At 54.7% G+C, this 56610-nt stretch carries 54 protein-coding genes and 1 pseudogene; 23 read left to right on the top strand and 32 right to left on the bottom strand.

From position 1 onward, the window contains the following. The first annotated feature begins 348 nt into the window (after positions 1-348). The 6 genes from IAE27_RS27820 (at position 349) to IAE27_RS27795 (ending at position 4908) form a co-directional block, all read left to right on the top strand. On the top strand, positions 349-663 hold the full coding sequence (locus IAE27_RS27820) for a BON domain-containing protein (protein WP_105890645.1): 315 nt from the start codon (positions 349-351) through the stop codon (positions 661-663). 127 nt (positions 664-790) lie between these two features. Further along, positions 791-1357, top strand: coding sequence for a fructose-1-phosphate/6-phosphogluconate phosphatase (gene yqaB, locus IAE27_RS27815; RefSeq protein ID WP_004104801.1), 567 nt, complete (start codon positions 791-793; stop codon positions 1355-1357). After that, entirely contained in the window at positions 1354-1782 is a 429-nt protein-coding gene (locus tag IAE27_RS27810) for a YqaA family protein (protein ID WP_064397948.1), read from the top strand. The genes yqaB and IAE27_RS27810 overlap by 4 nt, the downstream gene beginning before the upstream one ends. A gap of 66 nt (positions 1783-1848) precedes the next feature. After that, complete coding sequence (gene gshA / locus IAE27_RS27805; RefSeq protein ID WP_023321489.1) at positions 1849-3405, top strand: glutamate--cysteine ligase; 1557 nt, start codon at positions 1849-1851, stop codon at positions 3403-3405. Between the two features lie 165 nt (positions 3406-3570). Beyond that, positions 3571-4086: an S-ribosylhomocysteine lyase gene (luxS, locus tag IAE27_RS27800; RefSeq protein ID WP_004104795.1), complete on the top strand. Its 516-nt coding sequence runs from the start codon at positions 3571-3573 to the stop codon at positions 4084-4086. Between the two features lie 54 nt (positions 4087-4140). Further along, positions 4141-4908, top strand: coding sequence for an AraC family transcriptional regulator (locus IAE27_RS27795; protein ID WP_004104793.1), 768 nt, complete (start codon positions 4141-4143; stop codon positions 4906-4908). Here IAE27_RS27795 and leuA read toward each other — a convergent pair. The 14 genes from leuA to IAE27_RS27725 form a co-directional block, all read right to left on the bottom strand. Then, positions 4887-6563 (bottom strand): 2-isopropylmalate synthase, encoded by a 1677-nt coding sequence (leuA, locus tag IAE27_RS27790; RefSeq protein ID WP_070556392.1) that lies wholly within the window; start codon positions 6561-6563, stop codon positions 4887-4889. The genes IAE27_RS27795 and leuA overlap by 22 nt on opposite strands. A 144-nt stretch (positions 6564-6707) precedes the next feature. Then, positions 6708-8246, bottom strand: coding sequence for a multidrug efflux MFS transporter permease subunit EmrB (gene emrB, locus IAE27_RS27785; protein ID WP_004104788.1), 1539 nt, complete (start codon positions 8244-8246; stop codon positions 6708-6710). Between the two features lie 15 nt (positions 8247-8261). Continuing rightward, positions 8262-9434, bottom strand: coding sequence for a multidrug efflux MFS transporter periplasmic adaptor subunit EmrA (gene emrA, locus IAE27_RS27780; protein ID WP_064372453.1), 1173 nt, complete (start codon positions 9432-9434; stop codon positions 8262-8264). Positions 9435-9567: 133 nt separating this feature from the next. Beyond that, complete coding sequence (gene mprA, locus IAE27_RS27775; protein WP_004104785.1) at positions 9568-10098, bottom strand: transcriptional repressor MprA; 531 nt, start codon at positions 10096-10098, stop codon at positions 9568-9570. A 91-nt stretch (positions 10099-10189) separates the two neighbouring features. After that, positions 10190-10525 carry an L-valine transporter subunit YgaH gene (gene ygaH, locus IAE27_RS27770; RefSeq protein WP_004114708.1) on the bottom strand — a complete coding sequence of 112 codons (336 nt, stop codon included), beginning with the start codon at positions 10523-10525 and terminating at the stop codon, positions 10190-10192. Continuing rightward, entirely contained in the window at positions 10515-11261 is a 747-nt protein-coding gene (locus IAE27_RS27765; RefSeq protein ID WP_004104780.1) for an AzlC family ABC transporter permease, read from the bottom strand. Before IAE27_RS27765 ends, ygaH begins: the two co-directional genes overlap by 11 nt. Before the next feature lie 278 nt (positions 11262-11539). Beyond that, positions 11540-12535 (bottom strand): glycine betaine/L-proline ABC transporter substrate-binding protein ProX, encoded by a 996-nt coding sequence (proX, locus tag IAE27_RS27760; RefSeq protein ID WP_004114704.1) that lies wholly within the window; start codon positions 12533-12535, stop codon positions 11540-11542. 60 nt (positions 12536-12595) lie between these two features. After that, positions 12596-13660, bottom strand: coding sequence for a glycine betaine/L-proline ABC transporter permease ProW (proW, locus tag IAE27_RS27755; RefSeq protein ID WP_070556395.1), 1065 nt, complete (start codon positions 13658-13660; stop codon positions 12596-12598). Further along, the gene (gene proV / locus IAE27_RS27750) at positions 13653-14855 is read right to left on the bottom strand and encodes a glycine betaine/L-proline ABC transporter ATP-binding protein ProV (protein WP_004104775.1); all 1203 of its coding nucleotides are present in this window, start codon (positions 14853-14855) and stop codon (positions 13653-13655) included. The genes proW and proV overlap by 8 nt, the downstream gene beginning before the upstream one ends. Positions 14856-15200: 345 nt before the next feature. After that, the gene (gene nrdF / locus IAE27_RS27745; protein WP_200093231.1) at positions 15201-16163 is read right to left on the bottom strand and encodes a class 1b ribonucleoside-diphosphate reductase subunit beta; all 963 of its coding nucleotides are present in this window, start codon (positions 16161-16163) and stop codon (positions 15201-15203) included. Positions 16164-16173: 10 nt separating this feature from the next. Continuing rightward, positions 16174-18318, bottom strand: coding sequence for a class 1b ribonucleoside-diphosphate reductase subunit alpha (gene nrdE / locus IAE27_RS27740; RefSeq protein ID WP_004104771.1), 2145 nt, complete (start codon positions 18316-18318; stop codon positions 16174-16176). After that, complete coding sequence (gene nrdI / locus IAE27_RS27735) at positions 18291-18701, bottom strand: class Ib ribonucleoside-diphosphate reductase assembly flavoprotein NrdI (RefSeq protein WP_004104769.1); 411 nt, start codon at positions 18699-18701, stop codon at positions 18291-18293. The genes nrdE and nrdI overlap by 28 nt, the downstream gene beginning before the upstream one ends. Beyond that, positions 18698-18943 (bottom strand): glutaredoxin-like protein NrdH, encoded by a 246-nt coding sequence (gene nrdH, locus IAE27_RS27730; RefSeq protein WP_004104766.1) that lies wholly within the window; start codon positions 18941-18943, stop codon positions 18698-18700. The genes nrdI and nrdH overlap by 4 nt, the downstream gene beginning before the upstream one ends. A 183-nt stretch (positions 18944-19126) precedes the next feature. Next, a complete protein-coding gene (locus IAE27_RS27725; protein ID WP_004104764.1) occupies positions 19127-19558 on the bottom strand; it encodes a carboxymuconolactone decarboxylase family protein in 432 nt (143 codons plus the stop codon). 87 nt (positions 19559-19645) lie between these two features. Here IAE27_RS27725 and IAE27_RS27720 point away from each other — a divergent pair, with 87 nt between their 5' ends. Continuing rightward, a complete protein-coding gene (locus tag IAE27_RS27720) occupies positions 19646-21007 on the top strand; it encodes a PLP-dependent aminotransferase family protein (protein ID WP_181879932.1) in 1362 nt (453 codons plus the stop codon). 69 nt (positions 21008-21076) lie between these two features. Here the strand turns inward: IAE27_RS27720 and IAE27_RS27715 are convergent, their stop codons facing one another. Continuing rightward, on the bottom strand, positions 21077-21403 hold the full coding sequence (locus tag IAE27_RS27715) for a DUF883 family protein (protein WP_004104759.1): 327 nt from the start codon (positions 21401-21403) through the stop codon (positions 21077-21079). A gap of 149 nt (positions 21404-21552) precedes the next feature. Here IAE27_RS27715 and IAE27_RS27710 point away from each other — a divergent pair, with 149 nt between their 5' ends. Next, the gene (locus IAE27_RS27710; RefSeq protein ID WP_004104757.1) at positions 21553-21903 is read left to right on the top strand and encodes a DUF2002 family protein; all 351 of its coding nucleotides are present in this window, start codon (positions 21553-21555) and stop codon (positions 21901-21903) included. Between the two features lie 41 nt (positions 21904-21944). Here the strand turns inward: IAE27_RS27710 and alaE are convergent, their stop codons facing one another. Further along, positions 21945-22394: an L-alanine exporter AlaE gene (gene alaE, locus IAE27_RS27705; RefSeq protein WP_004104747.1), complete on the bottom strand. Its 450-nt coding sequence runs from the start codon at positions 22392-22394 to the stop codon at positions 21945-21947. 704 nt (positions 22395-23098) lie between these two features. Here alaE and stpA point away from each other — a divergent pair. Continuing rightward, the gene (stpA, locus tag IAE27_RS27700) at positions 23099-23500 is read left to right on the top strand and encodes a DNA-binding protein StpA (RefSeq protein WP_004104745.1); all 402 of its coding nucleotides are present in this window, start codon (positions 23099-23101) and stop codon (positions 23498-23500) included. Between the two features lie 46 nt (positions 23501-23546). Here stpA and IAE27_RS27695 read toward each other — a convergent pair whose 3' ends face one another. The 4 genes from IAE27_RS27695 to IAE27_RS27680 form a co-directional block, all read right to left on the bottom strand. Beyond that, positions 23547-23726: a hypothetical protein gene (locus IAE27_RS27695; RefSeq protein WP_004104744.1), complete on the bottom strand. Its 180-nt coding sequence runs from the start codon at positions 23724-23726 to the stop codon at positions 23547-23549. Positions 23727-23818: 92 nt separating this feature from the next. Beyond that, a complete protein-coding gene (locus IAE27_RS27690; RefSeq protein WP_154022867.1) occupies positions 23819-24340 on the bottom strand; it encodes a rhodanese family protein in 522 nt (173 codons plus the stop codon). A gap of 9 nt (positions 24341-24349) precedes the next feature. Then, positions 24350-24649: an ArsR/SmtB family transcription factor gene (locus tag IAE27_RS27685; RefSeq protein ID WP_004104742.1), complete on the bottom strand. Its 300-nt coding sequence runs from the start codon at positions 24647-24649 to the stop codon at positions 24350-24352. 251 nt (positions 24650-24900) lie between these two features. After that, positions 24901-26676 carry a sigma-54-dependent Fis family transcriptional regulator gene (locus IAE27_RS27680; protein WP_154022868.1) on the bottom strand — a complete coding sequence of 592 codons (1776 nt, stop codon included), beginning with the start codon at positions 26674-26676 and terminating at the stop codon, positions 24901-24903. Positions 26677-26927: 251 nt separating this feature from the next. Between IAE27_RS27680 and IAE27_RS27675 the strand changes: the two genes are divergently transcribed. From IAE27_RS27675 to IAE27_RS27645, 7 genes are all read left to right on the top strand, one after another. Next, entirely contained in the window at positions 26928-28448 is a 1521-nt protein-coding gene (locus tag IAE27_RS27675; RefSeq protein ID WP_004114686.1) for an aldehyde dehydrogenase family protein, read from the top strand. Positions 28449-29110: 662 nt separating this feature from the next. Continuing rightward, positions 29111-29707: a fimbrial protein gene (locus tag IAE27_RS27670; protein WP_016810044.1), complete on the top strand. Its 597-nt coding sequence runs from the start codon at positions 29111-29113 to the stop codon at positions 29705-29707. A 160-nt stretch (positions 29708-29867) separates the two neighbouring features. After that, complete coding sequence (locus IAE27_RS27665) at positions 29868-30527, top strand: molecular chaperone (protein ID WP_032692342.1); 660 nt, start codon at positions 29868-29870, stop codon at positions 30525-30527. Between the two features lie 25 nt (positions 30528-30552). Further along, complete coding sequence (locus IAE27_RS27660) at positions 30553-33096, top strand: fimbria/pilus outer membrane usher protein (RefSeq protein WP_200093229.1); 2544 nt, start codon at positions 30553-30555, stop codon at positions 33094-33096. A gap of 18 nt (positions 33097-33114) precedes the next feature. After that, complete coding sequence (locus IAE27_RS27655) at positions 33115-34209, top strand: fimbrial protein (RefSeq protein WP_115240125.1); 1095 nt, start codon at positions 33115-33117, stop codon at positions 34207-34209. Positions 34210-34363: 154 nt separating this feature from the next. After that, positions 34364-35158, top strand: coding sequence for a CatB-related O-acetyltransferase (locus IAE27_RS27650; protein WP_115239296.1), 795 nt, complete (start codon positions 34364-34366; stop codon positions 35156-35158). A 36-nt stretch (positions 35159-35194) separates the two neighbouring features. Beyond that, positions 35195-35968 carry a transporter substrate-binding domain-containing protein gene (locus IAE27_RS27645; RefSeq protein ID WP_108704643.1) on the top strand — a complete coding sequence of 258 codons (774 nt, stop codon included), beginning with the start codon at positions 35195-35197 and terminating at the stop codon, positions 35966-35968. Between the two features lie 15 nt (positions 35969-35983). Here IAE27_RS27645 and IAE27_RS27640 read toward each other — a convergent pair whose 3' ends face one another. Further along, the gene (locus IAE27_RS27640; RefSeq protein ID WP_064370227.1) at positions 35984-36928 is read right to left on the bottom strand and encodes a LysR substrate-binding domain-containing protein; all 945 of its coding nucleotides are present in this window, start codon (positions 36926-36928) and stop codon (positions 35984-35986) included. Positions 36929-37073: 145 nt separating this feature from the next. Between IAE27_RS27640 and IAE27_RS27635 the strand changes: the two genes are divergently transcribed. Both IAE27_RS27635 and IAE27_RS27630 read left to right on the top strand, forming a co-directional pair. Then, a complete protein-coding gene (locus tag IAE27_RS27635) occupies positions 37074-37850 on the top strand; it encodes an SDR family NAD(P)-dependent oxidoreductase (protein ID WP_070556401.1) in 777 nt (258 codons plus the stop codon). 65 nt (positions 37851-37915) lie between these two features. Beyond that, on the top strand, positions 37916-39109 hold the full coding sequence (locus tag IAE27_RS27630) for an MFS transporter (protein WP_154022869.1): 1194 nt from the start codon (positions 37916-37918) through the stop codon (positions 39107-39109). 56 nt (positions 39110-39165) lie between these two features. On the opposite strand, the gene IAE27_RS27625 is transcribed toward IAE27_RS27630, so the two are convergent. The 8 genes from IAE27_RS27625 to speB form a co-directional block, all read right to left on the bottom strand. Further along, complete coding sequence (locus IAE27_RS27625) at positions 39166-39960, bottom strand: SDR family NAD(P)-dependent oxidoreductase (RefSeq protein WP_023321477.1); 795 nt, start codon at positions 39958-39960, stop codon at positions 39166-39168. 74 nt (positions 39961-40034) lie between these two features. Further along, positions 40035-40967, bottom strand: coding sequence for a 2-hydroxyacid dehydrogenase (locus tag IAE27_RS27620; protein ID WP_064397971.1), 933 nt, complete (start codon positions 40965-40967; stop codon positions 40035-40037). 5 nt (positions 40968-40972) lie between these two features. After that, positions 40973-41701 carry a class II aldolase/adducin family protein gene (locus IAE27_RS27615; protein ID WP_016810052.1) on the bottom strand — a complete coding sequence of 243 codons (729 nt, stop codon included), beginning with the start codon at positions 41699-41701 and terminating at the stop codon, positions 40973-40975. Between the two features lie 3 nt (positions 41702-41704). Beyond that, positions 41705-43222: an amino acid ABC transporter permease/ATP-binding protein gene (locus IAE27_RS27610; protein WP_108704644.1), complete on the bottom strand. Its 1518-nt coding sequence runs from the start codon at positions 43220-43222 to the stop codon at positions 41705-41707. A gap of 24 nt (positions 43223-43246) precedes the next feature. Beyond that, positions 43247-44050 (bottom strand): ABC transporter substrate-binding protein, encoded by an 804-nt coding sequence (locus IAE27_RS27605; protein ID WP_004104712.1) that lies wholly within the window; start codon positions 44048-44050, stop codon positions 43247-43249. Between the two features lie 9 nt (positions 44051-44059). Next, positions 44060-45136 carry an isopenicillin N synthase family dioxygenase gene (locus IAE27_RS27600; RefSeq protein WP_023321475.1) on the bottom strand — a complete coding sequence of 359 codons (1077 nt, stop codon included), beginning with the start codon at positions 45134-45136 and terminating at the stop codon, positions 44060-44062. A gap of 12 nt (positions 45137-45148) precedes the next feature. Then, a complete protein-coding gene (locus IAE27_RS27595; RefSeq protein WP_023329957.1) occupies positions 45149-45997 on the bottom strand; it encodes a sugar phosphate isomerase/epimerase family protein in 849 nt (282 codons plus the stop codon). A 10-nt stretch (positions 45998-46007) separates the two neighbouring features. Next, a complete protein-coding gene (gene speB, locus IAE27_RS27590) occupies positions 46008-46958 on the bottom strand; it encodes an agmatinase (RefSeq protein WP_049593545.1) in 951 nt (316 codons plus the stop codon). A gap of 115 nt (positions 46959-47073) precedes the next feature. On the opposite strand from speB, the gene IAE27_RS27585 reads away from it, so the two are divergent. The 3 genes from IAE27_RS27585 to IAE27_RS27575 all read left to right on the top strand — a co-directional run bounded on the left by IAE27_RS27585 (position 47074) and on the right by IAE27_RS27575 (position 50450). Then, positions 47074-47985: a LysR family transcriptional regulator gene (locus IAE27_RS27585; RefSeq protein ID WP_020476661.1), complete on the top strand. Its 912-nt coding sequence runs from the start codon at positions 47074-47076 to the stop codon at positions 47983-47985. Between the two features lie 297 nt (positions 47986-48282). Continuing rightward, positions 48283-48687 (top strand): hypothetical protein, encoded by a 405-nt coding sequence (locus IAE27_RS27580; protein ID WP_004104699.1) that lies wholly within the window; start codon positions 48283-48285, stop codon positions 48685-48687. Beyond that, entirely contained in the window at positions 48684-50450 is a 1767-nt protein-coding gene (locus IAE27_RS27575) for an FKBP-type peptidyl-prolyl cis-trans isomerase N-terminal domain-containing protein (protein ID WP_200093227.1), read from the top strand. The genes IAE27_RS27580 and IAE27_RS27575 overlap by 4 nt, the downstream gene beginning before the upstream one ends. 64 nt (positions 50451-50514) lie before the next feature. Here IAE27_RS27575 and IAE27_RS27570 read toward each other — a convergent pair. The 3 genes and pseudogenes from IAE27_RS27570 to IAE27_RS27560 form a co-directional block, all read right to left on the bottom strand. Then, a pseudogene (locus IAE27_RS27570) lies at positions 50515-50991 on the bottom strand (PTS transporter subunit EIIC); the annotation flags it as partial. Between the two features lie 218 nt (positions 50992-51209). Further along, positions 51210-51740, bottom strand: a complete 531-nt coding sequence (locus IAE27_RS27565; protein WP_224257864.1) for a GNAT family N-acetyltransferase — start codon at positions 51738-51740, stop codon at positions 51210-51212. Between the two features lie 948 nt (positions 51741-52688). Further along, complete coding sequence (locus IAE27_RS27560; RefSeq protein WP_200093225.1) at positions 52689-53954, bottom strand: HEPN/Toprim-associated domain-containing protein; 1266 nt, start codon at positions 53952-53954, stop codon at positions 52689-52691. A gap of 259 nt (positions 53955-54213) precedes the next feature. On the opposite strand from IAE27_RS27560, the gene IAE27_RS27555 reads away from it, so the two are divergent. Together IAE27_RS27555 and IAE27_RS27550 are read left to right on the top strand one after the other, a co-directional pair. Then, the gene (locus tag IAE27_RS27555; RefSeq protein ID WP_200093223.1) at positions 54214-55026 is read left to right on the top strand and encodes a DUF4157 domain-containing protein; all 813 of its coding nucleotides are present in this window, start codon (positions 54214-54216) and stop codon (positions 55024-55026) included. A 381-nt stretch (positions 55027-55407) separates the two neighbouring features. Beyond that, entirely contained in the window at positions 55408-56232 is an 825-nt protein-coding gene (locus tag IAE27_RS27550; protein WP_080957514.1) for a hypothetical protein, read from the top strand. Positions 56233-56610 lie beyond the last annotated feature (378 nt).

Here is a 56610-nt window from a genome sequence, read left to right as displayed (position 1 = left end):
ACGAACCGAGCGGTCGGAGGTTCGAATCCTCCCGGATGCACCATATTCTCCGACATAACAGCCACGCGGTTGTTTCACGGTCTGCGAGATGATCGCCAGCACCAGGGAGGATAACGTTGCTTTAGCAACGGCCCGCAGGGCGAACCGAGTGAGTCATGCTTCCGGATGCACCCTATTCTCTTCATAATAAATATTCTTCAGTTCCTCCTCTTTATCTCAAGCATGTTAAGCGCAATAATTCACCTTATTCTTCAGCACTTTTTTCATTGGCAACTCCCTCTTTCCACTATAATTTATTCCTGTATATCGATCTGATTTTGGGTGAGATAAGTGCAAGGAGAGAAATCCATGAAATGGTTCAAAGCAATAACCGCGTTTTGCGCGACGCTGCTGGTGGCCGTATCGCTGGTGGGCTGTGCCGGTTCGTCCACAAAGGAGAGTACCGGTGGTTACATTGACGATACCGTCATTACGACTAAAGTAAAAACCGCGCTCTTCAATGACAAAGAGATAAAGTCTTCAGAAATTAGCGTCCAGACCTTTAAAGGTCGCGTACAGCTCAGCGGCTTTGTCTCATCGGCCGATAGCGCTAAACGTGCGGTCGAAGTCACGAGAAAAGTGCAGGGTGTTCGCGTGGTTGAGAACGATTTAAGAATCAAATAATCGCAGCAGACTGCACTGTTATTAGCAAGGGCGCCACAGAGCGCCCTTGTTGCATCTACCGCTGGCAGCGACAAACCTGACCTTTTGCGTTACAGTAACACCTCCTTAACCGGTTGGTGAGAAGACGATGTACGAACGTTATGCAGGACTGATTTTTGATATGGATGGCACGATCCTCGATACCGAGCCGACGCATCGTAAGGCATGGGACGAGGTTCTGGGACGTTACGGCATGCGTTTCGATATGCAGGCCATGGTCGCGCTTAACGGATCTCCAACCTGGCGGATTGCTCAGGCCATTATTGAATTAAATCAGGCTGATTTAGATCCTCATCTTCTGGCGCAGGAAAAAACTGCCGCTGTGAAAGCGATGCTGCTTGATAGCGTCCGTCCTTTACCGCTTATTGAGGTGGTCAAAGAGTGGCACGGTCGTCGTCCGATGTCAGTCGGTACCGGCAGCGAGAGCGCCGTTGCTGAAGCGCTGCTGGCTCATCTGGGTCTGCGTCACTACTTCTCGGCGGTGGTTGCCGCGGATCATGTCGCCAACCATAAACCCGCACCTGATACTTTCTTACTTTGCGCAGAGCGCATGGGCGTTGCGGCGGAGAAGTGCGTGGTCTTTGAAGATGCGGACTTCGGGCTGCAGGCGGCGAAGCGCGCCGGAATGGATGCCGTGGACGTGCGATTGCTGTGAGCGACTCGCTGTCGCTGATATCGCTGTTTGCCAGTAGCTTTCTAAGCGCAACGCTGCTTCCCGGCAACTCGGAAGTGGTGTTGATCGCCATGCTGCTGGCGGGGGTTAGCCAGCCGTGGTTACTGGTTTTAATAGCAATAATCGGTAATAGCCTTGGAGGGGTAACTAACGTTATTCTGGGGCGCCTGTTTCCGCTGCGCAAGACATCGCGCTGGCAGGAGAAGGCGAGCGGCTGGCTGAGGCGTTACGGCGCGGTCACGCTATTATTAAGCTGGGCGCCTGTTATAGGCGATTTGCTGTGTTTACTGGCGGGATGGATGCGCATTTCCTGGGGACCAGTGCTCTTTTTTTTATGCCTTGGCAAAGCATTACGCTATATCGTCGTTGCGGCGATAACGCTTCAGGGCATGACGTGGTGGCACTAATTGGACTGATTGTTCAACCATTACAATTATGCTAATTCAAACGATTTCGACAGGCGGGAGGTCAAATTGATCCCGGACGTATCACAGGCGCTGGCCTGGCTGGAAAAAAATCCGCAGGCGCTGCAGGGTATTCAACGCGGTCTAGAGCGCGAAACGCTGCGCGTCAACGCTGATGGCACGCTGGCCACTACCGGCCATCCGGAAGCACTGGGTTCAGCGCTGACTCATAAATGGATTACCACCGATTTTGCCGAAGCTTTGCTGGAGTTTATTACGCCGGTTGATGGCGATATTCAGCATATGCTCACCTTCATGCGCGATGTTCATCGCTATACCGCGCGCCATATAGGCGACGAGCGAATGTGGCCGCTGAGCATGCCGTGCTATATCGCGCCCGGCCAGGATATTGAGCTGGCGCAGTACGGCAGCTCAAATATCGGCCGTCTGAAAACGCTGTATCGCGAAGGATTGAAGAATCGCTACGGCGCGCTTATGCAAACGATCTCCGGCGTGCACTATAACTTCTCTCTGCCGATGGCTTTCTGGCAGGCCAGGTGCGGCGTCGAGGATGCTGAAAGCGGGAAAGAGGCCATTTCTGCCGGCTATTTCCGATCTATTCGCAACTACTATCGTTTTGGGTGGGTCATCCCGTACCTGTTCGGCGCTTCCCCGGCTATTTGTTCGTCGTTCCTGCAAGGGAAGCCGACCACGCTGCCGTTTGAGAAAGCCGGCAACGGCATGTACTACCTGCCTTATGCGACCTCATTGCGCCTGAGCGACCTCGGCTATACCAATAAGTCGCAAAGCAATCTCGGAATTACGTTTAACGATCTGCATGAGTATGTGGCAGGATTGAAGCGGGCGATTAAAACGCCATCCGAAGAGTATGAGAATATCGGGCTGGAGAAAGACGGCAAGCGTCTGCAAATTAACAGCAACGTGCTGCAGATCGAAAACGAGCTGTACGCGCCGATTCGGCCGAAACGCGTGACCCGCAGCGGTGAAACGCCTTCCGACGCGCTGCTGCGCGGCGGCATTGAATATATCGAAGTCCGCTCCCTGGATATCAACCCGTTCTCACCGATTGGCGTTGACGAACAGCAGGTACGTTTCCTCGATCTGTTTATGGTCTGGTGCGTGCTGGCCGATGCGCCGGAAATGAGCAGCGACGAGCTGCTGTGCACGCGCACTAACTGGAATCGGGTGATTCTGGAAGGCCGCAAGCCGGGCCTGACGTTGGGTATTGGCTGCGAAACCGCCCAGTACCCGCTGGCTCAGGTCGGCAAAGATCTGTTCCGCGATTTACGCCGCGTGGCGCAAACGCTGGATAGCATCCACGGATGTCAGGCTTATCAGCAGGCCTGCGATGAGCTGGTCGCCTGCTTTGACAACCCGGAATTAACCTTCTCGGCGCGCGTTCTGCGTTCTATGCTTGAAGAGGGGATTGGCGGTACCGGCAGAGAGCTGGCCGATCGGTATCGGACGATGCTGCGCGAAGAGCCGCTGGAAATTTTAAGCGAAGCGGATTTTGCTGCCGAACGCGAAGCGTCGGTACAGCGTCAGAAGAAGGTGGAAGCGGCGGACAGCGAGTCGTTTGAAGCGCTACTGGCGAGGCATGCGTAGTTTTACGAGCCGTAAAAAAGAAAACGGCCACATCACTGTGGCCAAACTTTCATCTCTGATTCAGGGATGATGATGATAATAAATGCGCGTCTTTCATATACTCAGACTCGCTGCCTCAAAAAGAGTTCATTTTATTTTTAAAAAAATCACTATCGGAGGTGAAGAATGCCGTTGTTAGATAGTTTCACAGTCGACCATACCCGAATGGAAGCGCCTGCGGTGCGCGTGGCGAAGAAAATGAACACGCCTCACGGCGATGAAATCACCGTTTTCGATCTGCGATTCTGCGTACCAAACCAGGAAGTGATGCCGGAAAGAGGTATTCACACCCTTGAGCACCTGTTTGCCGGCTTTATGCGCGATCACCTGAACGGCAATGGTGTGGAAATTATCGACATCTCTCCGATGGGCTGCCGTACCGGGTTCTATATGAGCCTGATCGGTACGCCGGACGAGCAGCGCGTCGCGGATGCCTGGAAAGCGGCGATGGCCGACGTGCTGAAGGTGAAAGATCAGAACCAGATCCCGGAGCTGAACGTTTACCAGTGCGGAACCTACACCATGCACTCGCTGGAAGAAGCCCAGGAAATCGCTCGCCATATCATTGAGCGTGATGTCCGCGTCAACAGCAACGACGAGCTGGCGCTGCCGAAAGAAAAACTGCAAGAGCTGCACATCTAGTGCTATCGCTACGGCCCGGCGAACGCTGCCGGGCCGCAATTCATCAACGCCGCAATGTCGACAACTTTAACCCTCAACTTCCAGCATCGTTCACTGGTGCCCTTTGCCCATGATTATGCCCATGGCGATAGCGAACCCTGGCATCAGCACGATTGCGCTCAGCTGTTACATATCCTCAGCGGCGTAGTACGGGTGGAAACCGCGCAGGGTTATTGGGTTGTGCCGCCGGGGCGAGGCGTCTGGCTTCCCGCCGGTACGCCGCATACGCTACGGATTACCGGCGCGGCGGCTGCGCGAACCCTGTTTATCGATCCCCTTGCCCGCGCCGATCTCCCTTCAACCTGCCAGATAGTACAGATCACTCCGCTGCTGCGTGAACTGATTGTCGCGTCGCTGACGCTGGCGGAATCTTACGCGCCGGGCAGCCGCGATGAACGAATCTACGAACTGATCCTCGATGAGATTCGCGGTATGGCGGTGCTGCCGTTTGGCCTGCCGGAGCCGCAAAGCGAAGCGCTGCGCCGTTTATGCCAGAAGGTACGAGAAGCGCCAGGAGAGCCGTGGGGCAGCGCCGCGGCGGCGAAAGAGAGCAGCATGAGCGAGCGCACGCTGAATCGCCATTTTCAGCAGCAGACCACGCTCACCTGGAGCGAGTGGGTGCGCCGGGCGAAGCTGATGGAAGCGCTGGTTCGCCTGGCGCAGGGGCATTCGGTACTGCGGGTGGCGCTGGATCTCGGCTACGGCAGCCACAGCGCTTTTAGCGCCATGTTTCGCCGGGTGTTAGGCGTGACCCCCAGCGATTACTTCCGCTCGCCGGAGTGATGGTTTTCGCTCATCGCGTTGCACAGCGCCTGCAGCGAGGCGCGCGCCACATCGTTATCAATTCCGACCCCCCAACGGCTCTCGCCATTCGGGAAGATGCAGCGAATATAGGCCACTGAACGGCTGTCGCTGCGTTCACCCAGGGTGTGCTCATGATAATCTTTAATCACGAAGTTTTGCCTTAACAGGACGCTCAGCCCGGCGGCGGCGGCGGACAGCAGGCCGTTGCCGCGGCTCTGCAGTCGTCGCGTTTCACCGGCGATGCGCAGGGTAGCCTGCAGAGAAAGCTGGCCGTCCTGCTGGCTATCGCTTTGGTAATCCAGCAGCGCAAGCGGCGGCTGGGGGAGCAGTCCGTAGCGCGCGCGAAACAGCTGCCATAGCGCATTCTGGGTCATCTCTTTCCCGTGAGCGTCGGTTTCGTGCTGGACGTGCAGGCTAAAATCCTGCTGCAGCGCACGCGGAAGCTTGAGGCCATGATTCTGTTCAATCAGCCATGCGCTCCCGCTTTTGCCGGACTGGCTGTTAACGCGGATCACCGCCTCGTAGCTGCAGCCGATATCCTGCGGATCGATAGGCAGATAGGGCATTTCCCAGCGTTCGCCGGGCCGGCGGGCATCGAATCCCTTTTTAATGGCATCCTGATGCGAGCCGGAAAAGGCGGTGTAGGCCAGACTGCCCGCCCAGGGATGGCGCGGATGAACCGGGATCTGATTGCAGCTTTCGACGATTTCGACCACCCGCTTCATCCCGGAGAATTTGAGCCGGGGATCGACGCCCTGGCTGTAGAGATTCATCGCCAGCGTCACCAGGCAGACGTTACCGGTGCGCTCGCCGTTGCCGAACAGGCAGCCTTCGACGCGGTCGGCGCCTGCCATCACCGCCAGCTCCGCGCTGGCAACGCCGGTACCCCGATCGTTATGCGGATGGACGCTGATGCACACATCGGCACGGCGCGAAAAGTGACGGCAAAAATGCTCAATTTGATCGGCATATACGTTGGGCGTGCTCACTTCTACCGTCGCGGGCAGATTGATAATCATCGGCCGTTCGGCGCAGGGCTGCCAGATTTCCGCCACCGCCTCGCAAATCTCCAGCGCGAATTCCGGCTCGGTGAAGCAAAAGGTTTCCGGAGAGTACTCGTATTGCCAGCGGGTCAGCGGATGCTGCTCGCACTGCTGACGGATAAGCCGGGTCGCACGGGTCGCCAGGTCGATCACCTGCGCTTTGTCCATTCCAAAAACCAGCTCGCGAAACAGCGGCGCGGTGGCGTTATAGAGGTGTACGGTAGCGCAGTGGGCATCGCGCAGAGCGGCAAACGTACGCAGGATCAAATCTTCCCGCGCCTGGGTCAGCACCTGAATCGTCACATCCTGCGGAATGCGCCGTTCTTCAATCAGTTGACGTACAAAGTTGAAGTCGGTTTGTGAGGCGGAGGGAAAGGCGACCTCAATCTCTTTAAAACCACACTCCAGCAGTAAATCCCAGAACTGCAGCTTGCGCGCGCTATCCATCGGCTCGGCCAGCGCCTGGTTGCCGTCGCGCAGATCGGTAGAGAGCCAGCGCGGGGCGCGGGTTATTTGCTGCTCTGGCCAGCGGCGGTCAGGCAGGGCGATCGGCGGATAGGGGCGGTATTTTTCACCGGGTTGAGTCAGCATGATTTTCTCCTTCTTAGCGGATCTTCATCGTGCATGAGGTGGGCAAAAGCGATCTCCAGCAAACCGGACATCGACTAGCGCAAACTGGACAATCTGCGTTTTGGGCAATAAAAAAGGGATCCGCAGATCCCTTCAGGGTAAATCTTAATGCGCGCCGCCGCCGCCGCCCCCGGCGCTAAACGGCGGTCTGGCAAACCATACCAGCCCGAGCAGAAGGATAAACACCGCCGCCGAGAACCAGAAAATTTCGTTGGCGGAGATAATCAGCCCCTGGTTGGTAATCTGCTGCGCTATCCAGCCGGATGCCTGCTGTTGCGTCATTCCTAATCCCTGCAGCTGGTCGTACATCTGCTGGGCGTTGGGATTGTATGGCGTCACCGATTCGGTAAGCTGCGCATGGTGCAGCGCCTCGCGGTTCGTCCACATGGTGGTGGTAATCGAGGTGCCGATAGACCCCGCCAGCGTACGCGTGAAGTTCGACAGGCTCGACGCCGCCGCCAGCCTTTCCGGCGGCAGGCCGGACAGGGTGATGGTGGTCAACGGCATAAAGAAGCAGGCCACCGCGAAGCCCTGGATAAACTGCGGCCACGCCGAGGCGCCAAAGTCCATTCCCGGTTCGAAGGTCCATGCGCGCCAGTAGAAACAGACCGCGTACATGATAAAGCTAAAGGTGACCAGCCGACGCATATCCAGCTTATGCGCAAAGCGGCCGATAATCGGCGACAGGATAACCGGGATCACCCCGACCGGCGCCGAAGCCAGACCGGCCCAGGTCGCGGTATAGCCGTATACCTCCTGCAATAGCTGCGGCAACAGCACGATAGCGCCGAAGTAGAGCATATAGGCGAGGCTGATGCACAGGCAGCCGATGGTAAAGTTTCGCGACTTGAAGAGCGACAGATCGACGATGGGGTTGTCGTCGGTTAGCTCCCAGACGATCAGGAAACTTATCGCCACCACCGCGACAATCGTCAGGATGATGATCTCGTTGGAGGCGAACCAGTCCAGCTCTTTACCCCGGTCGAGCATTACCTGCAGGCTACCGATACCGATAATCAGCAGCGCCAGGCCCACGCCGTCGATCCGCCGCTGTTCGGTGCGGGTTTCCCGGTTGCGCAGCGTTTGCAGCGTCATCACCACCACGGCGATGCCAATCGGCACGTTGATGAAGAAGATCCAGCCCCAGTGGTAGTTGTCGCTGATATAGCCGCCGAGAATCGGGCCGCAAATCGGCGCGACGATCACCGTCATTGACCACAGCGCCAGCGCGATTGACCGCTTGGCGGGCGGGTAGTTGCTGAGCAGCAGACTTTGCGACAGCGGGATCAGCGGACCGGCGACGATCCCCTGTATCACGCGGAAGAAAATCAGCATCGTCAGGCTGTTGGAGACGCCGCAGGCCCAGGAGGCGATAGCGAACGCCACCGTCGACCAGAGGAATAGCTTCACTTCGCCAACGCGCTTTGCCAGCCAGCCGGTAATCGGAATGGAGATAGCGTTCGCCACCCCAAACGAGGTGATAACCCAGGTCCCCTGGCTCAACGATGAGCCAAGGTTACCGGCGATGGTGGGGATGGCCACGTTGGCGATGGTGGAGTCCAGCACCTGCATAAAGGTCGCGAGCGACAGCGCAATGGTCATAATGACCAGCTGCGCGCCTTCCAGCGGTTTTTGCTGTTGCATTACGCTCACCCCGAATTATCCGGCGTTGGCCTGGATGATGTCGTTTATCAGCTTATTGACCGGCTCAAGGCCGATTTCACGGGCATTGCTTTCGTAAACCGGAGCGCTACGTACCTGGCTTGCCAGCATCTCGCCGCCGCGGTCGGTGGTGTTCACTTCAACCAGCGTCGAAAGGCCGATGCGCAGCGGGTGCTCTGCCAGCTGTTTTTCATCCAGCTCGATACGTACCGGCAGGCGCTGAACCACTTTGATCCAGTTGCCGGTAGCGTTCTGCGCAGGCAGCAGCGAGAAGGCGCTCCCGGTCCCCATGTCGAGACCGACGACTTTACCGGTGTATTTCACATCATCACCATAAATGTCGCTGATCACGGTGGCAGGCTGACCAATACGCATGTGCGCCAGCTGCGTTTCTTTGAAGTTGGCGTCAATCCACAGGTTGGTCGCCGGAACGACGGCCATCAGCGGGGTAGTGGTGGTGATTTGCGCGCCGGGCTGAACGGAACGGCGAGAAACGTAGCCGCTAATTGGGCTGACGATCTTCGTCCGCTGCAGGGCCAGCCAGGCGTTACGCACTTCGGTGGCCGCTTGCAGGACCGCAGGCTGTTGTTCCAGCTTCGTGCCCAGAACGATCGCCTGGTTGGCGTTGTATTGCTGAATCGCCACGTCCAGTTCGGCCTGCGCGCTGGCAACCGTGTCGCGCGCATGCTGCAGCTCTTCGCGGCCAATCAGGTTGGCCGCGCCCAGCGGAATACGACGGTTAAGGTCGGTTTGCGCCTGGGAAAGCGCGGTTTTTTTCACTTCGATGCTGGCCTGCAGCTGCTTGCTGTTGATCATCTGCTGGCGCGTTTGACGTACGCTGGAGGCCAGCTGGGTTTGCGCTTTTTCAAACGCCTGCTGGGCATCGGTCTGGTCGAGGGTGACCAGCGGATCGCCTTTTTGCACGTAGTCGGTGTTGTCGGCCCAGACTTTCGTCACGCTGCCGGACACCTGGGCCATAATCTGTACCTGATTCCCTGCCACGTACGCGTCGTCAGTCTCTTCGTAGTGACGCAGTACCAAAAACCAATAAATCCCGTATGCCACGGCAACAATAATAAAGAGCAAGGTCAGCAGCAGGAGGGCGCCTTTACGCTTCCCTTTTTTGCTGCCCGGTTGCTGCGGGGTTTGGCTCTCCGCATTTGCGCTCATGTTATTCTCCACGATCTTATTATTTCACATCGGCTGAGCCGACCTGTTTATCAGAAAGGCCAGCAGAAAGATCTGCTGGCCTGTCCGTTTTCCTTGTCAATCCAGAAAAATTGGTGAGCGGTTGGTTCCGCGCTTAGCGCAGAGACTCCGCAAGCACGCCATCCTCTTCCATTTGGTCAAGGCGACCAAGCAGCTTACGGGTGATGTGCTCAAGCTGATCCTTTTCGCTGGTGCTTAAAGAGGACCAGAGCTGATGCAGGCAGTTGTGCTGCGGCGGTAAGACTTCGCGCAGGAACTGATGCCCTTTTTCGGTAAGCTGTAGATGCAGGCAGCGACGATCGTTATCGCTTTCGCGGCGCTCGATCCAGCCGCGTTTTTCCAGCTCGTCGGCAATGCGCGTGGCGTTGGTTCGCGAAGAGCCCAGCGCGCAGCTCAGCTCGGAAGGCTGAATGCTGTGGTTTTCCTGAGACTCAAGCGTGATCAGCGCCATAAACAATGTCTCGTTAATCCCTTGCGCTTTCAGCATCTTGTTACGGTTTTCCAGCAGTTTTCCCTGCATATGCATGCAAAGACGAGTAAGCAGAATTTCCTGAAAAGGGAAGTCTTCGTGACGGCTGGCGCGGAACTTGAGCATTTGCTCAATGGGAGTAAACGAACTATCCATTTTGGTTATGACCTCATTAATTACAGCCGATATAATAACTATTGTGACAAATAAATCAAATCAATTATTGACAAAAACTTATACTTTAAGCTTATAGCCATACGCTGATTTTCCAGACAACACCGTAGGTTAGCGCGCTCAAAAGCGTAGGCGTAATTATGCTGCGTGTTTTCCAAAACGCCAGGCCCAACGCGGCGAAGCCTGCTAATGTGGGCAGCAGGCGGCGGGCGTCATGGAGGATTTCCGGCACGCTGGAGACAACCAGCAGCGCGCAAATGGAGGCGATGCCGATGGTATCGAGCAGGACGCTGACCGGGCCGCGGCGAGTCGGACGCGCGTTTCCGGCGCGCAGGCGCAGCGGCAGATAGCGAAAGAGATAGTTCACGCAGCCGACCACGACGCCGAGAATGAAGACATCACTGTTCATCGGGCATCCCCTGAATGCTGGCCTGCACCAGAGCGGTCAGGCAGCCGCAGACAATCCCGGCAAGGATCGCCGCGGGTATGGAAAACAGAATCATGCCAGCCAGCGCGCCTGCCAGCGCGGCGGTAACGCTCAGCGACTGCTTGCGCTGGAATGAGGCGAGTAAAAAGCTCATAAACAGCGCCGGCAGCATAAAGCCCAGCGCCGCTTCCACTGCCGGAAAGTTAGTCAGCAGGCCGCTGCCCGAATAAGCGCCGATCAGCGTGCCGAAGACCCATGACGCCCAGGACATAAAAGCGATGCCGATCATCCAGTTATCGCTCCAGCGTCGATTGTCGCGGACAAGCTTAGCGGTGGCAGCGGCAAATACTTCATCGGTCAGGCCGAATGCCCAGAGCGCGGTTTTTTTCTTGCTCATCGCGCGCTGAATGCGGCTGCGCAGGGACGGGCCGTACAGCACATGGCGAACGTCCATCGCCATGACGGTGAGCGCGGCGACCCATAGCGAGCTTCCTGCGGCCAGCATGGCGGTGATCACGAACTGGCTGGCGCCGGCGTAAATAATGCAGGAGAAGAACAGGCTTTCCAGCGGAGTAAAGCCAAGCTTAGTGGCGTTGAGACCGAAGGCGAAGGCGACGGGAATATAGCTGATGACGATCGGCAGGCTGTCCTTAATGCCTTCAGCCAGCGTCGCCTCGTCAGCGGGGGGAGTGTGCATCAATGCGTCAGGGTTTTCCATAGGAGTTGCTTATTAATAACTCACGTGAAAATCACATGATTAATCAGGTGGATTTACCTTAGCAGAGAGCGGCGCGGCTTAACAGTAACGAAAACGTTGATGGCTAAAGTTATGCAGTTTATTTGCATATCAATCCATCATTTAGAACAGGAGATGTCGTGTTGTGCAGGAGGCCGTCTTCCCCGGGGGCGACGCAAAGCGCCTTGCCCGGGCTACGGGTTTTGTAGCCCGGACAGATGCGTAGTATCGCCTCCGGGAATTGGCTATAAATTGGGAGACTATTTCTGCGCGGCCAGCGCTTCTTCCACCCAGCCGTCAAACTGCTGCTGGTGGGCTTTGATCCAGCCATCGACGTGCCCCTGGATATCTGCCTCAGAACCATGTCCCGCGTGCATCATGGCATTTTCGGCGTTGATATCGGCAATCGGCAGCTTCATGATGCTGAACAGTTTCGCCGCCGCCGGGTTTTTCTCGGCCCAGGCTTTGTTGGCGACAATATGCATTGTGTTCACCGGGAAGCCATAGTTCATGCCGTTTGGCAGTTTGGTATCAATATCTTTCTGTTCGCCCGGCAGGGAAGAGAACGGCACCTGCAGCCAGACGACATCTTTACCCGGCTTCAGCACGTCGCTGACCCAGTAAGGCGTCCAGGTGTAGTAGATCACCGGTTTGCCCTCCTTATAGCGGGCGATGGTATCGGCCATCATCGCCGCATAGTTGCCCTGATTGTGCACTACCGTATTGCTCAGGCCGTAGGCATCAAGCTGATGGTTGATGACCGCTTCACAGCCCCAGCCTGGCGTACAGCCGGTCAGATCGGCTTTGCCGTCGCCGTTGGTGTCAAAAAGTTTGGCGATTTTCGGATCTTTTAGCTGGTCGATAGATTTGATGTGGTACTGCTCGGCCGTTTTCTTATCAATCAGGTAGCCCTGCGCCGCCCCATTCACAAACACGCCTTCGCGGTAGAATTTTTTATCACCGCCGGCGGCAGCGTACATATCGTCATGCAGCGGCTGCCAGTTGGTGGCGATGTAGGTGGTATCACCTGCGGCGATCGAGGTGTAGGCGACGTTATAGTCCACTTCGCTCGGCTTATCGACGGTATAGCCGAGCTTTTCCAGCGCGCGGCTGACCAGCAGGGTCTGGAAGGTCTCTTCCGAAATTGTGCTCTGTGCTGGTTTTACGGTAATGCCTTTACCAGGCAGATCCGCCGCGAAGGCGGTGGTCGAAATGAGGGCGGTAAACGCTGTGGCAAGGATCGCTGTATGTCGCATCGTTGTTCCTTTATTTGTCAGAAGGGAAGTCCATCCCCCCGGCAGCGGGGGGATGTGCTCTTATTTACAGAAAGGGCGAGTAATCAGCCCCAGAGGGCCGGTTGCGTACCAGCGGCGGTTGCCGCGGCTGCGCGAGTCCCGTCCTACGGCCTGAGTCAGACGGTCAAGAATAATGGCGAGGATAACAATCCCGACGCCGCCAACGGTGGCCAGACCCATATCAAGGCGACCGATGCCGCGTAGTACCATCTGGCCAAGACCGCCAACGGCAATCATTGAGGCAATCACCACCATCGACAGGGCCAGCATTAGCGTCTGGTTAACCCCGGCCATAATGGTCGGCATGGCCAGCGGCAGCTGAACCTTAAACAGCATCTGACGCGGGCTGGCGCCGAAGGAGCGCGAAGCTTCAATCAGATCCGCCGGCACCTGGTTAATCCCCAGAATAGTCAGACGAACAATCGGCGGTAGGGCGAAGATAATGGTCACTACCACGCCCGGAACGTTACCGATACCGAACAGCATGACGATGGGCACGAGATAAACGAACGCCGGGGTGGTTTGCATCGCATCCAACAGCGGACGGATAATCTTCGCCGCCCGCGGGCTCCGCGCCAGCCATATCCCAAGCGGCAGGCCGATCAGCATACAAAACAGCAGCGCGGTCAGCACCAGCGCCAGGGTTACCATCGCCTGCGACCAGGCGCCGATAGCGCCGATGGCGATCAGCGAAATCAGCGTCGCCGCGCCCATGCCGATGCTGGAAATCTGCCAGGCAATCAGCGAGAAAATAATAATCGCCACCGGCGCCGGCATGCCCAGCAGCAGCTGCTGGAAGGCGCTCAGGATGTAATCCACCGGTACGCGGATCCCCTGGAAAATCGGACGGAAATGCATCACTACCCAGTCGATGCCGTGCGTGACCCAGTTATCGAGCGGAATCAGCGTTTTATGGAACGGATCCATTATATTGAAGTGTTCCGGCTGCGGCGCAGGCGCGCTGCTTAGCCAGTCGGCACCGCCGCCATCGGCCGGTGCTGGCGTAGAAGTGCCCCACGCATCGGCGGATTGCGCGGCGCTATCCGCCGCCGGTGCGGTGTCCCACGGGTTAGATTGATCAGCCATTGTTTGCCCCCTCGCGATCTAAAGCCTGCAGCAGCATGCGTTTTGAAATGATGCCGATGTACTGGTGCCCTTCATCGACAACCGGCACCGCGCACGGTGCATGGCCGACGTGAGAGAGCAGCTCGCTGAGCGGCGTTTGCGCATCCACCGCCTGTGGGGAGTCGATTAACGCCGCATCAATTCCCTGACCCTCGCTCAGCGCGGCTTTCAGGGAATCGATGGAAACAATGCCAACAAACTTATTCCCGCGTTCAATGACGTAGCCATATTCGCGGTCTTCATCCTGCAGTAATTTCAGCGCGGAACGCGGGCCGAAACCTGGCGTTTTACGAATCAGGCCAACCGGACTACGGCGGGCAATATCTTTGGCACTGAATACCTGGCTAATATCGACGCCGCGGAAGAAGGTTCGAACATAATCATTGGCAGGATTATTGAGTATTTCATCCGGCGTACCGACCTGAACCACTTCACCATTTTGCATAATGGCAATGCGATCGCCAATTCGCATGGCTTCATCAAGGTCGTGGGAAATAAATACCACGGTGCGCTGATGTCTGGCCTGTAATTTAGTTAGCTCATCCTGCATTTCCGTACGAATTAAGGGATCGAGCGCCGAGAAGGCTTCATCCATTAACAGAATATCGGGGTTGATCGCCAGCGCGCGGGCGAGACCAACGCGCTGACGCATGCCGCCGGAGAGCTCGTCCGGCCAGGCGTGAGCGTAGTTTTCCAGACCTACCTGACGCAGCGCCTCCAGCGCTTTCTCCTGGCGTTCCTGAGTCGGCACGCCGGCCAGCTCCATGCCGAAAGCGGCATTATCCAGTACGGTCATGTGCGGCATAAGGGCAAATGATTGAAAAACCATTGCAATCTTTTTCCTGCGCACTTCGCGAAGCTCGGCCTCAGAGATTTTAGCGATATCGACACCGTCGATCAGAACCTGGCCGCGGGTGGGTTCAATCAGGCGATTGAGAAGGCGAACCATGGTCGATTTCCCCGATCCGGAGAGCCCCATGATGACGAATATCTCGCCTTCTTCAATGGTCAGACTGGCGTTCTTTACGCCAAGCGACAACCCCGTCTTTTCCAGTATTTGTTCTTTCGATAGTCCTTTTTCGATATATTTGAAAGCCCGCTGCGGGTGCTCGCCAAATATCTTATAGAGATTCTTGATTTCTAATTTAATTGCCATGCAATAGAGCGTTTCCTGTTATTTATTAATATCGATATGGTACCCGGTGGTGATAATTGCTTTTTTACACCCTAACATACTGAGAATCTGTGACAACCCTTTATGGCGAATTACTGCGGGAATGCACAAGGGACAATTCCGGTACATCCCCCGTGATATAAGGGCTGAGCGGGAATTGCTCATGGTTGATATTTTTTAGTTATGTTAGCTTAATTCGTGCGGAAACCGATGGCATTCTGTTGAATATGACGCAGTGATGACCGAAAGATATTGAGTGGGATGAAAATGAATAATGTGAAATAAATCACCAGGAAATATGCAGATATATTCCTGGTGAAAGTAAGGCTAAAAGTCCCAATCGCTGTCGACGGTTTCTTCCGCTTTTCCCATGACATACGACGAACCCGAGCCGGAGAAGAAGTCGTGGTTTTCGTCGGCATTTGGCGAAAGCGCAGCGAGGATCGCAGGGTTGACGGCAGCCATTTCCGCCGGGAACAGCGCCTTGTAGCCGAGATTCATCAGCGCCTTGTTGGCGTTATAGCACAGGAAGGCGTTAACCTCTTCAACCCAGCCGCTATCGCCATACAGCTCGCGGGTATAGGCCAGCTCGTTGTCATACAGATCCATCAGCAGATCGAGGGCGAAGTTTTTCATCTCTTCACGCTTCTCGGCGCTGACTATTTCCAGCCCTTTCTGGAATTTGTAGCCAATGTAATAACCGTGTACCGCTTCATCGCGGATGATCAGGCGAATCAGATCGGCGGTGTTGGTCATTTTCCCCCGGCTGGAGAAGTACATCGGCAGCCAGAAGCCGGAATAGAAAAGGAATGATTCGAGAAAAACGCTGGCGATTTTTTTCTTCAGCGGTTCATCAGCCTGGTAGTACTCCAGCATCAGCTGCGCTTTACGCTGCAGCGGCGCGTTTTGTTCGCTCCAGGCGTAAGCGGCATCGACGTCTTTAGTCTGGCAGAGAGTAGAGAAAATGGAGCTGTAGGAGCGAGCGTGTACCGCCTCCATAAAGCTGACGTTCGACAGTACCGCCTCCTCGTGCGGGGTGAGAGCGTCGGCCATCAGCGCCGGGGCGCCAACGGTATTCTGGATGGTATCAAGCAGCGTCAGGCCGGTGAAGACGCGGATTGTCAGCTGCTGCTCCGCCGGGGAAAGCGTTTGCCAGGCGGGGATATCGTTAGACAGCGGCACCTTCTCCGGTAGCCAGAAGTTGCTGGTCAGCCGATTCCAGACCTCCAGATCCTTATCGTCTTCAATTTTGTTCCAGTTGATGGCGCTGACGCGCGATAAATGGGTCATCCTGTTCTCCTTACAGCGCGCAGGACACGCAGCCTTCGATTTCGGTACCTTCCAGCGCCAGCTGGCGCAGACGGATGTAATAGAGCGTTTTGATGCCTTTCTTCCACGCGTAAATTTGCGCTTTATTGATATCGCGCGTGGTCGCGGTATCGGGGAAGAACAGAGTCAGCGACAGCCCCTGATCGACATGACGCGTCGCCTCGGCGTAGGTGTCGATGATCTTCTGCGGGCCGATTTCGTAAGCATCCTGATACAGCGCCAGGTTGTCGTTGGTCATAAACGGCGCCGGATAATAGACGCGTCCGGTTTTCCCCTCCTTGCGGATCTCTATCTTCGACACGATCGGATGGATGCTGGAGGTCGCGTGGTTGATGTACGAAATAGACCCGGTGGGCGGCACCGCCTGCAGGTTGCGGTTATAGATGCCGTAGCGCATCACGTCATCGCGCAGCTGCCGCCACATATCGCGGTCGGGCAAGGTAATCGCGGAGCGGGCAAACAGCGCGCGGACTTTTGCCGTTTTCGGCTGCCAGTCGCCTTCCAGGTAGGGCCGGAAATAGTCGCCGCTGGCGTACCGCGACTGCTCGAATCCGGCAAAACGGGTCCCTCTTTCACGTGCTATCAGCATTGAAGTGCGCAGCGCGTGCCAGGTAATGGTATAGAAATAGAAATTGGTGAAATCCAGCCCTTCCTCGCTACCGTAGGCGATGCCCTCGCGCGCCAGATAGCCATGCAGATTCATCTGTCCGAGGCCGATGGCGTGTGAAGCGGCATTGCCCGCCGCGACCGACGGCACCGAACGGATATCGCTCATATCGGACACCGCCGTCAGACCGCGCACGGCAACTTCGACCGTGCGGGCAAAGTCGGGAGAGTCCATGGTGTGGGCGATATTCAGCGAGCCGAGGTTGCAAGAGATATCCTGGCCGATGCTGGCGTAATCCAGGTTTTCATCAAAGGTGGAAGGCGCATTGACCTGCAGGATCTCCGAACACAGGTTGCTCATATTGATGCGCCCGGCAATTGGGTTCGCGCGGTTAACCGTGTCTTCAAACATGATGTACGGGTAGCCGGATTCAAATTGAATTTCCGCCAGCCGCTGGAACAGATCGCGGGCGCGGATCCAGCGCTTGCATACCCGCTCGTCGGCCACCAGTTGCGCATACATTTCGCTTACCGCGATATCGCCGAACGGTTTACCGTACAGACGTTCGACGTCGTAGGGCGAGAACAGCGCCATCTGCGCGTCTTCCTTCGCTAGCTGAAAGGTAATATCCGGAATGACGACCCCGAGCGAGAGCGTTTTTATGCGGATTTTTTCATCGGCATTCTCGCGTTTGGTATCGAGGAAACGCAGGATATCGGGATGATGGGCATGCAGATAGACCGCGCCGGCCCCCTGACGCGCGCCGAGCTGGTTGGCATAGGAGAAGGCATCTTCGAGCATTTTCATCACCGGTACGACGCCGGAGGACTGATTTTCGATACGCTTGATCGGCGCCCCGGCTTCGCGAAGATTAGAGAGCAGAAACGCCACGCCGCCACCGCGTTTCGATAGCTGTAGCGCCGAATTCACCGCCCGGCCAATCGATTCCATATTATCTTCGATACGCAGCAGGAAACAGGAGACCAATTCGCCGCGCTGCTGTTTACCGGCGTTGAGGAACGTCGGCGTAGCGGGCTGGAAACGCCCGGAGAGGATCTCATCGGTTAGCTGGTGGGCCAGCGCCTCGTTACCCTGCGCCAGGCTCAGGGCCACCATGCAGGTGCGGTCGGCAAAGCCTTCAAGGTAGCGCTTACCATCAAAGGTTTTCAGCGCGTAGCTGGTATAAAACTTCCATGCGCCGAGAAAGGTCTGGAAGCAAAAACCGCCGTTTTGCGCATAGGTAAACAGCTCAAGAATAAACTGGCGATCGTAGCGCGCCAGGACCCTGGCATCGTAATAGCCTTCGGCGACCAGCCACGTCAGCTTGTCGTCCTGGCTGGCGAAGGGCACGGTATTCGGCTCAACGTGGTTGGCCATAAACGCCGCCACTGCCTGGCGATCTTTGTCAAACGGGATGCGACCATTGCTGTCGTAGAGATTCAGCATCGCGTTGAGGGCATGGAAATCCGGCGCCTCGGTGGTTATACGTTCTGCGGTTGTCGTTGCCAAAATTCGCTTACTCCTTTACGCACGTTGTCGACATCTTGCGGGGTGCCCATCAGCTCAAAGCGATAGAGGTACGGTACGCCGCATTTCTGCTTGATGACGTCACCCGCCCGACCGTAGGCCTCCCCGAAATTGCGGTTGCCCGCAGCGATGACGCCGCGAATGAGCTGGCGGTTATGCGGATCGTTGAGAAAACGGATCGCCTGGCGGGGTACTGCGCCCGCCGTGCCGCCGCCGCCATAGCTGGGGACGATAAGAATGTAGGGTTCGTCTACCTGAATGCGCTCGCGTTCGTTAAGCGGTATACGCACGGCGGGCAGCCCCAGACGCTGGACGAACCGATGCGTGTTTTCGGAACTGCTGGAGAAGTAGACGATCAGGCTCATAGGCTGGCCGCTGAGGCTGTTGGACGCAGGCGGTTAATCATATCGGGACGGAAGCCGGACCAGCGGGTCTCCCCGGCAATCACCACCGGTAGCTGGCGGAAGCCTTGCTCGCGCAGCATATCGACGGCTTCGGGATGATGGTCAATATTGACCATGTCGAACTCAAACCCGCGGGTTTCCATGGCCCGTTTCGTGGCATGGCATTGCACGCAGTCATTTTTAGTGTAAATAGTAATGCGCATGATTCGTATTTCCATTTAAGATAACAGCACGACGCAAAAACTGGCGTCGCGTGCTATGGGTTATCGTTGAAGGAAATACTAGATGTAGTTATTTAAAAGTTCAACAACTCAATATATATGGTTTTTGTAAAGACTGGCCCCCGAGGAAAGATCCGCCGGGGGACGGGATTTCTTACCGAAAAATTACAGACGCATGCTTACCGCCAGGCGGTTAAAGGCGTTCATCAGGCTGATGGCGAAAGTCAGATCGCTAATCTGCCGGGCGTTAAAATGATCGAGGAGCGGTAGATAAACAGCGTCTTCCGCATGGCTTTCGGCGATATGGGTGACCGATTCAGCCCACGCCAGCGCCGCGCGTTCCGCATCGCTGAAATGGGCGCTCACCCGCCAGCCTGCCAGGGCGTCCAGTTTGTTTTGCGCCACGCCGGATTGACGCAGGGCTTTGCTGTGCATCTCCAGGCAGAAGGCGCAGCCGTTGATTTGCGATACCCGCAAATACACCAGTTCTATCAGCGCGCCGTCCAGCTCGCTTTTTTCCAGCGTAATCTTGGCCTTAACCAGAGCGTTATAGACTTCCGGGCTCAGTTCATTGTACGGCTGACGTAGTGTGTTCATTTTACTCTCCTCATTAAGACGCGAGGAAAATAGCACTATAATGGACTGCATAAGATAGCCATATTGTGATGAAAAAAGCAGACCATGATGGATGCCAAAAAAATCCCGCATTACCAGCGTATCGCCCGACAGCTCAAGCAGGCAATTGAGCGCGGCGAGCTGGCGCCGGGCAGCAGGCTGCCGGCGAGTCGGGTCTATGCTCAGGAGCTTGGCGTATCGCGAGCAACGATTGAAAACGCCTGGGGAGAGCTGGTAGCGCAGGGCTGGCTGGAGCGGCGCGGGCAGGCGGGAACCTTTGTCAGCGATCGCCTCAGCCCACCGCAAAGCGTGCCTGAACGCTCTGTTACCGGCGATGAACCGACGGCGCCGCTGCCGCTTCAGCTTGGGCTGCCCGGGCTGGATCTATTTCCGCGCGGTCTGTGGACGCGGATCATGGGGCGCCGGCTGCGTACGCAAACGCGTTTCGATCTCGCGCCCGGCGATCCCTGCGGGGACCCGATGCTTCGGCAGGCGATCGTCGATTATTTGCGCCTGTCGCGCAGTATAGAGTGTCGTCCTGAGCAGGTGCTGGTGACGGGTAGCTACGCGGCGTCGATGAGCCTCATTCTGCGAACCCTGTCCCGGCCGGGCCAGCAAATGTGGATGGAGGATCCGGGATTTCCGCTTATCCGGCCGATCGTGAGCGGCGAAGGGGTGGCGATCTGCCCGGTTCCGGTTGACGAAGACGGAATGGATATTGGCTGGGCGCAGCGGCATTACCCAAACGCGAATTTTGCGCTGTTGACGCCGGCTCATCAAAGCCCGCTCGGCGTTGCGCTCTCATTGACCCGGCGCAGACAGCTCCTGCTATGGGCGGCGCAGAATAACGCGTGGATTATCGAAGATGATTACGATAGCGAATTCCGCTATCGCGGCAAGCCGCTGCCGCCGCTAAAAAGCCTCGACGCCCCGCAGCGCGTCATCTACGCCGGTGCGTTCAGTAAAACGTTTTTCCCGGCATTACGCGCAGCGTGGCTGGTGGTGCCGGAACCGCTGGTGGCGCAGTTTCGCCAACAGGCGGCGCTGATGAGCTGTAGCGTGCCGACGTTGTGGCAGCAGACGCTGGCTGATTTTATCCGCGAAGGCCATTTCTGGCGCCATCTGAAGAAAATGCGCGCCAGCTATGCTCAACGTCGTCAGTGGCTTGAATCGGCGCTGCGGGAGCACGGTATCGCGGTGGTTCCGCAAGCGGGCGGCATTCAGATGGTCGTCAGGGTAAGCGGCGACGATCGTCAACTGGCCCTGCGCGGCAGACAGGCCGGTCTGGCCATCCAGGCGTTAAGCGACTGGCGAATGGATAGTCGGGGAGAAGGGGCGCTACTGATGAGCTTCACCAATTTAACCTCAGCGGAGATGGCGGGCGAGGTGGTACGAAAGCTGACTCGGGCTCTCGCTTCTCAGGACAAATAAAAACCCCTGCATACCGGAGTAGGCAGGGGTGGACGCGTATTTGTTATCTTCATTGGTCTGGCAGTTTTATTATCGACGTAAATTCAACAATACGCCAATAAATACCCCAACGGCTGCTGCAGCGCCAACGCTTTGCCACGGTTTGTCGCGCACGTAGCTGTCAGCGCAGCCCATGGCGTCGCATGCCGCCTGCTGTACGCGGTTGTTGCCGTTAAGGCGCGCGCGGGTCTCTTTCAGCAGCGCCTGCGCTTTTTTACGCGCGGCATCCGCTTCGTCTTTGGCGTCGCTGCCCCATGATTTCAGCACCTCTTCCAGCGTATCCGCTAATTGGCTGACATCGTTATGGATATCTTCAGCGCTCTCTTCTACGTTGTTGCGGTTTGCTCGGTTGGCCATTGGTTTCTCCCTTTATTCCATTGAGTCTATAAGTGTAGGACAAGATTTTGCTTTATGCTGTAAATCGCCCTTTATGGAATATTCCGAAAGCGTTGGCTTTAATGAATAAGGTAAGGTTAACGTGCGGTAAAAGATAATGAGGAATTAGTATGTATTTAAGACCCGATGAGGTGGCGCGAGTTCTTGAAAAAGCCGGCTTCACCATGGATGTTGTGACGCAAAAAGCCTATGGCTATCGCCGTGGCGATAATTATGTTTACGTGAACCGTGAAGCTCGTATGGGGCGTACCGCGTTAATTATTCATCCGGCTTTAAAAGAACGCAGCACTACGCTTGCGGAGCCCGCGTCGGATATCAAAACCTGCGATCATTACGAGCAATTTCCGCTGTATTTAGCGGGAGACGCTCAGCAGCATTATGGTATTCCACACGGGTTCAGTTCGCGCATGGCGCTTGAGCGTTTTCTGAGTGGCCTGTTTGGCGAAGCGCAATACAGCTGACAAAAAGCGGCTGGCGGAACCAGTCGCTTTTTCGCATTAACTCAGGCTTTGGCCTGCTGGTAGGGACTGACGCGGAAAAGGCGTCGGCAGTAGTCGAGGAAGTAGCCGTACGCTGCGCCCATCATCATCGACACCACGATATTTGAACTTACCGCCGCGGCAATCTGATGCCAGTCAGCGCCGACAACCAGCAAAATCGCCACGTAGACCGGCGACTGGAAAGTCACATAGGCCACCACATCCGCAATGTTCTTCATCCAGCCTGATGTGCTGACGCGGCGCGCCTGGCGCATCGCAAAATCGCGATAAAAACCGTAGGGGACGGCAATAATAATGTTCACCGGAATCGCCACCAGTCTTGAAGATAACGACTGCTCGAAGCTCATTCCGGAGAGAAAGATTTCGATCATCATGTTCACAACGGTGCAGTAAACCACCATCGCAAAGGTGTCTGCTACCGCATGACGCAAGCGGGACTGCGCAGAGAACATCGGTGTGCTCCTCGAAAATGAAGTCGATAATGCCAAAAGATTCGCTTTTGTTTAGCGTTTTGGGTTGCCTGTTTTGATGTGCGTAGAGTATATCTCTGCATTAAAAGTGGCAACTAGCTATAAATTTTTATTTAAAGGCTTTTTGTCGATAAAATACTCTGCAACTGGCTGTTTTTTGTTTATTACGCTACTTTTGTTGTCATTGCTTCATTTTTTATTATTTATCAATGATTTGATTTTATTACGCGCAGAATGGACGATACCTCTGGCAATGGGTAACAGCGTCGTTTCGCGACAGAATCGGGTTCTGATGTGAACGGGGTCACTTTTGGAGTTTTTTACGTATCAAAGAGCATAAAACCAGCATGATATGCTGTATAACTCTCTGGGTGGCTATTCATAACTCATGCATGAATATTCCGTACAGACGCCTGCCGCATTTTGCCTGGCTAAGCGGAATATTCTGATAACACGCTGAGCCTACAGGTATTACATCAAAGAAGGGCCGCTATTCATATTGCGCTATCTTTCAGCGCTTATTCATTGCTAATAATTACCCTGTTATCGGTTTGTTTATCATATTTGTTGTCGCTAAGTGAGGATGGATATACAGAATTATCCAGGGCTGGAAATAAATAATCGAATCAATTAAACTATTGCCGTCACTTTTGTTTTATTTGCTATTTGGGAATTTTTTGAAATATATGTCATTACTATTAGAGAAACTGAATAATATTCGTTCACTCCGCGCCATGTCTCGTGAATTCTCCATTGACGTGCTTGAAGATATGCTGGCAAAGCTAAGGACCGTCACTGAAGAAAAACGCGCTGAAGAGCAGGCTGCTCAGGCACAGCAGGCGGAATATCAGGAAAAAATAAACACCTGGCTGGAATTAATGACCGCTGACGGTATCACCCCAGAGGAATTAGTGGGCCACGCGACCGCGACTTCAAAAGGCGGCAAAAAGCGCCAGCCGCGTCCGGCTAAATATCGTTTTACCGATCATACCGGCGCCGAGAAAACCTGGACCGGGCAGGGACGTATGCCGAAGCCGCTCGCTAAAGCCGTCGCTGAGGGTAAATCCCTTGAGAGCTTCCTGATCTAATATTCAGAACGGTGGGGAAACCCACCGTTATTTTTACCCGGCTTAATCAGCACACGCCAAAATCGCCGTCTTCTTTATAAGCCGTTACCTCGGTTGCTTTCAGCGTATATTTCTCCCCCTGCTCGTTACCGGCCTGAACGGCAATAATGCTGTCGCCCTGGACTTCAACGACTTTGAGTTTTGGTCCGCCTGCGCGCGGCTGTACCAGGTCACCGACTGTAAACATACTTCTTCTCCTGTGTGCTGATAAAAATCATCGCTGACAATAACCATAGCTCAGCAAAAGCGTTATCAACAGCTGACCGAAAGAGGTAGAGGTCAACGACGATTCCAGGGCATCAGCGCCAAAAGCCGCGCCATGCCGCAAAAGCCGGTGATACCGGCGAAGGCGAGTCCGGCGCCGACGAATGCGCTAAGCAAAAAAAAGCCGCTGTTAACCGTATAACCTAAAGCGACGCCAAGCAAAATCAGGACGCCTGCGGCGATTTGAACCTGACGCATCAGCGGTAGCGGCTGTGATTTATCCTCTTCCACCGGCAGACCTGCCGCTTTCCAGGTCTGTATTCCACCAGCCAGCAGCCTGGCCTGCGCCGGCGCGGCGGAGGCGGCCAGACGGGCGGCGTTATTCTGAGTGCGCGAACCTGCCTGACAGTGAAAAACAATCGTCTCCTCGGGGCAGGCGTGCAGCGCTGCGCCTTTGTTCAAGGTTTCCAGTGGGACGAGTTGTGCGCCGGGAATATGCTCACGGGCGTATTCATCGGCATCGCGGATATCGACCAGCCGGGCGCCTCTGTCGATGAGCGCCCGGGCTTCGGCGGGAGAAAGTGTAGCGATAGTCATAGACGCTCCTTAAGGACAGTAAATTGACTTTAGCGCGGTGACGATTTGCTGCACCGCTGGCCGGGTAATGAAGTAGTGGATCCGCTGCGCCTGACGCTCGCAGCCGATCAGCCCTTCATCGCGCATTCGCGCCAGATGTTGAGATGTGGCGGAGGGGCTTAATCCGGTGATCCGCGCCAGCTCGCCGGCGCTGGTGCCTGGCGAATCGCACAGCATGCACAGAATCAAAAGCCTGCTGGGATGGCTCATGGCTTTCAGCAGCGCGGCGGCTTCGCCCGCGCTGGCCTGTAGCTGTTCTGGTGTATTCATTTATTTTAGTCTTTTCTAAATTTAGTAAATACTAAAATAAAAAAGCGCATTACGCCAGTCATGAATATTGTGAGGCTAAATAGCCTGGCTGAATCCACGACGATTTATTTCAGCCTGTGGCGTCGGTAGCGCGCAGCTTGTCTGGCAGGGCGTCGGGCGACGATTAACCTCCCTGTGCGAAACGATAAGTAAACGCCTGTTCGCCTGGCTACCGCCGCGTTTCATGCCCTGACGTAATCTCCATGGCTGGCTCACTGGCCTCCGCGGCGGGCGGCGCGGCGATAGAGCGTACTGCGTGCGACGCCTAAAGCCTGCGCGGCCTTAGTGATATTGCCGTTATAGCTTGCCAGGGTGTCGGCAATCAGCTGCGCATCGTGCTGCTGTAGCCCACCCGGCGCGGCGGTCGGGGTTCGGTACTCATGAGGCAAATCATCGACCCCCAGCATTTCGCCATCTTCGGCAAGCGCCAGCAATACTCTCATCAGGCTTTGCAGCTGGCGCACATTGCCTGGCCAGGGCTGAGCCGCCAGCCGTTGTATAACCTCCGGAGCCAGCGTGATGCGACGTTTCTCTCCGCCCTGCTCGCGCCACAGCCGCTGAATAAACGCAGGCAGTTCAGGCCACTTGCGCAGCGGCGGCAGCGTCAGGGCAAACTCACGCAGGCGGTAGAGCAGGTCTTCGCGGAAGACGCCTTCGGCCACCCGCTGCGCCAGGTTGCGATGGGTCGCGCAAATGACCGCGAAGTTCACCGGCGAGCTCCGGCTGGCGCCTAGCGGCGTGACCTCTTTCTCCTGCAAGACCCGCAGCAGCCGGGTTTGTAGCGCTAACGGCATATCGCCAATTTCATCAAGAAAAAGAATGCCGCCATCGGCCTCGCGGATTTTGCCGATATAGCCGTTTTTGTTTGCCCCGGTAAACGCGCCGGGCTGGTAGCCAAACAGTTCTGATTCAATTAGCGATTCCGGAATAGCGGCGCAGTTGATGGCGACGAATTTGCCGCTGCTCCAGCGGCTGTGCCGGTGCAGCGTGCGGCTGACGTACTCTTTGCCGCAGCCGGTCTCTCCTTCGATACATAAGCCAATCCCGGCATTAAGCAGACGCAGCAGCTTTTCTGATTCATGCGGGCTGGAGAACGGCAGATCGAGTGCCGGGCGCGCGGTCGTCGCCACGCTGGCGGTCGCGGGAGCACGCAGACGGTAATAGTAGTTGTGCCCTCCGACGGCGACCGGCAGCGGGATACTAACGGCGGTTTGCCGCAGCTGCGAAAAAAGCTGCTGGAAAGTGAGATGACCAAACCGGGCGGCGTCGAGGTCGAATTCGCGCATCGCCAGCCGGTTAGCCGCCGTCAGCACGTTATCGGTAAAGACCAGCAGCCGTTCGTCTACGCTGTCGAGTTTTTCCGCCCGGGGATGCAGGCTCATCAGCCACTGCTGCGGGTGCAGACTCTGTTTTACCCATAGATATTCTATTTGCTTCGCGGCGCCTTTTACCCACGCCAGCGTCCGGGCGTGCGGATAGTGGGCCGGGCCGGAGATATCCAGCACCCCGGCTATTTTCCCCTCGGGATTTTGCAGCGGTACGGCGGCGCAATACAGGCCCTGGTTGCTGGTGAGGAAATGCTGACGGCCATCAATTTCGCAGCTGTCGTCTATCGCCAGCGCGGTGCCGATGGCGTTGGTTCCGCGTCCGCTTTCGCTCCACAGGTTGCCCGGGGCTAAAGCGAAGCGCTGCGCTTTCTGCATGGCCTGCGTCTCACCAAAGGTTTGCAAAACCAGTCCGCTGGCGTCAGAGAGGATCACCACCGATTGCAGATCGTTGACCTTGCTGGACAAGGCATTAACCACCGGCTGGGCCAGCTTTTGCAGACGGCTATGGCTGGCGAGCCTGTCGGCCAGCTCGCTGGCGTGCAGGCGAGGGAAGTCGTCAGTAGCGGGGTCGATGCCATAGCGCTGGCTGCGGCACCAGGAGTCGCTCAGCAGCGGGCTCGCTTTGATCTCTGGCGTCAGGGCAAATGGATTTCCTGGCACGGGACACCTCGTCATCTCACTAGTGTTGCAATATTGTAGCTACAAGGTTTTGTTAGTGTTGCGATTTGCAACACATAAGGAACATTCAGTGCAACAGAAAGCGAGATTTATAAGCTATCAATATGAAAAATAGAAATATTTTTGGTGGCGAAAAAGGTGGCACGCCCCCTGCAATGGTCTGAAGACGCAGCGAGCCGCCGGACAAAACTAATACGCCGCTGCGCTTCAACCCTACATGAAGGAGATTCGCGATGCGTTATGCACATCCTGGCACGCCGGGCGCTTTGGTTTCACTGAAGTCTGCTTACGGTAACTTTATTGATGGTAAATTTGTCGAGCCGATTGGCGGCGAATTCTTTATGAACACCTCCCCGGTCGACGGTAGCAACATTGGTCAGTTTCCACGATCGGATGCCAAAGATATCGACTTCGCCCTGGATGCGGCGCATCGGGCCGCCGACGCCTGGGGCAAAACGTCGGCTCAGCAGCGCGCCAATCTGCTGCTGCAGGTTGCCGACCGTATTGAGGCCAACCTCGAGTATCTGGCGGTGGCGGAGAGCTGGGATAACGGCAAACCAATCCGCGAAACGCTCAACGCCGACCTGCCGCTGGCGGTCGATCACTTCCGCTACTTCGCCGGCTGCCTGCGCGCGCAGGAAGGGAGCACGGCGGAGATTGATGAAACGACGGTGGCTTACCATTTCCATGAGCCTCTTGGCGTGGTCGGACAAATTATCCCGTGGAACTTTCCGCTGTTAATGGCCGCCTGGAAACTGGCGCCGGCGCTGGCGGCAGGTAACTGCGTGGTACTAAAACCGGCGGAGCAGACGCCGCTCAGCATCACGCTGCTGCTGGAGATTATTGGCGATCTGTTCCCGGCGGGCGTCCTTAACGTGGTTCAGGGTTTTGGCAAGGAGGCGGGCGAAGCGCTGGCCACCAGTAAACGCATTGCCAAAATCGCCTTTACCGGCTCGACGCCGGTTGGCCGCCATATTATGGCCTGCGCGGCGGAAAACATTATCCCTTGCACCGTTGAGCTGGGCGGTAAATCGCCGAACATCTACTTTGCCGACGTGATGGAGGGGGAAGAAGAGTATATCGAGAAGGCGGTGGAAGGCCTGGTGCTGGGCTTCTTTAACCAAGGGGAGGTTTGTACCTGCCCGTCCCGCGCGCTGATTCAGGAGTCTATTTACGAACCCTTTATGGCGCGGGTCATGGACAAAGTGGCGCAAATTCGCCGCGGCGACCCCTTTGACACCGGTACGATGATCGGCGCGCAGGCGTCACGTCAGCAGTTCGATAAAATACTCTCGTATATCAAGATCGCTCGCGATGAAGGCGGTACCATCCTGACCGGCGGCGAACGCGCCAGCATCTCTGCCGAACTGGATAACGGCTACTATATTCAGCCGACGCTGATTCAGGGACGCAACGATATGCGCAGCTTCCAGGAAGAGATTTTCGGCCCGGTGATTGGCGTGACCACCTTTAAGGATGAAGCTGAGGCGCTGTCTATCGCTAATCAGACCCAGTTCGGCCTTGGGGCTGGGGTGTGGACGAGGGATACCAATCTTGCCTATCGCATGGGGCGCGGCATTAAAGCCGGCCGGGTGTGGACCAACTGTTATCACATCTATCCTGCGCACGCCGCATTCGGCGGTTACAAACAGTCCGGCGTAGGGCGTGAAACGCATAAGATGGCCCTCAACGCCTACCAGCAGACGAAAAACCTGCTGGTCAGCTACGGTACCGCGCCGCTGGGCCTGTTCTGATCGAAGCCTGCTATTTATTCATTTTTCAATACCGCCCGCAATCTTGTTTGATTGCGGGTTTTATTCCATAAAAAAAGTACTGTTATTGCTTTTGCGTCCAGCCGCTTGCCGCTAAAAAAAGCTTCTTCCATATTGATTATTAATAATTACTCACGTGATTATTGATTATTCGTTTACGAAAATAAGATTGAACGCAACCTAAGATTAATCCTAATATTTAATAAATGCCGCGCGTGCTCACGGATTTATTGCCGCAAAATAGCGGCTAAATTCGTTGTGTTTGTTAAATTGTGCAATCCAATGTTGCGATTTAATGTTATTGTATCGTGATTTTTGGTTGCGTTAATTAACAAAAAGCGCAATGTCTTTAATATTATTTTTATATGTGAAATAAAACAGCATTTCATTAACATAACAAAATATTGCGATTTGTAATGGGTAGGGATAGTATTTATTTGTTCCCTGAATAAATGGTTAGTCAATTTCGCTAAAAGCACTTTTTATTTTATTACGCATGATCAATTGAGCGGCACGGGTTTTTTCCTGATGGCCTGCGGACGGAACGCCAATACTATTAACATGGAGGATCTGTATGCAGATTTGCGCGGCCTTAAGCCTTAGCGCGGAATCTGTAAAAATATAAGTTAGAGATGAGATAAATAATGAAAACGCAATTTCGTATTATGGCAATGTTTGTCGGTGCTCTGGTGTCTGGCAGCGCATTATCCACGCCTTCACAGCCGGCCAGTTCGGCAATGACCGTTAATCCCGGCTCGAATGCGGGCACGCAAGGAACGGGCGGTCAGGTGGAATTTACCGGCTCCATTACCGACTCCTCCTGTAATGTTGATAGCACCAGCGCGAATCAAAGCGTCGATCTGGGAAAATGGGCGAGCAGCTATTTTACCGGCACGGGTTCAGAAACCACCAAAACCTCCTTTCATATCAAAGTCAAAGATTGTCCTTCCACCGTCACCACCGTCTCGGTGCTGTTTGACGGTACCCGCGATAGCAACAATAGCGATCTACTGGCGATTAACGGTACCGCAAAAGGGGTAGCGATTAAGCTGTATGAAGATGACAAATCGACGCCGGTTGAGCTTGGCGACGTTTCTCGCGGCCATAGCGTTACCGCCGGTGCCAGCGGCACCACTACCGGAACCGCCGATCTCGAATTCTTTGCTGACTATGTCTCGACCAGTGCGGTTACCGCGGGTTCTGCCAACGGTACAGCTAACTTCAATATGGTTTACAACTAATAAAATAAAAGCGGGTAACGCTACGGTTATTAAAGCTTGCCCGGGCCGGGCAAGGCGTTAGCTTCTGCCTGGCTGAAAGACGGGCGCCCTGGTTTATCCATATTTATTATCAGGCTTTGTTACTGATACCCGCTTTTATTATTCCCGGACGGTAATGATTATGAAACGAACGATCGCCGCGCTAGCCTTGTTAATATTATCCACCGCGGCCCACGCCGGTATTGTCATGGGAGGAACCCGGGTAATCTATCAGGAAGGGAAGCGAGAGGCCGCAATATCAGTTACTAATGCAGATAGCCATTCGCCTTATCTGGTGCAATCGTGGGTGGAAAATTATGCGGAGAATAATAAGAGCCGGGTGCCGTTTATCGTTACGCCGCCGTTATTCCGGCTCGATCCAGAACAGCAGAACGTGTTGCGTATTAATTTCATTGGCGCAACGCTGCCCGCGGATCGGGAATCGGTATTTTGGCTCAATGTAAAAAGTATTGCGCCAACGAAAAAAGATGAAGTGAATAAGCTACAGGTCAATATTAAATCAAAATTTAAGATCTTCTATCGCCCGAATGGCCTGACGGGTGACCCAGCCGATGCATGGCGCAAGCTGACATTTAAAATTGACGGCTCACGGCTGGTAGCGCAAAACCCGACGCCCTATTTTGTTTCATTTTTTACCCTTTCGGTGGGCGGCAAGGAGATTACTGAACCCGGCATGATTGGACCCTTTAGCCAGCAAGAGTGGCCGATTCATCGCACCGGCATTATTAAGTGGCGCGCCATTAATGATTTCGGCGGGATGACGGATTTCGCGCAACAGTAATTTTGCTTCGTCTGGTCAGGATATTGTGAAAAATAACCCCTCTGGTATGACTTCCGGTTATACGGCGATCGCTGCGCCAACCGGCGGGATTTCATTATTAGCGACGGTGCCGACGGCGCTTTTCCTGCTTTGTCAAAGCGGCATCGCGCGGGCGGATGAGTACTTCGATCCGGCGGCCTTAGAATTTGCCAATCCGCAGCAAAAGACCGCTGACTTACGCTATTTTGCAAAATCAGGCGGCCAGCAGCCGGGGACTTATTCAGTCAGCATTTGGGTGAATAATCAGGAAATAACCCGGGGCGAGGTGACGTTTATCGACAGCAACGGCGCGCTGCAGCCGCAGTTAACCCCGGCGCAGCTGGCGGAATATGGCGTGAACGTCAGCGCTTTTTCTGCCTTTCAATCGCTGCATGAGGGGCAAGCGTTCACCCACATCGAGCGCTACATTCCTGATGCCAGTAGCCGTTTCGATTTTGCCGATCAGCGCCTGATCTTAAGCATTCCCCAGGCGGCCATGAACGTCCAGAGCCGCGGATACGTGGATCCAGCGCGCTGGGACGACGGTATCCCGGCGGCGTTTGTTAACTACAACCTGACCGGGTCGCAAACCCGGCAGCCGGATGACAATAGCCAATCCAGCTATCTGAACCTACGCAGCGGGGTTAACCTTGGGGCCTGGCGCCTGCGCAACGTATCGTCGATGGAGTACGATCGCACCCGGCGCTGGAATTCGCAGAGCACCTGGCTACAGCGCGATGTGAAATCCCTCAAAAGCCTGCTGCGAATGGGCGATACCTTTACGACCGGCGACGTTTTTGACAGCGTGCAGTTTCGCGGTATTCAGCTAATGTCCGATGATGAAATGCTGCCGGACAGCCAGCGCGGCTTCGCTCCAACGATCCGCGGGATGGCGCATAGTAATGCCAAGGTGACGATATCCCAGCATGGCTACGTGATCTATGAAACGTTCGTCTCGCCGGGGGCGTTTGCAATAAACGATCTCTATCCGACGGCGCAAAGCGGCGACCTCGAAGTCCAGGTGAAAGAGAGCGACGGTTCGGTGCGAACCTTTACGCAACCTTTTTCAGCCGTACCCTTTATGCTGCGCGAAGGGCGGGTTAAATACAACCTGAGCGCCGGGCGCTTCCGTTCAGCGCAGCGCCAGGGGCAGTCGCCGACGTTTTTACAGGGCACGCTGTTTTATGGGCTACCGGCTGAATTCACGCTCTACGGCGGTAGCCAGCTGGCGCAGGATTACCAGTCGTGGGCGCTTGGCATCGGGCGCGGTTTGGGCGAACTGGGGTCGATCGGAGGCGATGCGACGTGGGCAAACACCGCAGCGCCGTCGGGAAAGCGCTCGGCAGGTCATTCGGTGCGCGTGCAGTATCAGAAGGATTTTGCCGGCACGGGGACTTCATTCAGTCTCGCCAGCTATCGCTACTCCTCCAGTGGCTACTATGACTTCAGCGAAGCGAATGCGCTTGAAAGCCGCAACGGGCTGCTCGACAACAAGCGCAGCCGCGAAGAAATATCGCTTTCTCAGGCCTTTGGCGGTATCAGCAGCCTGGCGATATCCGCCTGGTCGCAGGAGTACTGGCACAGTCATAGCCGCGATGAAACGCTGCATCTCGGATTTTACAGCGCCTGGCGAGGCGTGACGTGGGGCGTGGGTTATTACTACACCCATTCATCCGATCGACAAAAAGCCGATCGTTCGTGGTCCTTTAATCTGAGCGTTCCGCTTTTCGGCCCGCTATCCGAGAGCGCGATCAGCTACAGCACGACCTCCGACAATAGCGGACGTACTTCGCAGCAGGCGTCGCTGTTCGGTTCGCTTCCACATCATCCCAATCTCTACTACTCCCTCCAGCAGGGCTACGTTAACGGCGGCCAGGGCAGTAACAGCAGCGCCGCGCTGGATTACCACGGCGGGTACGGAACCGCGCAGCTCGGCTATCGCCACGATAGCGCCAGTCAGCAGCTTACCTGGGGCGCATCGGGCTCCGTTGTCGCCCATCCTCATGGCGTGACGCTCGGGCAGACCGTCGGCGAAAGCTTTGCCATCGTGCGTGCGCCGGGCGCTGCTGAGGTGGCGATACAGAACGGCAGCAATGTGCATACCGACTGGCGAGGCTATGCGGTGGTGCCTTCGCTGACGGCCTATCGCAAAAATACCATTACGCTTGATACCGAATCGCTGGCCGACGATGCCGATGTCGAACTTGAAGGACAGACGGTGATCCCCGGCGGAGGGGCGGTGGTGCAGGCGAACTACCAGACCCATATCGGCAGCCGCGTGCTGTTTACCCTCAGCGATAGTCACGGGCCGCTGCCGTTCGGCGCCAGCGTTCGCTTGCGGAAAGCTGAAGACGATCCTGGCGGGGCCCCGGGCGGCATGGTGGCCGATGGCGGGCAGGTCTATCTGAGCGGCATTCCGCAGGAAGGGACGCTGGATGTTGCCTGGAATGCCGACAACATCTCACGGAGATGCGTGCTGCATTTCCATCTTACCGATACCGTACAGCAGAGGCAGAGTCCGGTTAAAACCGTCTCTGGCTTCTGCCAGTAGGTCTGCACAGAGGTGATTTTGCGCATAGTATCGTTTTTATTCCTGCTGATAGCGGGCATCTATAGCCACAGCGGCTGGGCGGAAACCTGCAAAGGGGATATCGGCCAGATGACCGTTAACGTCCAGAATATCAAGTACCTGCCCACGCTGCCGCTGAATACGCAGATGACCGGCGTGATGGCGGATAACGGCAGCGGGATTCATTTCTCCTGCGATCTTCAGGTGCCGAAAGCGGCGGCAAAGCGTCTGGTTTATCGGCAGCTAAAAACGGCCTCATCGCCGCTTTCCATCGGCGGTCAGCACGTGTTCCCCTCGGCGCTGGAGGGTATCGGATACTCACTGGGCTTCCAGTGCGGCGGCGGCGCGGTTCGCTTTATTGATGGCAGCCACGCGGCTGATAATGCGGAATCCGTGACGGTGTGTGACAGCCAGGAGATGGCTAACCTGCTGAACCAGCAGCAGATTGTGGTGAAAGTCTTTGTGACGTTTTATAAGACCGGGGACGTCGCCCTGGTCAGCGGTAACCACGCTAACGTTCCGGCGCAGCCGCAGATTGGCGAACTGACGATCCAGCAGCAGGCCGACAGCCGCGCCGGTTTTGTCGCCAGCTCGCCGGTCACGCTCGATATGGCGGCGCTGAACGTCGACATCGGCAGCAGCGGCAGCTGTCAGGTTTCAACCACGAATATTCACGTTAGCCTGGGGACGGTGAATAAAGCGGAGTTCAAGGGCAAAAGCACCACCGGCGGCAGCGCGAAAAGCTTCTCCATACCGGTCTTTTGTTCCACGCCAACCGATATCCGCATCGGCTTTTTTGGCGTCACCTCACCAGGCGGCGGTACGGATACCCTCGCGTTAAGCAAAGCCAACGCCTCTGCGAGCGGGGTGGGCGTCAGGCTCACGTACGGCAATAACAGCGCCCCGGCGCCTGCGGCAGGGACCAGCGTCAAAATCAACGAGGCCAGCAATCTCCCGGTGCTAAAGCGGATTAACGCCAGCAGCGCCGGCAGCGCGGAGAATATCAACTTCAACGCCCAGTACGTCCAGACCGATGATGCGGTGACCGCCGGCACCGCCAATAGCATGGTGACCTTTGCGCTGGAGTATAACTGACGATCGCAGGCGATAACGGCCCAACGCTTTCGCGTTGTAGCTCACAAAAAAGAGATGTCATAGTGATTTTTCGCGCGGCGAGCGGATCGGTACGCTATCAATGATCGAGAGATGAAGCGGCTGACCGGGAATACTTTGGTGCGGGAAATCGATCATGAAAATCACCTTTGGGGAGCTTAGACCCCTGTTGCAGGCGCAGCGAATTTTTGTCGGCGGGCAGAAGCTGGTCTGCGCCCACGCCTTTTACCGTGACGATCTGCCGATCGAGATACCGGAAAATTTAACCACCGAGGCGTATACCACCTACTGGGGGCGCTGCGGCGAACGGCTGGCCTCATTGGGCGCTTTTAGCTATACGCGAACCCTGCTGCCGGCGCTGATTAAAGTGGGGCGCTACACATCGATTGCCGACCGGTTACAGGTACTTGGCGATCGGCATCCCCTGGAGTGGGCCAGCGCCAGCCCGGTTTTTTATGCCCATCACTCCGGCGTGATGGCGACGCTGGCTGCCGATAGCGGCAGGCCCAACCAGTTTTACCCTTTTGAAAAAACTCCCCGACCGATAACCATCGGCAACGATGTCTGGATTGGCCAGAACGTCACTCTGGCGCAGGGCATCACTATTGGCGATGGCGCAGTTGTCGCCGCCAACGCGCTGGTGGTCAAAGATGTCGCGCCTTACGCCATAGTCGGCGGTAACCCGGCGAAAGTTATCCGCATGCGCTTTAGCGAGGCGATTATCGAGCAGCTGCTGGCGCTACGGTGGTGGCGTTTTTCCGCCCAGGATATTGCCGGCTGTCCGGTTAATCAGGTTGAGCGCTTTTGCGAGCAGCTCGCCGGGCAAGCGGCCGACGGAACGATCTCGCGTTTTTCGCCGCCGGTATTGACGGCATCCATGATTAAAGATTTTATGAACGATAAACAGAATCCGCTGCGCAGCGCAGGATAATCATAAAACGGTTCACATTTGAACAAGGATATAAAGATGAAGTTGAAGTCAGGTATTGCTTTCGTCATCGCTGCTGTCGCCTTCGGCGCCCAGGCGCGCGACATGAACAGCATTCAACAAAGCGGCGAACTTAAAGTCGGCGTACCGGGAGATTACGCGCCGCTGGCGTTTCATAATAAAGCCGGAGAACTGCTGGGATACGATGTTGATATGGCGAAGGATCTCGGCAAGCGGCTTGGGCTAAAGGTAAGCTTTGTGCCGACCAGCTGGCCAACGCTCTCTGCGGACCTGAAAGCGGATAAGTTTGATATTGCTATGGGCGGGGTGACGGAAACTGCGGCCCGGGCGAAGGAATTTGCCTTAAGCCAGCCGGTCGTGCCGAACGGCAAAATTGCGCTGGCTAACTGCGCGGCGGCGCCCGCTCTCGGCAGCCTGGAAAAAATCGACCAGCCAAACGTGAAGGTGGTAGTGAACCCGGGCGGCACCAATCAAAGCTTTGTGGATGAACATCTCAAGCAGGCACAGATTATTCGGGTGAAAAATAACGTGGATAACCTTGAAGCGCTGCGGCAGAAAACGGCGGATATGATGGTAACCGACCTGATCGAAGGCGTGTATTACCAAAGCAACGAACCGGGCGTGTTTTGCGTGGCCAATGAGCAACCCTTCCCGGGCACCGCCAGCTTCAAAGTCTATATGATGAATAAAGATAACCCGCAGCTGCTGGAAAAGGTAAATCAGTGGCTGGATAGCCAGGACAAAAATGTGCTCAAACAGAAGTGGCGCATCCATGACCAGATCAACCCATAAAACAACAAAGGTTTTCTATGGCGGAGCCAGCGGCAGAAAATCAGCGTTCCCGCTCTCCGCCAGCACATCGTGAAGCAGCCAGTCATGAAATACCTTCACTTCCGGGCGCATGGCCGCATGTCGGGGCGTCACGATATAGTAGGACCAGCTGAGCGGCCAGCGGTAGGCCGGATGTAGCTGAACGAGCTGACCGGTGGCGAGAAGCTGTTTTACCAGCGCCCGGCGGACAATGGCGACGCCGCGCCCGCTGAGCGCGGCCAGAATGACCGCCGACGTTGAGTTGATATGCAGCCCGCTATCGCGCGCCGCTGGGGCCTGAGCGGCCTGCAGAACCTCCTCCCAGGAAGGAAAACGGGCTCCCGGGTGCGGCGTATCATCGTGGATCAGCTTTTGCTGTGCCAGCCAGTCGCCGCAGGCGGATTTGCCCGCTGGAACGATCAGCGGGCTGCACACCAGCACCGCTTCTTCATCCATTAGCCAGGTTTTATCCACACCGGGCCAGTCGCCGCGACCGCAGCGGATGCCTAAATCCGCTTCGCCGTGGGCAACATCCATCAGCTTTTCCGTAACGTTGAGGCGCAGGTCGATGTTTTCATAGGCTTCGGAAAAGCGGTTTAACCGCTCCATCAGCCAGTTCATCATCAGCACCTGTGAGGCGGTGATCACTACCACGGAACGCGCCCGGCGACCGCGAAGTTTATTCAGCCCGCTTTCCAGCTTATCCAGCCCCTGAGTAATATCCTGCAGCGCCTCCTGCGCCTCGTTCACCAGAGTGAGACGCTCTTTACCGCTGCGGGTGCGGTGCAGCAGCGGATGGCCAACCCAATCCTCCAGCGCCCTGACCAGTTGCCCGACGGCGGCAGGCGTCACGCCCAGCTCTCGGGCCGCGCCGGTAAAGCTGCCGTGGCGGGCGGCGGCTTCAAAAGCGTGAAGCCATTTCAGTCGGTTAAGCGAGCGCATGCTGAATATCCATCAATGAATTTTGGCATGAGTATAATCCATCAAGATAGATTTTCTTTATTGTGACGCGATTTCTTCTCATTCGTCAGCGCGGCTCTGCAAAGGCATGCTTAGGCCATCCAAATCAAGCATAAAGAGGTTAATGATGAACACAGTGTTTGCCGGTAAAAAATTGTTAGTGGTTGGCGGAACCAGCGGTATGGGGCTGGCAACGGCCAGACGGGTTGTTGAACAGGGCGGTCAGGTCGTGCTGGTGGGCAATCGCCAGCAGAAGGCTGAGCAGGCCCGTCAGGCGCTGGCGGCTGAGGGTAACGTGGAGATCATCGTCGCTGACCTGATGAGCGAAGCGGGTATGGCGCGGGTTATGGAGAGCATCAACGCGAAACATCAGGATATCAGCCTGCTGGTTAACGCCGCTGGCGTCTTCTTCCCGAAGCCGTTCATCGAACATGAAATGGCCGATTACGATCGGTATATGAATCTCAACCGCGCGACCTTTTTTATCACCCGCGACGTGGTGCGCAATATGCTGGCCAATAATATCAAAGGCTCAATTGTGAATATTGGATCGATGTGGGCGCAGCAGGCGATTGGCGCAACGCCGTCGTCAGCCTACTCAATGGCAAAAGCAGGTCTGCATGCGTTGACCAAAAATCTGGCAATTGAGCTGGGCAGCAGCGGGATTCGCGTCAATGCGGTATCTCCGGCGGTAGTGCATACACCGATATATGAAGCCTTTCTACCTGAAGATGCTGTGAAGGATGTGATGAATAGCTTCGACGGCTTCCATCCTATTGGCCGCGTCGGTACGCCTGACGATATCGCGCAAACCGTAGCGTTTCTGCTTAGCGATAGCACCCGCTGGGTGACCGGCGCGGTATGGGATATTGATGGCGGCGTGATGGCTGGTCGAAATGCCTGATTACGTTCATTATGTCATCCTGGGCGTTGGCATAACGAAAAATGAATTCAGGATAATGAGAATCTATGAGCGCTGAAATGACGTTGCCCGTCAGGCAGCAAAACCAGAATATTGTTCGCCTGGCGACGGCGCAGGCGCTGGCAGGGGCAAACTCGGTGGTGTTCTACGCTACCGGGGCGATTGTTGGCAACGCCATCGCGCCCTCTCCAACCCTGGCCACGCTGCCGATTACCATTTTTGTGCTGGGCATGGCGGCCTGTATTTTGCCGTTTGGCGCGCTGGCCAGAAGGCGCGGACGCAAAACGGTGTTTATGGTCGGGACCGGGGCCGGTATGTTGACGGGGCTGCTGGCGGCGACGGCGGTGGTCATGAGTTCGTTCTGGCTATTCTGCATCGCGGCCTTTTTCGGCGGCGCCTATGCGGCGGTGGCGGTTTCCTTTCGCTTTGCCGCTACTGACGGCGTCAGCGGCGAACGGCGCGCGCGTGCGCTCTCCCTGGTGATGGGGGGCGGAGTGGCGGCAGGGGTCATCGGTCCGATGCTGGTGACCGGCACCATGAATCTTTGGCCGCCGCACACCTTTGCCATGACCTTTATTGCTCAGGGGCTGGTGGCAGCGGTATCGGCGTGGGTATTACTGGGAGTAAAAACCGCCGAACCGGCGGCGCAGGCGAAGTCCGGCGGGCGTCCGCTGGGCGAAATTGTGCGCCAGCCCGGGTTTTCCCGAACGGTATTTAGCGGCGCAATCGCCTACATGGTAATGAACTTCCTGATGACCGCCGCACCGCTTTCCATGCATATGCACGGCCTGTCGCAGCAGGCGTCGAATCTGGGTATCCAGTGGCACGTAATCGCCATGTACGGCCCCGGATTTTTCACCGGCAAATTGATCGCTCGTTTCGGCGCCCGGCGTATTAACGCTGCCGGGTTGATTCTGCTGGCGCTCTCGGTGATGGTTGGCCTGGCCGGTATTGATGTTATGCACTACTGGCTGTTGCTGATCCTGCTGGGCATCGGCTGGAATTTTGGTTTTACCGGCGCGTCGACGCAGATTATGGATTTCCACCGACCGGAAGAGAAAAACCAGGTGCAATCGCTGAACGATTTTATCGTTTTCGGCGTCATGATGATTGGCTCATTTTCCTCGGGCGCGTTGATGAACCTCTTCGGCTGGAACGCCGTATTGTGGGGATCGCTGGTCCCGGTTGTGGTTGCGCTGGCGCTGCTGCTGGTCGGCGAAAGGGCAGCGCGCAGGCGCTAACTTTGCTCAAGATAAACGCCTGCGCGCTGAACGTTTTGTTATCCGCGCACAGCGCGTCAGACGATATCATCCACTACGCCGCCATCCACGCGCAGCGCCGCGCCTGACGTCGCCGAAGCCTGAGTCGAACAGACGTAAACCACCATACTGGCGACCTCTTCTACCGTGGCCGCGCGCTGAATCACCGAACTGGGGCGGTTTGCCATCACAAACTCTTTGGCCAATTGCTCCAGCGATTTACCGGTTTTAGCGACTTCATCTTTCATCATCTCGGCAAAGCCATCCGAGAGGGTCGGTCCCGGCAGGACGCTGTTCACGGTGACGCCGCTGCCGGCAACATATTTCGCCAGCCCGCGGGCCAGCGATAGCTGAGCGGTTTTAGTGACCCCGTAGTGAATCATATCCGCCGGGATGTTGCGTGCCGATTCCGAAGCGATAAAAACCACCCGACCCCAGCCTTTCTGTACCATGGCCGGTAGCAGCGCGCGGGAAAGACGAACCCCGGACATCACGTTGGTTTGCCAGTATCTTTCCCAGGTTGCATCGTCGGTGGCATAGAAATCCTGCGGGCCGTAAATACCCGCATTATTCACCAGTATGTCGATGCCGTTTACTGCTTGTATCAGCTGATTCACGCCTTCTGCGTCGCTCAGATCGGCTATCGCCGGTCGGGTCTTCGCGCCGGGAACCTCGCTCTGCAGGCGGGCAATGGCCGCATTCACGCTACGCTCGCTGCGGCCATTCACGATCGCTTCCGCGCCGCTTGCTGCCAGACCTTTGGCGATGGCGAAACCAATGCCGCCGGTGGAGGCAGTAACCAGTGCAACTTTCCCCGATAGATCAATATTCATGCTGCCAGCCTTATTTTTTATTGGACAGACCATTAAGCGTAGCAGCGGATATTATGCTTTTGACGTTTTCGGGCTTAATAACCACTCTGTTTGTTCACCCGGTTTTTCAGCGGCAGCGCCCGATGTAGCCGCTGGATGTTGTCCAGCAGCTGGCGGGCGATCGCCTCCGTCTGGGCGATGGAGGCCATATGCGGCGTAATTGCTACCTGCGGGTGTTGCCACAGCGGGTCTTCCTGGGGAAGAGGCTCGACGGGGAAGACGTCGAGCACCGCGCCGGATAACTTGCCGCTATCCAGCGCCCGGATCACGTCCTGGTTCACCATATGCTCGCCGCGGCCGCAGTTTATCAACGCCGCGCCGTTGGGGAGACGATCCAGTAAAGGGTGGGCGAGGATACCTCGCGTCTGCTCGGTTAACGGCAGGACGTTGATAAGCACATCCAGCTGACCAAGAAATTCACCGGCCTGCGCGTCGCCGTGAAAGCAGCGCACGCCGGCAAAGGATTTCTCGCTACGCGCCCAGCCGGAAACCCGATACCCCATCCCGGCGAGCTGCGAGGCGATATAGCCGCCAATTTCACCGAGGCCCATGACGCCAACGTGATAATCGGCCGCCGCGCGCTGCGGATACATCTTCCAGATGCGCTTGCGCTGGTGAGCCAGCGCCCGGTCAAAGCGGCGCTGAAACCACAGCACGCCCCACAGCGCGTATTCAAACATGCCGTGGCGAAAATCATCGTCAACCACCCGGCAGAGCGGAACATCGCTGGCGAAAATGCTGGCCGGGAGATGATCGACGCCGGCGGACGCTGCCTGGATCAGCTTTAGCTGCGGCGATCGCGCCAGGATCTGCGGATCGGGAAACCAGCAGCAGGCGTATTGCGCCTCGCGAGCGGCGGGGTGGTCAGGCAGGACCGCTTTTGCCTGCGGAAATGGCGCGAAAGCGGCGCAAATCTCCTGGGCATATTGAGGATCGTTACAATCCACGACGATAGTGAACGGAGTCATAGGCGTTAACTCTTATAAGAAGTATCAAGACGGTCGAGGCGACGCAGCCACGCCTGCCACACCAGCTGGCGTTCATGTTCGACTCCCATCAGCTGCTCGCAGGCGTGCTGGCTCAGGCGATCGGGGATCGTATGAATGGAGCCGAGCGAAGCCAGCTGCGCGGCGGCCATCTGGATTTCACAGGCGCGGTTCAGGTAATACATGATGTAAAACGCGTCGGCGACGGTGCGGCCGACCGACAGCAGGCCGTGGCTTTGCAGGATCAGGGCGATATTCTCGCCGAGCGAGCGCTGGATCCTCACGCGTTCATCGAGATCGAAGGCCACGCCTTCATAAGGATGATAACCGACGCGTTGATAAAACTCGGTGCTGATCTGGTTGAGCTGCAGCAGCCCTTCCGCACAGGCGGCGACTGCCATCCCCGGCAGCGTGTGGGTGTGGATCACGCAGTGGGCGTCTTCGCGAGCCATATGGACCGCGCTGTGGATTGTAAAGCCCGCCGAGTTTGCCGGCGCGCTGCCTTCGACGACCTTGCCCTGCATGTCGACCACGATTAAGTTGCTGGCGGTCACTTCATCAAACATCATGCCGAAGGGGTTAATCAAAAATCGCGGCTCGCCGTCGCCGGGCAGGCGAACGGAGAAGTGGGTATAGAGCGTGTCTTCCCAGCCGAACAGCGCCGCCAGACGATAGGCGCCCGCCAGCTGCTGGCGTAATTCCAGTTCAGTTGTCATTTATTACACTCCCATAAATTCACGAATGCGGGCCAGGGACGGTTCGGCGGCATCGCTGCGAATACGCTGCGGCGGCACATCGCTCTGCACGACGCCGTTTTCCATCATCACCACCCGATCAGAAATCGATAAGGCGAAGTCCATCTCGTGGGTCACGATCAGCATCGTCATGCCTTCACGGGCGAGGGACTGAATGACCTTGAGTACTTCGCCAACCAGCTCCGGGTCCAGCGCCGAGGTGGGTTCATCAAACAGCATGATGTCCGGTTTCAGCGCCAGGGCGCGGGCGATGGCCACGCGCTGCTGCTGACCGCCGGAGAGCTGGTACGGGTATTTTTCGGCGTGCGCCAGCAGACCGACGCGATCCAGCAGCCAGAGCGCCTGCTCTCTGGCGGCGGGGCGGTCAAGGAGCTTGTGATAGAGCGGGGCGAGCATCACGTTATCCAGCACCGTACGGTGAGGAAAGAGGTTGAAGCCCTGAAAGACCATGCCGATGCGGCGCACGCCCGCGCGCATTTGCTGTTTATCGATAATGGAGGCGCCCTTCAGATAATCCTCGCCGTAAAGAATGATCTCGCCGCCATCAATGCTTTCCAGAGCGTTGATGGTACGGATCAGGGTGGTTTTGCCGGAGCCGGACGGGCCGATGATGCTGATCACCTCGCCGTTTTCTACTTTCAGGTCAATCCCCTTCAGGACGTGGTGCTGGCCCCAGGATTTTTCGATGCCCTGCAAATCGAGCGCCGGCGGGTTGCCGCGGGCGGACTGCGTTTTTGTTGTCTGCACCGGCGGCTTCAGGTTTTGACGCAGGGTTTCGCATTCCGTTTCATTGAGCGTTTGCGGACGTTTGCGCTGAATATCCAGCAGGTTTTCCAGCGCCCGGAAGAGCCAGGTAAAGGCCGTGACCACCATGACGTAATAGACCGCGACCGCCAGCAGCGTCTCCATTACGAGAAAATTCTGCGCGTACAGGCGCTGGCCGGTCAGCAGCAGTTCCGGCAGCGAAATAACCGACAGAATCGAGCTGAGCTTAATGATAGTGATATATTCGTTGATCAGCGTGGGCAGGGAGATACGAAACGCCTGCGGAATAATAATTAAGCGCTGAATTCCGATAAAGCTAAAGCTTAAGGCATGCCCGGCTTCGCTTTGCCCTTTAGCGACCGAAAGCAGGCCGCCGCGATGGATTTCCGCCATATAAGCCGCTTCGGTCACCGTCATCGATACCAGCCCGGCGATAAACGGAATGCCGAGCAGCGGCTGGGTGGCCGGAAACAGCTGCGGCAGGTTATAGACAAAGACCAGCAGCACCATCAGCGGTACGCTGCGAAAAAACCAAATATAGAGTTCGACGGGAACCTTCAGCCAGCGCGGGCCGGAGAGCTTAGCGCAGGCTAAAAGAAAACCTAATATCAGGCCAATAAACCAGGACAATGAACTGACGACAATGACGGTAATGCACGCCTGCCAGAATGCCCCAACGCTAAATAATGAGAAAAAATATCCCCAATCGAACTCCATAGCGACTCCCGTTTAATTATTGTATTAATTGATGCTTTCTAAGCTGTATTTCTTGATGATGGCGTCATATTTGCCGTTGGCTTTAAGGGTGGCTAACGTTGATTTAATGGCCTCGGCCAGCTCGGTATTGCCTTTGGCGACGTAGATCCCCAGCGGCAGCGGATAGACCAGACGATTTGAGCTAATGGCCAGGCGGCCGCGGCTTTTCTCGACGATAATTTGCGCCGCCGGGGCGATTTCTAACTGGGCGTTGATATTTTTCGACAGCAGGGCCTGGGAGGCTTCCGGCGCGGTGGGGAACTCCTGAACGCTAATCGCCGGTTTACCCTTTTTCAGGCAGTACTCGTCGGAGTGTTTTTTGAGACTGGAAACCCAGGCGGTACCCGCCTGCAGACCGACCTTCACGCCGCACAGCTCATCTTCGGTTTTGGGCTGAATGGTGCTGTTTTTCAGGGCAATAATGGATGCGCCGGACAGGGCGTAAGGAATCGCATCCGCCTGCTTCTGACGTTCGGGAGTCACGTACATTCCGGAAATCACCGCATCGTATTTTTTACCGATACCTAAAATCAGGCTGGTGAATTTCGTGTCGATAAGCTGCGGTTTGGCTTTCAGCTGTTCGGCGATCAGCGCTGCAAATTCCGGGTCGATGCCGACGATATTATTATTGCTGTCGTAGGACTCAAACGGCGGATAGGTCACCTCCATCCCGACCTTAAATACGCCCTCGGTCAGCAGCTCTGCGGCCTGAGTCAGCGGTGAAAAACAAGCGGTGACGGCGATGGTCAAAGCCACACGGCGCGAGAGTTTTTTTAGCGTTCTTTTCATCATTTATCCTCACGGGTTATTAACGGTTTTTTGCTGGGCTTGTTTTTTCAGATGGCCAAAGGTGTTGGTGCCGCGGGCGCGTTCGGGGAGCTGGAGCTCGCCGCGGGTGACTTTCTCGCGCAGGTAGCGATAGGTCTGTAACGCCTGGCTCCACATATGTTCACCAATGCTCAGTTCTTGATACTCGCTGGCTTCGCCCGCCTTAAGGAAGCCCGGCAGGGGGCGGATCAGCGTGTGGTAGTCGCAGGCGAAAAACAGCGGGAAGGAGTAACGTTCCTGCGGCACCTTACGTACGCGGTGTGCTGTTGCAACAAATGTGCCAGCGCTCAGCACTTCCAGCATGTCGCCGATATTAATCACGAAAGCCTCTTCTCCGGTCGCGTTCTTCAGCGGTGGGGCGTCGATCCAGGCGCTATCTTCGTTCAACACTTCAAGGCCCGGCTGGTCGGCGAGCAGCAGAGTGAAGCACTCATAGTCGGTATGTGCACCAATACCGGGAACATCTTCGGCGCTGGCGTCAAAGGGGTAGTGGATCAGGCGCAGCTTTGACGGTGGGCAGGTGACCATCGACCTGAAATAACCTTCCGGCAGGCCAAGCGCCAGAGCAAAGGCGTCAAACAGGCGATGTCCAAGGGAGAAGACCGCGTCATACCAGGCCAGTACCCGGGATTGAAATTCGGGTATATCCGGCCATTCGTTGGCGCCAATCAGCGGCGTGTTAGCCACGACCAACGGGTGGTCGTCGGCGGCCTGGAAGCCGATATCAAACGCCTCTTTGCGATCCGGCTTGCCGGAGCCGTAAATCTCTTCGCCTTCGGGAACGTAGCCCTTATGGCTTTTCGACTGTCCGATGTAGTACGCCATCTTGCGCTCCATCGGCAGGGCAAAAATCTCTTTCGCCGCCGCGCGGATGCCGGCAATCAGCTCGGGCGCAATGCCGTGTCCGGTGATGTAGAAAAAGCCGACCTCGCGGGCCGCCTGACCGATGGCGTCGGCCACCGCCTGTCGTCGGGTGAGATCGGCGCAGGTCAGGTCGCTGATGTCGATGGTCGGTAATTCAGTAAAAGAACTTTTTGCAGCGGTCATCTCTTCCGTTCCTTATGCAGTTAGCGAGGTGAATTCGACAAAATGTTGCTGTTCACGCCGGGCCATCCAGGCGTTCAGCGACCAGAGATCGGCGACCGGAACGTTGGTAAACGGCAGGTGATGCAGATAGCCATCGGGACCAAACTCCGGGGTCAGCGTGGTGTGCTGGTAGCCGCGCCGGCGCTGCGATTGCCAGATTTGCTCCCAGAAGCGCTGTTGAAACCGCAGGGCCGCCTGATATTCCGGCGCGGCCGGGTGTGGCACTTGCGGCCCCTGGTCGTATCCGGCGCGGGCCTGAATATGGTGGACCCGTTCGATAAAGGCGCTGAAGTCATCGTAAGGGTCATCCAGCAGGCGTTCGCTGACCACGATCCAGTGGCTGATATCGGCGGTAAAGCGCAGCTGCGGCAGCTGTTGAATAATCTCCAGCGTCAGCCACGGGCTATACAGCGAGGTGGCGCGATGGGTTTCAAAGCTACAGAGCAGCTCATACTCGGCGGCCAGTTCATGCGCTCTGCCGAGAAAATCCACCTGCTGCGCCAGCGGCCAGCGGTCGTTACCGGCCAGTAGATTGACGAAGCGCGGATTAAGCGCTTTTGCCGCCGCAAAACGTTCTTTTAAGCGCTCCAGATGCTGCGCGGGCGTCTCGGCCTGGGCCGGAATGACGCCGCCGCCGCTGAAGACAATGGCGATATACTGAAGCGCGGACGCTTCGAGGCGCCGGGCCAGCGTTCGCTGCTCTTCTGTCGTCAGCGGCACTCGCGCTTCGATGCCGCAGCAGCCGACGCTCTGGAGTTCGCTAACCGTTTGCTGCCACGGGGTGGTGACGCCCCACAGCGTGCGAAAGACGTTAAGCTGCATGGTTTTTCCTCTATGGATATTTCACGCCCGGGAGAACGCAGAGCATTTCATATAGCAGGTTGGCGGCCAGCTGGGACGTGTTGCCGCTGACGTCATAGGGGGGCGAGACCTCGACCAGGTCGCAGCCAATCAGGTTCAGACCGCGGCAGCCGCGCACAATTTCCAGCGCCTGTATTGACGTCAGGCCGCCTACTTCCGGGGTTCCGGTGCCGGGGGCCCAGATCGGATCGAGGCTATCGATATCAAAACTGAGATAAACCGGGCCATCTCCCATTTGTTGACGCACTTCGGCCATCAGCGGGGCCAGGGATTTGTGCCAGCACTGCTCCGCCTGAACCAGACGAAAGCCCCGATCGACGCCCCACTGGAAGTCGCCGGCGGCGTAGCCCTGCGCGCGCTGGCCAATCTGGACGACGCGTTTAAGATCCAGCAGCCCCTCTTCGACGGCGCGGCGGAAGGTGGTGCCGTGGGCAATCTTTTCGCCGAACATCTCATCGTTGGTATCGGTGTGGGCGTCGACGTGAATCAGACCTACCGGACCGTGCTTTTTGGTTAACGCGCGCAGAATCGGCAGGGTAATGGTGTGATCGCCTCCGAGCGTCAGGGGGATGAGCGAAAAACTATTCAAACTGGTGTAGTAATCCTCGATAATCTGCACCGATTTGAGCAGGCTATAGGTGTTAATCGGTACGTCGCCGATATCCGCCACCGACAGTGAATCAAAAGGCGCGGCGCCGGTAGCCATGTTGTACGGGCGAATCATCACCGATTCGGTACGAATATAGCGCGGTCCGTAGCGCGTTCCGGAACGCTGCGAGGTCCCGATATCCAGAGGGATGCCGACAAATGCGGCATCAAGCTCCTGTAAATCCTCAATAAATGGCAGGCGCATCATCGTGGCGCGGCCGCCAAAACGCGGCATCTCATTGCCACCCTGCGGTTGATGAAAGACGTTATCCATTTCTGCTCCTGAATCTGATATTCAAAACTCAACAGCAGGGATAGTGCGCAAGATGTGCTGGACTTTAAATCGTCCGCCGCAAATACTTAGTTCATTTATCAGTGAACTAAACGCCATGCTTAACGACGCGACGCTAAACATTCGACAGCTCCAGGTTTTTGAGGCGGTGGCCCGCCTTGAGAGCTATGGCCGGGCCCAGCAGGAGCTGGGGATTTCCGTTTCCGCGATCAGCAACGCGATGTCGCAGCTGGAGGGCCAGCTGGGCTTTAGCCTGTGCCAGCGCGGACGCGGCGGCTTTGCGTTAACGGAGAAAGGGCAGCATTTTTTACAGCAGGCGATCCGCGTGCTGAGCGAACTGAACGAGCTGGAGCGCCAGTCGGCGCTGCTGAAAGGCGAGCATAGCGGCACGATTTGCATCTCAACGCTTGACTCCATCGAAACGGAAACCGCGCTGTCGCTGCCGGTGGTGCTGCGCAGTTTTAGCGATAAGTTTCCTAACGTACACATCAAGCTGATTATTCGCACCCCGGCGGAACAGCTGAACGGCGTACTGAATAACCATATCGATCTCGCCATCGGTAGCTACAATTCGCGGGTGCATAACATCATCAGCGAACCGCTCTACCGCGAGCAGCACTGGCTCTACTGCAGCGACCTGCATCCGATGTTCTTTAGTCGCCAGCTCGATAAAGATCTCATCAGCCAGTGTCCACTGGTGACGCGCAGCTACTGGAATACCAGCGATCTGCGGCGGCGCGGGTTCAGCAAGGGCAGCGCCACGGTTGAAACCGTCGATGCGCAGCTGCTGTTGATCCTGTCCGGGAAATACATCGGCTATCTTCCAGAACACTACGCCTGGCCGTGGATTAAAGAGAATCGCCTGCGCGTGCTGCTACCCAATGAGTTTGGCTTTCAATCTCCCTTCTCGGCGATCTGCAAGCGCGGGCGCAGCAATGAACCTTATCTCAAGGAGTTTCGCAATCTTCTGAAGAAGAATACCGTAGCCAGGCCGAAGTGGAGTGCATGAGTTTAGTAATGAATGAGAAACAGCTTATGCCTGATTTTATTGGGAAATAGACCGCTTAATATCAGGCATATAGCAGACGGCACATCATTAACTATATGTTATTAAGAAAAAAATCAGATAAAAATATCGCCTGGTTCCAGGATAATTCCCACTCTGTAATTGGTCAAAAAATAACCTTTTTATGTGTTTTTTCTGAATTACGAGTAAATCCAACCTGTAACGTTGTTTGTTAATTTTTTTTCTGCTGGAATCGAGAAATATATTTTTTTGTGCACTATTTTTCTAATGGATGGGAAAATGATAAGAAATAGCTTATTGGCATTGGTGTGTATTTCTGTGGGTGTATTGCAGGGGTGTACTAATATTAAAAAAACAGATAGCGCACTAATAAAGAAAGATGTGAGTCAAACCGAACAGCCTGCACAAGTTCCTGCTTTACAGCAGTGTATCCAGGATGCGGATGCTTTAGTTAAGCTGGATAACAAGTTCCAGAAAGATTCAAGTGAACTCTATGGCTTAATTAACGACGCTAAGTTTTATGCCTCTGTTTCTGGGCAAACCTCAGCCAGCGTAAAATCAACCATTACCCCGCTTTTTGAATATAAGATAAATGATAAGTGTAATAGTATTTCTCAGAAATTAATCAAAGAGTTCGAAACCCGCGCCCGGAAAGCCGATCTTAAAGATGGGCTGACCAGATGATGAGCCTTAAGGGGAAACTGAAATTATACGATCTCAGAGGTCTTGCGATTGTATTTGCTCTCTCTACCCTTTTTGTCATGCTCCCTGCTCGTTCCGAGGGGGGAGACTTCCTTGATAATATCAAGAAACTTGAAATTAAGAATCCGCCGGCCTCAGGCGCCGCTAGCGCGGAGTCGGCCTCGTCTAATCTGAATAACGAGAGCCGTGATAAAAAAATGCCGCCGAAGCAGGATGGCGTCAGCAAAAGAATAAATCAGAGCAATCAAACGCAAAGTACGATTAACGCTCTGCGCAAACAGAATGCGGAGCTGAGCGCGGCAGCCAAAGCGGCGGAGAAAAAACTCGCTGAAACAACGCGCGAACTGTCGGCGCAAATCGCCGCGCTGAAGGCACAGAGTAGCCAGGGTGTACAGAAAGAGAGTGGCGATCCTGCCGCGGTGAGCGCGCTGACTAAAAAGAACGTCGAACTGGCCGCCACTGCCGAAGCGGCGCAGCAAAAGCTGGATGAGACCACCCGCACGCTGTCGGCGCAGATTGCGGCGTTAAAGGCGCAGCGTGCACAGGACGAAAACGGGCATAAGAGTACTCTTGAAGCACTGCGCAAAAAGAACGCTGAACTGAACTCCGCTGCCGAAGCGGCGCAGAAAAAGCTGGATGATACGACCCGCACGCTGTCGGTGCAGATCGCCGCGTTGAAAACTCAGAAAGGGCAAAGTGAGAACGCTCAGAAATCAACGATAGACACGCTGATGGGCAAGAACCTTGAACTGAGCGCTGCCGCCGCAATGGCGCAGAAAAAGTTGGATGAGACCACTGGCACACTATCAGCGCAGATTGCCGCGCTGCAAAAGCAGAACGCCCAGGGCGAAAGCCAGCAGAAATCCGCGCTCGACGCGCTGAACAAAAAGAATGCTGAGCTGAGCGCCGCTGCCGAAGCGGCGCAGAAAAAGCTGGATGAGACCACCCGCACGCTGTCGGCGCAGATCGCCGCGCTGCAAAAGCAGAACACCCAGGGCGAAAGTCAGCACAAATCCGCGCTCGACGCGCTGAGCAAAAAAAATGCTGAGCTGAGCGCCGCAGCCGAAGCGGCGCAGAAAAAATATGCTGAGTCAGTTGCTGCTTTGAACAATCAAAATCAGAAATTACAGTCTGCCCTTGATAGCCAGGCCATAAAGGAAAGTGAGTTAAAGCTTACTGATAAAAGCATTAAAAATGCCTACGCACTCGGCGTTTTCTATCTGACTCAGGCGCTATCGGATGTGAATAAAATGGCTGACAATGATGTGAAGCTGTCGCCTTCGGCGCTGGTTTCAGGCTTTAACGATGCTTACCATAAAAAGCTGAAAATCAAAGAAGGTGAAATAGAAACCATCGTTAACACCCTTAATGAACAAATGTCATCTAAGTACGTTGATATTGAAAAAAGAATCATGGCCAAAATTAAAAATAAAAAATATGAGGTTTTGCCTAATGGTGTCTATTTCGTGATTGATAAACAAGGGAAGCAACCTTACAAGCAGAATGAGTCCTTATCCCTGAATATACTGGAGAAAAAGCTTGATGGTACCCCAATACTCAATACGATGAATTCCAGGATGATATACGACAAACAAATCGATCCCCTGATGGCCAAAGTTTTATCTGCGGGCTTAAAAGGCGGCGCGGTCACGCTATATGGTCAGGCTGGTTCGCTGTACAGCACGACGCCCGCTGACATAAATGCTGATACGTTAATCTCAATTACCTTTGAACTCATTCCCTGATCGTCGATAGCGGGCACCGGCAGATTGGCGCATTCGCAGGGTGGCAGGCCGAATACGTAAGATTCATACCCGTAACCGATATAAGACTGTAGCCCGAAAGCGCGCCGGTGAGGATCCCGGCGAAGACCCCCATCTTAAGCACCTGGCCGCCCAGCACCATGCTCTGGCCGGCTGCTTTCATCTGTTCCGGCGCCGCGAGCTGGCCCTGCAGCTGCAGTGTGATATTCATGGCGTTGATAAAGACGATAAACGTCACCAGGCCAATGAGCGCCGCGTAGCCTTTATCGCGGGCGGCCAGGCCTACGGGGATCCCAACGGCGAAGATCAGCGCCAGGTTCACCAGTACCGATACCGCTGATTTAGCAATGAGCTGGCCGATATTCTGAATAAAAGGATGGCCGAGCAAGGGCAGATATTTCGCAAGGTTGCCGTTGCCCAACACGTTGCCAAAAGCGATAAACAGACCCACTATCGGCAAGATAAGTACCGGCCCATAGAGGGATTTTCCAAAGTTTTGTAGGGCGTTCACAGCTCGTTTCATGGTTATCTCTCTTATAGAACTGCGCACAGGGTGCGTCACAGGCATAAAACTAGCAGGATGAAGGGGCGGTAAGCCATTTATCTAATTGTTTTAAAAACAAATGACGCGGAAAGTAGAATGTGACCTTCCGCGGTGTGAACGAGGTAACAGCAGATTAATCAGAGAAATTTTTGTCGGGATAGAGGTATGTGAGTATGACAAGCTGAAAGTAGGGGGAATTAATGAGCGGGTTGTATGTTTAAAACAAAAATCTGCTCATCATCCTCCGTGCAGGAACAGGAAAATCCGAGTTTGTTCAGTAAATTTATTGAGGGAAGATTATCTGCCACAACGCCGGCTTTTACGGCTAAAAAACCTTGCTGCTTACACCAGTCAATGACCGCCATCGCAGTTTCAAGGGCGTAACCCTGACCTGCATACCGCGGGCTAACGGTGTAGCCAAGCCAGATGATGTCGTTTTCTTGTTTTAAGTAGAGATCGCCAATCAAAGTCCCGGTCGCGGTATCGATCGCCGCGAGCTGCATGCCCTGTGTAAGAGAAGCGTTTCCCAGCAACGCCTCGGCATAAGCTTCCTTTGTCAGGCCCTTAAACCCCTGGTACTGCATCCATTCGGCATCGTTGCGATATGCCATAAAAGGCTCGATATCATCGGCGTTAAACGGTCGTATCACGCAGCGTTTTGAGTAAATATTCAAAATTGATCCTGTGAAAATGGGGCGTGTAACGTCTTTTTCGCCATCCTGCGACATAAAGCCCGTGCAATGCCGATGAGTGCCAGAGAGCATAATCGAATCTCAACTCATGATTGTCTTTTATTTGCGTCAATAAATGCAATGTGAAGCCGTCCCTTTTCATCTGGAAACGGAAGGTAGACGAATACAGGATTGAGAAGCAGGCCGCCACCAGGCTTCTCATCAGGGGCGGATCAATGTGGTCTCCGGTTCCGGAGCATGCTGAACCGCTGCAGTAACGAGTGTCGCGGCCACTTGTGGTGCGGAAACAGGCAGGATGAACAGCGGGGAAGTATGCAACCAGCGTTACTGGTAAGGATTTCGAAATAAAAGAGCGAATGTGGCGAACGGCCAGAGCGTAAACCCGCTGGATTTGATGATTAGCTCAAGGCCATCCCCATCAGGAAAACGTAGTGCGCTTTAATGAGAATGGCTGATTTTATCTCATTGAATAAAAGTGTTTTTTCGCTGACGTACAGGCTTAGTTTTAGGTTCCACAAAAACACTAAAGCTTTATGAGGTGCCTGACAAGGTGCCTAAAAGGTTCGGATTTAATTAGTTGGCATCTGACTTCGCGGGACAAATTGCAGGCACAAAAAAGCCCGCAGGGCTTGCGCCGTGCGGGCTCTTAGGACTTCATCGGATGACTCTGGTAATCACCGATGGAGAATTTTGGTGGGCTGGCGGAGTCTGAATTGGTTTTTTAATCCATTGAATTTACTTTGGTAACTACTAGTTCGACTTTTTGCTGGTGCCTATTTGGGTGCCTAAAAGTTTTTTCTCCCTTTGATGAGAAAAATGAGACGAGATAGTGACTGTGCGTGATGATATCTAGTTGAGTCGTCACACTGAAAAACAGACTTGACCTGCTCACCGTTGAGTAACAGACCACAACTTAAGTTGACCCTCAACTGTTGTGACAACGACTGTGATTTCCTCTCCTCACCCAGAGCGGACGGTCAACAACTAATCTTCTGCGCACGCTGCCGCTAGGCCATCAAGCACTTGCTGATCAATATTGCTGATAAACTGCAAAATCACTCCTCTAAGCGCCTGAATATCGCCAATACTAAGACTGACAATGTTTCCTTTTTTGTCCTTCCCATTTCGATGAACAATATCATTTCGTGTACCGACGGCCTTACAAAGCTTGCTAAAGCTGCTATTGTCAAACTCCACTATCAATACATTACGGAATATTTCTTTAGCCTTAGCAAGATTGTGAAAAGCAATTCCATCTAAGGTGTCACGGACTCGTTTATCTAGCTTACGAAGCTGAGAGAGAATATTGCTGAGTGGAAACTTCATCTCACTATATTCTTCATAGGTAGTTACAAAACGCTCCATTAAGGCAGGGCGCGTCATGATTTCTCTTTTAATAATGTCACCAAGATAGGTTTCCATTGCCGTAATCATGCTGGCATAACACATCCTTTGAAGCGTGGAGTTAGATGGTTCTACCCCAGCAAGTTCCGACAGCTCAGCAAGCGATTCGCGGCAGGCTTTGCAAGGAGAGGTTTCGGACAAAGCTATTTCAGCAAGATCAGTAAAATCATCAAGATATTCAGCGACAATAAGCTCGGTCAGGTCAAGCTCACAAATTGCATCATCTGGCACGGTTAAAAGCAGCGCCAGAGAGAAGAAATCAGGATTTGATACCGGAAAATTAAAGTCAGCCGCCAAATAGCTATCAGAATATATTAACGGAGTACTCAGCATTGCATTAAGTAATGCTGGGGAGCTATCACAGCTGCTCCATTCTGGAGTACCATCTGAATACGGTTTATCGTGCTTCCGTCTTATTTTTTCCTTACGCGCCGCAGGTAGCAATTGAAGCCATTCGTCAAGTGACGTTCCTTTAATTACTTGAATAATATTGCTTTGTATATCCCTCATATTAAGATAAAAGGCGTCATCAATGTTTTTAGAAAGTCTTTCCTGTACTGATCTGAGTCCATACTCAAGCTGATCGATATAGCGATCGAGACTGACGTTAAAGTCTTCCTTCAGAGTCAGGTAGTTGAAACCGTTCAGTTCCAGCCGCTTTTGTATCGTTTTAGCGCTTGCTCTATATCCTATAAAATCACGTACATCATCTGAGTCCTCGTCAGAAGTTCTCTCGACCACTTCCCTTACTCGCTCCGAGTGTTTGAAGTACCAAAAATGACAGCCATAATGAGTAAATTCTTCAATCACATACCCGTCAATTCTTATATCAGCCCAAGATGACAAGAGCGCTCTCCTTACCTTAATCAAGTTTCGCAATGGCCATACGAGTATAAGTCAGCGCCTCGTTCAAAACAGCCTGATATCTAACAACCTCGCACTAGAGGTCGGAAGATCAAGTCCGGCAAAAGGCACCTTTCATACCGCTCTTAGCTGCGGAGCCTAATATATTAAAATAATATAATTTCATTCAGAAACATATTGCCCAAGCAACTATTCTTACAATACCTTTTTTAACTATGTAGCTTTCTGTGGAGATGAAGCTATGTACCAGAACATCCGGCTTTGCCTTTTAACTACTGCCTTAATGATCTCTGCTTCGAACAGTAACGGTATGGATATAAATCTAGGGCCTATTGGACATTTATGCGATACATGCGGAGGTGGGGTTATCGGGGGATTGCCGATAGTCGGCCCAAGCCTCAATGAACTTGTCTCACAAGCTGGTGCCCCTGCCTTGGAACAATGGATTATTCAGTCTCGAAACACGGCTATAAATGGGACGGCTCCAATCCCTCCTATGATTCGTCAAATGCTCACCGGGTATGCAAGTGAAGACTCAATGAATAAGGCGAGATTTAAGGTCGAGGATAATGGTTTCCTCAATCTGTCGCGTGTTATTGAGCAAGCCGGGCAAGTTAGTGCTGTGACCCTCATAGACGTCATAGTGTTTCGTGATACTGCCAGTGCTAATAATCCAGCGATTTGGGCACACGAACTTACTCATGTTGATCAGTATTCGAGATGGGGTGCTCATGACTTTGCCATTTCATACATACGTGACCATGGCACAGTAGAACAACCCGCTTATGACAAACAATATCGTTATGCAGCCTGGGCGCAATCAAGAGGATTCCCTCAGAATCCGCAGCCGGTTGTTTCTATGCCGCCTCCAGTTATCAACATGCCACCACCGCAATATGTTCCGATCAACAACTCGCCGTTACAGCCAGTAGTTGTTGGCTCGTTTTGCCAAACACCTATGGGACGGTTCGGCCCCGGCCCTGCGATGATTGTCGGCTCACCCTGCTATGCTCAGATTCCGCAGGGCCTGGTGCAAGGGTTTATAACTAGATAATAGATATGGGCTTCTCCTGTATGGCCATAACAAAAAAATCGCCGGTAGTGGCGGGTTTCTTATAGGTGTCTTGCAGCCTTAACCTTGCTGTAAACGCTCAAGGGTAGAGAGTGTTGGGACGAATTGCGCCCCCCTTTGTGCACCTCACCGAATCAGGCTTACGCAGATCTTCGCCGTCGGCGTTCTTGGGGTCCGCTGGGAAAACGGAAAATATCCTACGCCAAGCCTGTTTTTTAAGCAGGCATGGCAGGCAGCTTTGTGCCAGGAGCGGACATTCCCAGCGCTATTGATAGCTATGTTCAGTACGCCATTATATGATTATGCAATCCAACCGAGGACTCACAAGAAGAGTCTATAAATACTAAGATGCTGAGGGTTGATATGGGCGATGTATCAATTATTACTAATGCTCTTGGGCGTTTTGCCAACAATATGCGACTCTATGGGGAAGCATTTTTAAGATACCGAGAATTGGTAGCAATCGACCGTGAAGAGGCTATCCACAACCTAGATCGAGCATTTGAGCAAAATCTTGAGGGTTTTCATACATTATATGATGTATCACAAGCGATATTTGACTTCCATGAGCATCCTGAGACTAGCCTCTTAATTTCAATTCGAAATGCTCTTCATCACCGTGATCATCCTCTATTCCATAGCCTTCTCCAGACTATTTGGTTGGATGGGAAACCTGAGCGTCTACTTGGGGCTGAATATTTAATTGCTAGGCATCGAACGACAGGTGGCAATCCTCCGTTGATGATGCATTTGATAAAGTTAGAAGATGTTTATAGTCGCTTAGATCCACGCAGCGAATCGGACTACTTAAACCCAATGGGTAAAGCAAATGCTTTATCCAGATTCGTCTCTCTGGAAAATGGCTTGGCCTTTGAAAAAGTGTGGGAAAAAACGAAAGTAGATCGATACCCCACAAAGCAAGTGTATTTGGACTTGTTGCCGATATTCAATTCTGCTGTTTCTAGAGTTTTTACTGCATTGGATAATGCTGGAGTGTTATTCCAAGGGTTTGATGCAAATGCTTATAAATCCGTATTTATTGAAGAATTAAAAACTGATCTACAGCATTTTGATTTTTTTGGTCTTAGAATAAATGCGCTACAGATTGAGTTGGGTCCAAAATTTACAATCCAAGAAGCTTCTATCCGACGAGGTTGTACCTATCAAGGGATGATGGTAGACGAATAGGCATAATGGCACACTAAATTTGAGTCAAGAGCATTTATTCGACTATTAAAGTTGGAATGGAGAGGTGGGATGGAACATTGTCATTGCAAGACGCTCGAAGAACTCAAAATAGTTATTAAACAATATGGGCCAGGAGTTCTCTACAGAGGACAAACTCAACATTACCTATCTTCAGATGGCTCGCCCTCAATGCCCACGTCATTTCAGCGTCAAGGGTGCGTACCCGATTTGATGATTATGTGGACCTATTATGCAAAGAGAGCCTTGCAACACTTAGTACGCGGTTGGAATGATACCGGCGATAATGCAACCAACCAAGCAATCCTTCAGTGATCTTGACCCGCCATCTCCGGACAGCTTTTGTATCTTAAGTTAACG

Origin of the sequence: Klebsiella sp. S69, from assembly GCF_016516145.1 — a bacterium.
GTDB lineage: Bacteria > Pseudomonadota > Gammaproteobacteria > Enterobacterales > Enterobacteriaceae > Klebsiella > Klebsiella oxytoca.
Note: the sequence above shows the minus strand (reverse complement) of the source record. Positions and strands in the feature narration are given on the sequence as shown.

Excerpts from the sequence above, each read along its gene's own strand:
- emrB (WP_004104788.1), bottom strand. The coding sequence starts at position 8,246 with ATGCAACAGCAAAAACCGCTGGAAGGCGCGCAGCTGGTCATTATGACC.
- IAE27_RS27650 (WP_115239296.1), top strand. The coding sequence starts at position 34,364 with ATGAAAATCACCTTTGGGGAGCTTAGACCCCTGTTGCAGGCGCAGCGA.
- alaE (WP_004104747.1), bottom strand. The coding sequence starts at position 22,394 with ATGTTCTCTGCGCAGTCCCGCTTGCGTCATGCGGTAGCAGACACCTTT.
- IAE27_RS27610 (WP_108704644.1), bottom strand. The coding sequence starts at position 43,222 with ATGGAGTTCGATTGGGGATATTTTTTCTCATTATTTAGCGTTGGGGCA.
- nrdH (WP_004104766.1), bottom strand. The coding sequence starts at position 18,943 with ATGCGCATTACTATTTACACTAAAAATGACTGCGTGCAATGCCATGCC.
- IAE27_RS27625 (WP_023321477.1), bottom strand. The coding sequence starts at position 39,960 with ATGAATATTGATCTATCGGGGAAAGTTGCACTGGTTACTGCCTCCACC.
- IAE27_RS27715 (WP_004104759.1), bottom strand. The coding sequence starts at position 21,403 with ATGGCCAACCGAGCAAACCGCAACAACGTAGAAGAGAGCGCTGAAGAT.
- mprA (WP_004104785.1), bottom strand. The coding sequence starts at position 10,098 with ATGGATAGTTCGTTTACTCCCATTGAGCAAATGCTCAAGTTCCGCGCC.
- IAE27_RS27820 (WP_105890645.1), top strand. The coding sequence starts at position 349 with ATGAAATGGTTCAAAGCAATAACCGCGTTTTGCGCGACGCTGCTGGTG.
- IAE27_RS27555 (WP_200093223.1), top strand. The coding sequence starts at position 54,214 with ATGTACCAGAACATCCGGCTTTGCCTTTTAACTACTGCCTTAATGATC.
- IAE27_RS27580 (WP_004104699.1), top strand. The coding sequence starts at position 48,283 with ATGATAAGAAATAGCTTATTGGCATTGGTGTGTATTTCTGTGGGTGTA.
- IAE27_RS27635 (WP_070556401.1), top strand. The coding sequence starts at position 37,074 with ATGAACACAGTGTTTGCCGGTAAAAAATTGTTAGTGGTTGGCGGAACC.
- IAE27_RS27550 (WP_080957514.1), top strand. The coding sequence starts at position 55,408 with ATGGGCGATGTATCAATTATTACTAATGCTCTTGGGCGTTTTGCCAAC.
- emrA (WP_064372453.1), bottom strand. The coding sequence starts at position 9,434 with ATGAGCGCAAATGCGGAGAGCCAAACCCCGCAGCAACCGGGCAGCAAA.
- IAE27_RS27710 (WP_004104757.1), top strand. The coding sequence starts at position 21,553 with ATGTATTTAAGACCCGATGAGGTGGCGCGAGTTCTTGAAAAAGCCGGC.
- IAE27_RS27645 (WP_108704643.1), top strand. The coding sequence starts at position 35,195 with ATGAAGTTGAAGTCAGGTATTGCTTTCGTCATCGCTGCTGTCGCCTTC.
- IAE27_RS27795 (WP_004104793.1), top strand. The coding sequence starts at position 4,141 with ATGTCGACAACTTTAACCCTCAACTTCCAGCATCGTTCACTGGTGCCC.
- speB (WP_049593545.1), bottom strand. The coding sequence starts at position 46,958 with ATGGATAACGTCTTTCATCAACCGCAGGGTGGCAATGAGATGCCGCGT.
- proX (WP_004114704.1), bottom strand. The coding sequence starts at position 12,535 with ATGCGACATACAGCGATCCTTGCCACAGCGTTTACCGCCCTCATTTCG.
- ygaH (WP_004114708.1), bottom strand. The coding sequence starts at position 10,525 with ATGAACAGTGATGTCTTCATTCTCGGCGTCGTGGTCGGCTGCGTGAAC.
- stpA (WP_004104745.1), top strand. The coding sequence starts at position 23,099 with ATGTCATTACTATTAGAGAAACTGAATAATATTCGTTCACTCCGCGCC.
- luxS (WP_004104795.1), top strand. The coding sequence starts at position 3,571 with ATGCCGTTGTTAGATAGTTTCACAGTCGACCATACCCGAATGGAAGCG.
- IAE27_RS27595 (WP_023329957.1), bottom strand. The coding sequence starts at position 45,997 with ATGCAGCTTAACGTCTTTCGCACGCTGTGGGGCGTCACCACCCCGTGG.
- IAE27_RS27620 (WP_064397971.1), bottom strand. The coding sequence starts at position 40,967 with ATGACTCCGTTCACTATCGTCGTGGATTGTAACGATCCTCAATATGCC.
- IAE27_RS27695 (WP_004104744.1), bottom strand. The coding sequence starts at position 23,726 with ATGTTTACAGTCGGTGACCTGGTACAGCCGCGCGCAGGCGGACCAAAA.
- nrdI (WP_004104769.1), bottom strand. The coding sequence starts at position 18,701 with ATGAGCCTGATCGTCTACTTCTCCAGCAGTTCCGAAAACACGCATCGG.
- IAE27_RS27685 (WP_004104742.1), bottom strand. The coding sequence starts at position 24,649 with ATGAATACACCAGAACAGCTACAGGCCAGCGCGGGCGAAGCCGCCGCG.
- IAE27_RS27605 (WP_004104712.1), bottom strand. The coding sequence starts at position 44,050 with ATGAAAAGAACGCTAAAAAAACTCTCGCGCCGTGTGGCTTTGACCATC.
- IAE27_RS27585 (WP_020476661.1), top strand. The coding sequence starts at position 47,074 with ATGCTTAACGACGCGACGCTAAACATTCGACAGCTCCAGGTTTTTGAG.
- IAE27_RS27615 (WP_016810052.1), bottom strand. The coding sequence starts at position 41,701 with ATGACAACTGAACTGGAATTACGCCAGCAGCTGGCGGGCGCCTATCGT.
- nrdF (WP_200093231.1), bottom strand. The coding sequence starts at position 16,163 with ATGACCCATTTATCGCGCGTCAGCGCCATCAACTGGAACAAAATTGAA.
- IAE27_RS27665 (WP_032692342.1), top strand. The coding sequence starts at position 29,868 with ATGAAACGAACGATCGCCGCGCTAGCCTTGTTAATATTATCCACCGCG.
- IAE27_RS27670 (WP_016810044.1), top strand. The coding sequence starts at position 29,111 with ATGAAAACGCAATTTCGTATTATGGCAATGTTTGTCGGTGCTCTGGTG.
- IAE27_RS27565 (WP_224257864.1), bottom strand. The coding sequence starts at position 51,740 with ATGTCGCAGGATGGCGAAAAAGACGTTACACGCCCCATTTTCACAGGA.
- IAE27_RS27720 (WP_181879932.1), top strand. The coding sequence starts at position 19,646 with ATGGATGCCAAAAAAATCCCGCATTACCAGCGTATCGCCCGACAGCTC.
- IAE27_RS27725 (WP_004104764.1), bottom strand. The coding sequence starts at position 19,558 with ATGAACACACTACGTCAGCCGTACAATGAACTGAGCCCGGAAGTCTAT.
- IAE27_RS27600 (WP_023321475.1), bottom strand. The coding sequence starts at position 45,136 with ATGACCGCTGCAAAAAGTTCTTTTACTGAATTACCGACCATCGACATC.
- IAE27_RS27640 (WP_064370227.1), bottom strand. The coding sequence starts at position 36,928 with ATGCGCTCGCTTAACCGACTGAAATGGCTTCACGCTTTTGAAGCCGCC.
- IAE27_RS27690 (WP_154022867.1), bottom strand. The coding sequence starts at position 24,340 with ATGACTATCGCTACACTTTCTCCCGCCGAAGCCCGGGCGCTCATCGAC.
- yqaB (WP_004104801.1), top strand. The coding sequence starts at position 791 with ATGTACGAACGTTATGCAGGACTGATTTTTGATATGGATGGCACGATC.
- IAE27_RS27675 (WP_004114686.1), top strand. The coding sequence starts at position 26,928 with ATGCGTTATGCACATCCTGGCACGCCGGGCGCTTTGGTTTCACTGAAG.
- IAE27_RS27630 (WP_154022869.1), top strand. The coding sequence starts at position 37,916 with ATGAGCGCTGAAATGACGTTGCCCGTCAGGCAGCAAAACCAGAATATT.
- IAE27_RS27575 (WP_200093227.1), top strand. The coding sequence starts at position 48,684 with ATGATGAGCCTTAAGGGGAAACTGAAATTATACGATCTCAGAGGTCTT.
- proV (WP_004104775.1), bottom strand. The coding sequence starts at position 14,855 with ATGGCAATTAAATTAGAAATCAAGAATCTCTATAAGATATTTGGCGAG.
- IAE27_RS27765 (WP_004104780.1), bottom strand. The coding sequence starts at position 11,261 with ATGGAAAACCCTGACGCATTGATGCACACTCCCCCCGCTGACGAGGCG.
- leuA (WP_070556392.1), bottom strand. The coding sequence starts at position 6,563 with ATGCTGACTCAACCCGGTGAAAAATACCGCCCCTATCCGCCGATCGCC.
- proW (WP_070556395.1), bottom strand. The coding sequence starts at position 13,660 with ATGGCTGATCAATCTAACCCGTGGGACACCGCACCGGCGGCGGATAGC.